This window comes from Cyanobium sp. ATX 6A2, assembly GCF_024346355.1.
In the GTDB taxonomy this organism is placed as follows: domain Bacteria; phylum Cyanobacteriota; class Cyanobacteriia; order PCC-6307; family Cyanobiaceae; genus NIES-981.
Genome location: NZ_JAGQCU010000011.1, coordinates 1 through 53,937, shown reverse-complemented (window position 1 = coordinate 53,937; position 53,937 = coordinate 1). Strand labels below are relative to the sequence as shown.

Sequence of the window (53,937 nt, the reverse complement as noted above, 5' to 3'; positions counted from 1 at the left end):
GGGGCGGGCAGCTGGCTCAGGGGTGCGGCTGCCGCCATGGTGCTCGCCGGCTTCGTGGCTGGGCTGCCCGCCGCCGCCGCAGTGATCGGTGGGGCCCGGGCCCTGCCCTACGACCAGGCCATCGGACGGACCCGATCCGCGGCCACAGCGGTGCTCGCCCGCAAGGGCAGCCAGAGCTGTCTGCGCGGCAAGCTCACCAACGCCCTGCTGGTGATGGTGGCCAGTTGTGACGCGGCCGCTGAACGCAACGCGCTCTGTGAGCTCTCCAATCGGGCCGTGGTTCAGCCCACCTGGTCGGTGGCGTTCATGGAGGCCACCGCCCAGGAGCTCCTCGAGCTGATCAGCGCCCAGGCAGTCCTCTGAATCCAGCCCCGGGCGGCCCGCCTGGAGGCCCTCCGGCCGCACCGCTGCCGCGGGCGGGGGATGGGGGATTGGGTGGGCAGAAGCGCAGCAGATCCTCGCCGGCCCGATCGAGCCGGTCGCGGCGCTCGAAGCTGTTGCGGGGGACCACCACAGCATCCTCCCGGATCGTCCATATGGCGTCCTTGCACAGCCCAGAGAGACGCGGGTGGTCGAGCAGTGGGTCGGCCTGCAGTCGGGCTCGATCGCAGTCGTCGCGCTGGTTGTCGCGGGCGCAGTTGAAGGTGAGCAGCTGCAGCTCGCGCAGCTGCTCCCTGCCGGGGTAGGGCGGTTCGGCAGCCTGCACCGCCGTGGCTGCCGCCAGTGCGCTCAGCGAGGCCAGGCCACCCAGCAGCGCCAATCGCCGCAGCTGCGCTGAGAGTTTGTGCCGCCGGCCGCGGGGCGCCGTTGAGGAAGACGGTCGGTGCATGGCTCCAGCGGCCCTGGCGTGGGCCTCCATCATTGCCGCCGGACTGGGGAGCCGGCTGCGCCACTGGCCCCCATGGGGCTGGTGACGCCGAGGCGCAGGGGGGTCTGCTGCTGGCGCCAGCGCCCGGCCACCAGCGGCCCCAGCCAGGGGGCGCCCAGGGCCAGAGTGCGCCGTAGCCAGCCCTGGTGGCGCAGCAGGTTGCCGCGTCGGGTCTCATCGGCCTGCAGGCGCTGGAGCGTTTCGCTCTCGGGCCGTCGACGCGCCTCAATCCGGGCCAGTGCCCGATCCAGCCTCTCCGCCCCCTCCTCCTCTGCCTCCGCCGCCCCAGCGGCTGGGGACAGGGCGGCCAGCAGTTCCTCGGCCGCAGTGCAGGCATCGCGCAGTGCCAGGTTGATGCCCTGGGCGCGCACCGGACTCATGGGGTGGGCGGCATCCCCGAGCAGCAACAGGCCGGGGCGCCACCAGCGCTTGGCCTGGCCCACCTCCACCCGCAGCGGCACCGGCTCCTGAAGTCCGTCCGCCGAAGCCCGCAGCCAAGCCGCCAGCCGGGCGGGGCTCAGGGCGGCGAAGCGCTCGGCCCAGGGGGTGGCGTCGCTCTCCAGTGCGTTGCGTCGACTGCCGCTTGCGGAAGGCTGCCGGTCCACCACCCAGCCCAGCTGCACGCCCCCGCTGGCACTGTCAAAGGCGCTGAACAACCCTGTGGGGCCCACCACCGTGGTGAAGCAGCCATCCAGGGGGCTGGGGTCGTGGCCATCCAGCCGGAACCAGAGCAGGTCGATGGGGCTGCCGGTGCGCAGCAGCGTGAGTTCCGCCTGCTGCCGCAGCCGCGACCCCCTGCCGTCGGCTGCCACCACCAGCGAGGCCTCAAGCGCTCGGCCATCGGCCAGCTGCACACCCCGCACCCGGCCGCCGCCCCACAGCAGGCCTGTGGCCCGCTGCGCGAGCAGCACCTGGGCTGCCGGCAGGCTCTGGAGTTCGCGGAGCCACTGGCCCAGCAGGGCCGGCTGGCTGATCAGGGTGCAGGGAACCGCTGCCGGCGACACTTCCAGCGGCTCGGCCAGCCGGAACAACTCGCGCTGCTCAAGCACGAAGCGCCAGCCGGCCAGCGGGCGCTGGGGTACGGCAGCCGGCAGGGGCAGCAGCCCCATGGCCTCCAGCGCCGCCAGGCCATGGGGCATGAGCGCTTCGCCCCGGAACTGGCGATCGAGGCTCTCGGGCGGACTCGCCTCCACCAGCGTCACGGCCTGGTCTGCCCTGGCCAGGCGCAGCGCCAGGCTGGTACCCGCCGGTCCTGCGCCCACGATCACGATCGCAGGGCCGCGGCCGGGGGGATGGTTGGAGCTCGGGTGCCCCAGGGGATCGGGCCTAGAGATAGGCGGTGTAGCTGGGATGGGACTGGCCGTCGCGGCGGCTCTGGCCCATCAGCTCGCTCTTTTTGGCCAGCAGGTAATCCACCAGCTCCTGCTGCACGTCCAGCAGTTCGCCGGTGCAGCCCCGGAACGCTGCCCGGTGGCGGATGTCGTCGTGGCGGGTGTGCAGATCGCGCAGCATCAGCTGGATCGCGTCCAGGGTGGCGTGCTGTTCGCGGGTTCCGGAAGGGGCGGGCATCAGCGCAGGAGTGCCTATGTGAATCCTAGGCGGCGGCCCGGCGACCACTGCCGCAGCGTTGCCGCATGCGCTCCTGCTTGCGCTGCAGCCGTTCGGTGACGCCCAGCTCGGCCCCTTTCCAGAGTCGATCCACCTCGGCGCCGAAGTGGGCCGCGACTCTGGCCGAATCAATCACCAGCAGGGTTTCATCGTTGCGGTGTGCCGCCGAGGGGCTCCAGTTCAGGGAGCCGGTGATCACGCGCCGGCCATCGATCACCGCCAGCTTGTGGTGGAGTTTATCGCCGCCGGAAAGCCGGGGTGTGCCCACCCCTGGCAGCGACTCCCGCCGGGGGCGGTTCTCCGCCTGCACGATGCAGCGGTGATCGGGCAGTTCCAGGCCCAGGAGATCGAGCACTTCGCTGAAGAAGCGGTTGGCGAAGCCCGGATCGGCCAGCAGCCGCACGGTCACCCCCCGATCGTGCAGCTCTCCCACCACATTGCCCAGGCGCTGGGCGGAGAACACGAACAGGGCCAGATCCAGCTGCGTTCGGGTGTCCTGCAACAGCTCCTCCAGCAGGTCCAGTGCATGGCGTGGATCGCTGGGGCTGTGCGGAGCGAACAGCACGCCCACCGGGGTGGTGCCCACCCGCACCCAGCGCAGCCCCTCGCTCTCCTTGCCCAGGCCGAAGCGGCTGTTCGCGCCGCCGCCCGGCCCATCCCCCCACATGCGCTCGAATTCCTCGCGGAACAGTGCTGCCAGCTCCCTGCTGTGCAGCCGCAGCAGGTGGTTCACATTGCCTCGCGTGCTGGGGGCATCGGGGTCGCCGTGGACGCAGGACGCGGTGAAGTTGGTGGAGCCGGTGATCACCTCCCGCCCATCGACGACCATGAATTTGTGGTGCATCAGACCGCTGCCGGCACTGCCATCGGCGGTGTCGTCGATCACCGGCACGCCGCCGCGGTGCAGGATGGCCACCGCATCGCCCCAGCCCAGGGCCTGCAGCTGTTCCTGTCGCTGGCGCTGGCGGGGGGTGAGGTCGGCGGGGTGTTGCGCGCTCCAGGGGGCGCTGTAGTTGTTCTCCAGCACCACGCGCACGCGCAGGCCCTGGCGATGGCGCTGCACCAGGGCCTCGGCGATGCGCGGCAGGGTGAGTTCCTGCACTGCCACCAGAATCTCCCGTTCGGCCGCGGCGATCGACTGGAGCACGAAGGCCTCCAGATCGTCGCCGCGGCGCCAGTGGCCCGTGATCGGGCTCCGGTAGCGGCTGCTGGGGTTGTGGTTGAAGGCCACCTCGATGCCCTCAGGCAGAGGCAGCGGTGGCGCGGGAGCTCCCACCAGCCTGGCCTCGGCGCCGCAGCCGGCCAGGAGCAGGGCCACAGCTGGGACCCATGGGTAGCGACGCAGGCCCACGGTGGTGATGAACGAGGGGAACCCTGTTCAGGGTTGCCACATCGGCTGCTCACCTGGTGAGCGGTTCAGATCAACTCTTCAGAGCAAGGGTTCAGACGAAACTCAGAACCACTCGCTGGCGGCCTTCTCTGCCGGGTTGCTGTTGTCCTCCGGGGTGGTGCGGATGAACTCCAGGGTGATGTTGCGCTTCTGTTCACCGTCGGCCGCCACGGCCTCGATCGGATAGAGCTGTTTGCCATCCCGGAACGGCACCTGAACATGGAAGGTGCCGTCGGAGGAGAGGGGCACATCCTCACCACCGATGCTCAGCCGTGCCGAGGGATCTGTGGCGCCGTAGACGATCAGTTCCGCGTCAGCCACCAGCCAGAAGGAGCGTTGTCGCGGCGCCACCCCACCGATGCCCGAGTCGCGCCCGCTGGCCCACAGGCCGGCACCGGACGGGTTGATCAGATCGCCGGAGTCGAGCCCGACGGTGTCGAGCTCGTGGAAGGCCTCCGAGCCGCGGCTGACGCGCCGCCACTGCGCTGTGGCGCTCTGGTACAGGCGCTCGTGCAGCCCCGTATCGGCCGGTTCGGCCGGCGATAGTCCAGGTGCAGGCAGGATGGGGGACGGGGTGCTCTCGAGCGAGAAGGGCACGAACTGATCGAGGATCTGTTCACTGGGGTGCAGGGCCGGCACCCGTGCCACCGAGGAGAAGGCCAGGGACATCCAGCCACCGGCGCTGCCCTGGCGGTAGCCCAGCTCCACCCGGTAGTCGCGATCACTCAGGGGCACCGGCAGATACCACTCCGTGGCGTGACTGTCGACGATCACCTCCTGCATGGTGTGGGGGTGAACCGAGCCCCCGGGCAGCCCGGTGACATCGGCCACTCGCAGACACAGCTGGGTGGCGCCGGTGGCTTGGGCGGAGGCGCGGTCGTGATCGGAGATCTCCCAGAACACGTAGGCCCACTGGGGATCGCGGGGCAGAAACACCACGCTGGTTTCTGCCTCCGGCCTGGGGGCCGGCTCCATCTCCGCCTCCATGGCCTGGAGGCTGGGCTGGCTGCTGTCTTCGTCGCTGCACTCCTCGATAGCGGCAACCAGCTCTTCCTTGGATTTGCGGCTGTAGAGGCCAACGCCAAGATCGCTGGCGACCTGACGCAGCTGTCGAAGGGTCATGCGTGCCAGCGATCCGAGTGACTTGACCACAGTGAACGTTTCCTTTGGGATCAGTCGCAAGACTCTGTCACCCCAGGCCGAGGCTGGGCCCTGGTGGTCAGCAAGCACTGACGCAGGCACCGGTGCCGGGATCGGCCATGGAAAAGGCGACCTCGCGGTCGCCTGAAAAGCTCTGATCGGCTAACGGTGGACCGGTTGAGCGCTGGTGGGCGGGCGGACGGCCTGGGCTCAGCGGCCGATGCTGCGGTAAGGCACCCGGGCCATGTAGTCCATGTCGGCACTGGCGGAGGAACTGCTGGCGCGCATGGCCGGCAGGCTGCGCACCCAGTCGAGGTAGTCGGCCGGGGAGCCGCCGCGGCGCTGGCGGGCGCGCTCCGGGAAGGCGCGGGCGGTGCCGGTGTACACCACCTGGGGGAAACCCAGGATGTTGCGGTGGTAGGCGTCGTAGCGGGGGCTAGTGATGTTGAAGGGAGTGTCACCGAGATCGCGGCTGCCCACCACCCGGTTGCGGTGGTAGGGCACGTTGTCGTAGCCGAAGGCCTGGAGGTATTCGTCGCTGTCGAGGATGTCGTCGACCATGCCCTTGACCCCTCGGGTCATCAGCACGGCCGACCAGGCGATCTCCTCCGCCTTGCCGTGGGTTTTGCGGCCCAGCAGCTTCTCCACCAGGTGGCGGGCCACCTTGTAGTTGCTGTTGAGGTTGTAGAAGCTGCGGGTGAAGGTGTCCGACAGGCAGAGGGAGCGGATGAAATCCCGCACCGTCAGCTGTCCATCGCGCAGCTGGGATTCCAGGGTGCGGTCGCGGTCGACCTTGAAGGCGTGGAAGAAGATCTGGCGGTAGGCCGCTTCGATCACGAAGTTCTGGTCCTCCCTGTCCATGGCCTTGTCCATGGAGGTGGCCTTGGGGTCCTCGTCCGACCCCACCCGCAGGGGGGAAACCCTCGCGTTCTGGGTGATAGGCGCGTACTTCAGGAGAGGCAGGGCCACACGAGTTCAGCATCCGTCGCTGGGATCGTAGAAGTGCGTCCGGGGGGGCACCGAGGCCTTTCCGGCAGGGCTCACAGTCCGTAACGTTCAACACCATCGCCCCAGGGCGCCTGCGCTCGATTCCCGGCGCACCGGCCTGCCCTCACCAGCCCAGTGGGGAGAGCGCTGCGGCGTTGTCGGCGAGTGCCTGGCCGCTCGTCCCAGGCCGTTCCACCACGGCTTCTCCCTTCACCCGAGTTTCCACGCAGAAGGAGGCGGTGTTCGAGAGCCCCTCCACCGTGCTGGTGCGCAGTCGCACGTCGGGGCCGGCGAAGCTGAAGCGCTCCAGGCTGTTCATGGTTTCGTAGCCGGTGGTGAGCAGCAGTCCGTCGCGCTCATCCATGGCGAAGCGCCCGGCCACCGGTGCGGTTTCGGCATAGCCCCGATCCCGCAGCAGCAGGCCCTCCCGTCCGCAGGTATCGGTGGGGATCAGGCCGAACACGCTCTCCCCCTGGTGGGCCTCGCCGGCTTTGTCCCAGGCCATCGAGGCACTCCAGGTGACCCGGCAGCCGCCCACCAGCCCATCGGGATCCTGGCCGTGCAGCTCGGCAATGGCGATCAGCCGGGGATCGTCGGCCGCCAGTTCCACCACTTCGATCCAGGATCCGCCGGCTTCGGCCCGGCGGTGCAGCAGGTGGTGGCTGCTGCGCTGGGAGCGCCAGCGGCCGCAGCTGAGTTGGAAAAAGCTGATGGCGTCGGCGATCGGCTCGGCCACGACAGGCAGGCGTCTGTGGCGATGATCGCAGGGCGCAGTGGCGTTTGCGGTGGCGACTGGGGTGGCGGCGGCCCTGCTGGCCGCCCTGGGCTGGACGCTGGCGAGTGGTCTGTGGCGGCGTCTGCCCACCTCCCTGGGGCCGGCCCAGCTGAATCTGCTCAAGAACCTGATCGCCCTGGCGCTGCAGCTACCGCTGCTGGCCCTCGCCCTGCCAGCGGTGGCACCGATCCCCATGGCCCTGCTGCTGGTGAGTGGGGTGATGGGTATCGCCGCTGGCGACAGCTTCTACTTCGCGGCCCTGCGCCGCCTGGGCACCCGCCGCACCCTCACCGTGGAGGCCGGTGGACCGGCGGTGACCAGTGCCGCCGGCGTGCTGCTGCTGGCTGAGATTCCGGCAGCGCAGCAATGGGCCGGTACGGCGCTGGTGAGCCTGGCGCTGGTGCTGGTGGCGCTGCAGCGTTCACCCCAGCTGCCAGCGGCCGCTGACAGCGCCGCTTCGCCAACACCGGCATCGCAGCGGTTCGGGCTGCTGCTGGCCCTGCTGGCCCTGCTCTGTGGCAGCGCTGGTGCCCTGCTGGCCCGGGCGGCGCTGCGCCTGCAGCCGATCTCGCCGCTGCAGGCCTCCAGTGTGCGGCTCCTGGGAGCCTGCCTTGTGCTGCTGCCGCTGCTGCCGGCCCTGCTGGGCCCGGTCCTGGGGCGCGGTCAACCCCGTCCTGCCGGTCGGCGCTGGCCGCTGGTGCTGGCCGCCACCCTGCTGGGCACCACGGCTGGGATCGGCCTGCAACAGCTGGCGCTGTTGCGTCTGCCGGTCGGCCTGGCGGTGGCGTTACTGGCCACAGCCCCCCTGATGGCGGTGCTGCTGGCGCCTCTGGAGGGGGATCAGCCCGGGCCGCGGGGCTGGCTGGCCGCCGGGCTGGGGCTGCTGGGGGTGTGGCTGCTGGTGCGCTGATCCGCCTGTCTGCGCGCCCAGTGCACCAGCTGATCGAGATTCAGGGCCAGGGGCGCACAGCGCTGCTCGGCGGCGATGGTTTCGAGCTGGCTGGCCAGGTGCTGCAGCTGTTGCAGGAACACCTCGGCGAATTCCGGTGTGTCGGCCACCTGCGGCTGAGCCAGAACCCAGTTCCTGAGTGCGTCCGGATCGGGACCCTCGCCATGGCGGCGGCTGGCCGCCGCCTGCAGGCTGCGCAGGCCATGGGCCAGCAGACGCAGGTGATGGCGCTCCAGGGCCGGCAGCAGGGTGGAGTCGAGCTCCTGCACCTCGGCGCTCGTGAGTGGACCGCAGCGCTGATCAGCCTCCATGGGGCTCAGGGCTGAGTGGCCTCGACATGGGCCGCCTCGGCGAAGGGCCGCAGGCGAAAGCCGCAGGAATGGCCCTTCTCCAGCCGCCAGTGCACCCGGTCCACCTGGCAGTCGGGGAAGGTTTCACGGATCAGCCGCAGTTCCTGGTCGCAGACACAGGGAAACTGTTCGGCGATGCGCATCACCGAGCAGTGAAACTCGCGCATCAGCCAGCCCTGCCCTTCCGGATCCGGGCTGCACTCGGCCACAAAACCCTCCTGGCGTCGCAGCTCGACCAGTTGCTGCAGGCGCTGCTGCAGCGGGCCCGGCCCGATGTGCGCCCGGTAGGCCGCCGCCTTCTGATGGGCCTGCTGGGTGAGCAGCTGCTCGATGGTGTGGGCCGGCAGGGCGTGGGCCATCGACTGCAGCAGCCCGAGGGCGAAATCCTCACTGCCATCGGGGAAGCGGGCCCGGGCCTTGGCGGTGAGCTGCCAGCGGTTGCTGGGCCGGCCGGGCCCTTGCGTGGTGGTGCTCGCCTGTACAAGCCCGTCAACCTCGAGGCCGCGGAGATGGCGGCGCATGGCCTGCACGGACACCCCGAGCAGCTTGGCCAGTTCAGCGGCGGTGAGCTCACCGTGCCGCAGCAGCGAGGAGAGCACGGCCTCCCGGGTTGAGGCGTCACCCGCAGGCATCGCACCGGGCGCAGACTCCGCCGCCGGATTGGACTCCACGGTGGGAATCGTGTGGGCTCGATCCATGGGCACGACCTCCTCTACGACCTCCTCAATAACCACGTTCCTGATCTCGACATCGACGTGCTCGCCGACGTCCTCGGTGGCGTCCTCGGTGGCGAGCTTGGTGGCGACCTTGGCCGCGGAGACCGTTGCAGGATCGCTGGCAGTGACTGTGCGCATGCCCATGGGCGGGATCCAGCGGTTTCACCATGCCACGTATGGGTGGGAGTTGGGGATTCGCTGGGGCCAGCCGCCCAGGGACCGGGGCGGCACAATGACGGCGGACCCAACAGCCGGATCGCCGCCCTAGGGTTGCGAATATCGAAACAGCCTTGTTTCGCAACTGGTTCCGCAGCTGGATCTGGCTTTTCAGCTGGTTCTGGTTCTGCAACCGGTCTGGTTTCGCAACCGGGCGGTTCCTATCCAGTCGGCCGCTCCACCGTGGCCGTTCCAGGATTGTCGATCCGCCTCACGGCTTCTGCCCCGCTTTCTGCTCCGGCCGCCCGCGCTTTCCGCTCCACCGGTGCTCAGAGTTGGCTCCTTTCTCCGCTGTGCAGCTCTTCCGCCGCTATGTCCGACACCAACAATGCCAACACTGCCGCAGATCAAGGCGCCACCGCCTCTGCCAGTGCCACTGCGAGTCCTGAGAACCTTGAGGTGATCCGCAAATTCGCGGAAACCTACGCCCAGCGCACTGGGACCTATTTCTGCAGTGACCCCGGCGTGACGGCGGTGGTGCTGGAGGGCCTGGCCAAGCACAAGGAAGACCTTGGTGGTGCCCTCTGCCCCTGCCGCCACTACGAAGACAAGGAGGCGGAGGTGGCGCAGGCCTTCTGGAACTGCCCCTGTGTGCCCATGCGCGAGCGCAAGGAGTGCCACTGCATGTTGTTCCTCACCGAGGACAACCCCTTCCGCGGCGAGAAGCAGACCATCACCACTGCAGAGATTCACGCTGCCACGGCCAGCAGCTGATCCCCCCCCCCTGTTCAGTCCCGTTCCCCCTTCACCATGAGCAGCTCCGCAACCGTTGGTGATCTGGTTTCCCAGACGTACAAGTACGGCTTTGTCACCGACATCGCCACCGACAAGATCGACAAGGGCCTCAGTGAGGAGGTGGTGCGGCTGATCTCTTCGATGAAGCAGGAGCCTGCGTTTCTGCTTGATTTCCGCCTGCGTGCCTATCGCCAGTGGCTGCAGATGGATGAGCCTGACTGGGCCACCCTGGGATACCCCCCGATCGATTTCCAGGAGATCATTTATTATGCAGCCCCCAGGCAGCAAGATAAAAAGGCAAGCCTTGATGAGGTGGATCCCAAGCTGCTGGAAACCTTCGAAAAGCTTGGTATCCCGCTGAGCGAGCAGAAGCGCCTCTCGAATGTGGCGGTGGATGCGGTGTTTGACAGTGTTTCGATTGCCACCACCTTCCGTGAGCAGCTTGCTGAGCACGGTGTGATCTTCTGCTCCATCAGCGAGGCAGTCAAAGACCATCCGGAGCTGGTGCAGCGCTACCTCGGCACGGTGGTGCCAACCAACGACAATTACTTTGCGGCCCTGAATTCAGCCGTCTTCAGTGATGGGTCCTTTGTTTTCATTCCCAAGGGCGTGGAGTGCCCGATGGAGCTCTCCACCTACTTCCGCATCAACTCCGGTGACACCGGCCAGTTTGAGCGCACCTTGATCATCGCCGAGGAAGCCTCCACGGTGAGCTATCTTGAAGGCTGCACGGCGCCGATGTTCGATACCAATCAGCTGCACGCAGCTGTGGTTGAACTGGTGGCTCTCGATGATGCCTCCATCAAGTACTCCACTGTTCAGAACTGGTATGCCGGTGATGAGAATGGCGTGGGCGGAATCTACAACTTTGTCACCAAGCGCGGACATTGTCGCGGTGATCGCAGCCACATCAGCTGGACCCAGGTGGAAACCGGATCAGCCATCACCTGGAAATATCCCAGCTGTGTTCTCCAGGGTGCCGATTCGGTGGGAGAATTTTACTCCGTGGCCCTCACGAATAATCGTCAGCAGGCCGATACCGGCAGCAAGATGGTGCACGTGGGCCCCCGCACCCGCTCCACAATCGTGAGCAAGGGCATCAGTGCCGGTCACTCGAGCAACAGCTACCGCGGCCTGGTGCAGATCGGCCCCAAGGCTGTGGGTGCTCGCAACTACAGCCAGTGCGATTCGATGCTGATCGGCGATCAGGCGGCCGCGAACACCTACCCCTACATTCGCTGCCAGCAGCCCCAGGCCAGCATCGAGCATGAGGCCAGCACCTGCCGGATTTCCGCAGATCAACTCTTCTATCTGCAGAGCCGGGGAATCGGCTTCGAGGAGGCTGTGTCGATGATGGTGAGTGGCTTCTGCCGCGACGTGTTCAACCAGTTGCCCATGGAGTTCGCTGCCGAGGCCGACAAACTGCTGGCCCTCAAGCTCGAGGGTTCCGTGGGCTGATCGCCTGGCCTCACGCCCACGTCCCCCGCCTCAGCTCTCTTCTCCCGTTCCCCGTTCCCTTTCTGCCGTGATACGCCCGGACGCACCGGTTCTTCTAGAGATTCGTGATCTGCACGCCTCGGTGGAGAACCAGCCCATCCTCAAGGGGGTGAACCTCTGCATTCGAGCCGGTGAAATCCATGCCGTGATGGGTCGCAATGGCAGCGGCAAGAGCACCCTCTCCAAGGTGCTGGCGGGCCATCCCGCCTACACCGTGACTGCTGGCAGTGTGCTCTACAAGGGTGAGGATCTGCTCAGCCTCGACCCCGAACAGCGATCCCGCATCGGCCTGTTTCTGGGTTTTCAGTATCCGGTGGAGATTCCCGGGGTGAGCAACCTCGAATTCCTGCGGGTGGCCACCAATGCCCGCCGGGGCCAGCGCGGGGAGGAGGAACTCGACACCTTCGCCTTCGAGGACCTGGTGCGGGATCGACTGTCGGTGGTGCAGATGGACCCCGCCTTTCTGGATCGCTCCGTGAACGAAGGCTTCAGCGGTGGCGAGAAGAAGCGCAACGAGATCCTGCAGATGGCTCTGCTGGAGCCGGTGGTGGCCATTCTCGATGAAACCGATTCCGGTCTCGATATCGACGCCCTGCGGATTGTGGCCTCGGGCGTGAATCAGCTCTCCAGTGTCGACAACGCCACCCTGTTGATCACCCACTACCAGCGCCTGCTGGATCTGATCACCCCCGACGCCGTGCACGTGATGGCCGCCGGCCGCATCCTGCGCAGCGGCGGTAAGGAGCTGGCGCTCGAGCTCGAGCGCAGCGGCTACGACTGGGTGGATGCGGAGCTGGCGCGGTTGGACGCCGAGGGCGAACGCCAGCCGCTGGAGGTGGCCTGATGGTGGCCGCTCCTGCCGTGCAGGCTGCAGCCGCCGGATCCACCGCCGCGTCCCTCGCCTGGCTGGCCGACCTGGCCGGCGCACCATTGCCCACGCGCCGCCAGGAGGACTGGCGCTTCACCGATCTCTCCTCCCTGGCTGCCATTCCGGCCGGAGTGGCTGCCCCGGCCGCTGACCAGCGTGGGGACCCCTGGGCTGAGCTCAGCCTGCCCGCCGGCGTGACCCGTCTGGCCGGCGCCGCTGCCGAGGCCCAGCTGGGCACTGCCCTGGCGGTCAGTGGCTGCCAGCAGCACTGGCCGGTGCTCCTCAATGCCGGGGCCCGGCCCGCCCTGCTGGCCCTGAAGGTGGAGGGTGACGCCGGCACCCTGGAGCTGCCCCTGCCCGCGCCCGCTGGCGAGGGTGTGGTGGCCTGGCGGCTGTTGCTGGTGTTGGAGCCCGGTGCCCGGCTGGACCTGCTCCAGGTTCCCGCCCCCGCTCCCGCCCAGCGCCAGTTGCTCAGCCTGGTGAGTGAGGTGGTGCTCGGTGAAGGCGCCCGGCTGCAGCTGGGCTGTCTGGCCCAGGGCCACAACCAGGCCGCCCTGTTCCACCATCTGGCCGTACGCCAGGCCAGCGGCAGTGAGCTGCAGGCCACGCTGGTGTCCAGTGGCTGGGTGCTCGCCCGCCATGAGCCCCGCGTTGTGCAGGAGCAGGGCGCCGCCCGCACCCGCCTTCTGGGTTTGCAGCGGGTGGATGGCCGTGAGCTGGCCGACACCCACAGCTTTGTGCGCTTCGATGGCCCTGAGGGCGAGCTCGATCAGCTGCACAAGGCGGTGGCGGATGGCAGCGGCCGCAGCGTGTTCAACGGGGCCGTGCAGGTGCCCCGCCTCGCCCAGCGCACCAACGCCGCCCAACTCAGCCGCACGCTGCTGCTTTCGGATCGGGCCCGCATCGACACCAAACCGGAGCTCGAGATCGTCGCTGACGACGTGAAGTGTGCCCACGGCGCCACCGTGAGCCAGCTGCAGAGCGAAGAACTCTTTTACCTTCGTAGCCGGGGCATCGACTCCACGACGGCCGCCGGTCTGCTGCAGCGCGCCTTCTGCCAGGAGGTGCTGCGGGAGCTGCCGGCCGGGGCGCTTCGCCACGATCCCATGACCGCTCTGCTGGGAGCCGCCTGACCACCATGACCGCTTCTCCCGCCATTCGTTCTCCATCGGGGCCGCGCCTGGGGGATCCGGGTGCCGCACCTGCCGCTGAGAACCTGGCGGCCCTCACCCGGCCCGACTTCCCGCTGCTGGGGCAGACCGCCTGTCTCGGTCAGCCGCTGATCTACCTGGACCATGCGGCCACCAGCCAGAAGCCCAGCCAGGTGCTCGAGGTCCTGCAGCGCTACTACGGCTTCGACAACGCCAACGTGCACCGCGGTGCCCACCAGCTCAGTGCGCGCGCCACCGAAGGCTTCGAGTCGGCGCGCGGGAAGGCGGCGCGCTTCGTGGGTGCTGCCAGCCCTCGCGAGATCGTGTTCACGCGCAACGCCAGTGAGGCCATCAATCTGGTGGCCCACACCTGGGGTGAGGTCAACCTGGGTGAGGGCGATGAGGTGCTGCTTTCGGTGATGGAGCACCACAGCAACCTGGTGCCCTGGCAGATGCTGGCGGCGCGCACCGGCTGTGTGCTGCGCCATGTGGGCCTCACCCCCAGCGGCGAACTGGATCTCGACGACTTCAGGGCCCAGCTCAACGAGCGCACCCGGCTGGTGAGCCTGGTGCAGGTGAGCAACACCCTCGGCTGTCTCAATCCGATCGCGGAGATCGCACCTCTGGCCCATGCGGTGGGCGCCCTGGTGCTGGTGGATGCCTGCCAGAGCCTGCCGCACATGCCGGTCGACGTCCGCGAGCTGGGCTGTGACTTCCTCGCCGGCAGCTCCCACAAGCTCTGCGGCCCCACCGGCATGGGGTTCCTCTGGGCCTGGGAAGCCCTGCTGGAGGCCATGCCCCCGTTTCTCGGTGGCGGCGAGATGATCCAGGACGTGTTTCTCGATCACAGCACCTGGGCGGAGCTGCCCCACAAGTTCGAAGCCGGCACCCCGGCCATCGGTGAGGCGATCGGCATGGGAGCGGCCCTCGATTACCTCGAGGGCATCGGCCTCGACCGCATCCACGCCTGGGAGCAGGGGCTCACCCGTCGCCTGTTCCAGCGATTGCAGGCGATCGAGGGGGTGACGATTCTTGGCCCCACGCCTGATCAGCAGCCCCACCGCGGCGCCCTGGCCGCCTTCACGGTGGACGGCCTGCATGCCAACGACATCGCCGCCCTGCTCGATTCGGCGGGCATCTGCATCCGCAGCGGCCACCACTGCACCCAGCCCCTGCACCGCCTCTACGGCATCCCCGGTTCGGCCCGCGCCAGCCTCAGCTTCACCACCACGCCTGAGGAGATCGACCGCTTCGCCGAGGAGCTCGAGGGCACGATCGGCTTCCTGCGCGAACACAGCTGAGCGGCCCGCCATGCTGAGGCTGCATTCCGGCGGCCCGCCGTGCTGGAGCTGATCACCCTGCTGCTGATTGATCTCTCCAGCCAGCGGTTGCACGCCTACGCCGGAGGCGCGCAGCCCATCTACAGCGCCCCGGTGTCCACCGGTGTGGCCGCCTCCCCCACGCCGGTGGGCGACTTCCACATCGCCAGCAAGTACGCCCACACTCCTCTCTCCGGCAGCGACTACCGCACCCCGCCGGTGGCCGATGTGATGTGCCTCGGCGGTGGCGGTCTGGGGGCCGACCTCTACTGCCTGCATCCCGCTCCCTGGCAGGAGGACGCCGGCGAGTGCTTCGGTGTGCCTCGCAGCCGTGGCTGCATCCGCCTGAGCCGTGCCACCGCCCGCTGGCTGTTCGAGCGCACGGCCGTGGGCACGCCCGTGCGCATTCAGCCCTGAGCGCAGCCAACCCCCGCTTGCATTCAGACCGTGGTGGGTTCATCCCAGAGGGCAGCGCGGCTGTAGGGCCCGCCGGGGAGCTCCCAGAAGCTGCCATCCACGAAGCGATGGTGCCGGTCGAGGCCGGCGATCCGCTCCATCTCGTCGGGGCTGAGCTGCAGCTGGAGGGCGGCCTGGAGATTGGCCGCCTGCCGCTCGGTTCGCACCGACTTGGGAATCACGCCGGTGCCGCAGGTGATGCCCCAGGCCAGCAGCACCTGGGCCGGGCTGACGCCGTGGGCCGCGGCGATGGCGGTGATCACCGGATCACTGAACAGCGGTGCCGGGCCGCCGCTGCTGGGGGATCCCAGGGGTGAGTAGGCGGTGACGGCGATGCCCTGCTCGCGGCAATAGGCCAGCAGAGCGATCTGCTGCAGCCAGGGGTGGCGTTCCACCTGGTTCACCGCCGGCCGGTGGCGGCAGTGGGGCAGCAGGGCGGCGAGCTTGGCCGCGCTGCAGTTGGCCAGGCCGATCTGCCGCACCAGCCCCGCATCCACCAGCTCCTCCAACGCCGCCCAGGTGGTGGCTAACGGCAGCCGCTCGAGGGGGATCTGGTCGGCGGCGATGGCCGGCATCAGCACCCCCTGGCGGTGCACCACCGGCCAGTGGATCAGGTAGAGGTCGAGATGGTCGAGCTGCAGATCGGCCAGGGTGCGCTCCAGGGCCGGGCGCACCTGCTCGGGGGCGTGGCAGTCGTTCCAGAGCTTGGAGGTGATCCAGAGCAGCTGGCGCTGCAGGTCTGTCTCTGCCAGTGCCCCCTGCAGGGCAGCACCGATCTCGGCTTCGTTGCCGTAGATGGCGGCGCAGTCGATGTGGCGGTAGCCCAGCGCCAGGGCGGAGCGCACCGCTGCGCCCACCTCTCCGGGGGCGGCCTTCCAGGTGCCCAGCCCCAGGGCGGGCATCGACGCGAGCGCTGCAGCCATGGAGGACGGGGACGGGAGTGCGCTGCCAGCCTGGCGTTGTCCGGTTCCGGCTGGCGACAGACCACCTGGTGACAGCAAAGGGGAGCCTCTTGTGGTGTGGAGCGATGCCTGAGTCGGCGATGCCTGAGCCCGTGATGCCCGGCCTGCCCCCACCGCTGCCCCAGCTGTTGCTGGCGGTGCTGGGGGGCCGCGCGCCGGGCTGCCGCATCGAGCTGCACGACGTGCGCTTCGTGGCCGCTGCCACGATCGAGGCGGCGATCCCGGAGCTGCGGCGGCAGTGGTTCGGGCGGCGTGAGGGCCTGCACCTGGATGCCTGGATGGCGGTGCGGGCGGTGGATGGCTGGACGGTGAGCCTGGGGCGCGAGCCTGGCGCCCCCAGGGCTGAGCGGCTGTGGTTTGTGAACCTGGGCGCCTACCGCCCCGATTCGCTGGCGGAGCTGCACCACTTCGGCCTGGTGGTGGCCCGCTCGGCCCAGGCTGCCAAGGCGGCGGCCAGGCGCCAGTGGCTGCGGGGCGAGCTGCAGCAGCACAAGGACGACCTGGCCGCCGTGGACGACTGCCTGGCCCTCGAGCAGTTGGAGCTGCTGGGCGACGATCGCTGGCACGTGCACCTGGAGCCCCACCCCCAGGGCCGCAGCCAGCCCCAGGTGCCGGACTGGTTCGGGTACCGGCCGATCTGAGCAGCCAGCGCCTGCCAGACCTGGACGGAGATGATCAGGGCATCCCTTCCGCCCTCACCCCGCAGCCATGAACATCGACGGCAGGCCCTGGCGCACGATCTGGCTGGAGCCCGACGGGCGCTCGGGCCTCCACGCGATCGGCGTGATCGACCAGACGCTGCTGCCCCACCGCTTCAGCACCCGAAGCCTGCGCAGCTGCGACGAGGCGGCCGAAGCGATTCGCACGATGGTGGTGCGGGGGGCGCCACTGATCGGTGTGACCGGGGCCTACGGGCTGATGCTGGCGCTGCAGGCCGATCCCGGTGATGGGGCGCTGGCGGCGGCGTTCGAGCAGCTCAATGCCACCCGGCCCACGGCGATCAACCTGCGCTGGGCCCTGGAGCGGGTGCGGGCGCGGGTGCAGCCGCTGCCCCCGGCCGAGCGGGCCGAGGCGGCCAAGGCGGAGGCGGGCGCCATCGCCGATGAGGACGTGGCCATGGGCGAGGCGATCGGCGAGCACGGCCTGCGCCTCTTGCAGGAGCTGGCGGTGGCAAGGCCAGCCGGCCGCCAGGGCGAGCCCCTGAACGTGCTCACCCACTGCAACGCCGGCTGGGTGGCCACGGTGGACTGGGGCACGGCCCTGGCGCCGATCTACAAGGCGCACCGGGCCGGACTGCCGGTGCACGTGTGGGTGGATGAGACGCGGCCGCGCAACCAGGGCGCCAGCCTCACCGCCTGGGAACTGGGCCGGGAGGGGGTGCCGCACACGGTGATCGCCGACAACGCCGGCGGCCATCTGATGCAGCACGGCCAGGTGGATGCGGTGATCGTGGGCAGCGACCGCACCACCCGTTGTGGTGACGTGTGCAACAAGATCGGCACCTACCTCAAGGCCCTGGCTGCCCATGACAACGGCGTGCCCTTCTATGTGGCCCTGCCTGGCTCCACGATCGACTGGGCGATCAGCGATGGGCTGGCGGAGATCCCGATCGAGGCCCGCGGCGCCGAGGAGGTGACGTACATCCAGGGCCTGGGCGCCGACGGGTCGATCACCAGGGTGCGGCTCACACCGGAGGGCAGCACGGCCTTCAACCCGGCCTTCGATGTGACGCCGGCGCGGATGGTGACCGCCCTGATCACCGAGCGGGGCGTGGCGCCGGCGAGCGAGGCGGGGCTGCGCGGGCTTTACGGGGCGACCGCCTGAACCGCCTGGGCCTCGCGCAGGGCGCGGATGCGGTCTTCGAGGGGCGGATGGCTGGCGAACAGGCCGAGCAGGGCCGGTGGTGCGGCGATCTTGAGGGTGTCGAAGGCGGGGCCATCGCGCCGGTCCGCCAGCTGCACGGCAGCGCCGAGGCGCTCCAGGGCAGCCGTCATGGCTTCGGCACCCACGAGCGCGGCGGCGCCGGCATCGGCCCGGTATTCCCGGTGGCGGGAGAACCAGGCGGTGACCAGCGATCCGGCCAGGCCGAGCAGCAGCTCGAAGGGCTGCACCAGCAGCGGGGAGGGAGCGCGAACGCGGCCCTGCTCGTCGCTGCCGCGGGGCAGGGCCAACCACAGCAGCCGTGCCAGGAACAGCACGAAGGCGTTCACCACCCCCTGCAGCAGGGTCATGGTCACCATGTCGCCATTGCCCACGTGGCTGAGCTCATGGCCGAGCACTGCCTCCAACTCGGTCGGTGGCATGCCCTCGAGGATGCCGGTGGACACGGCCACCAGAGCGCGATCGGGGGAGGGCCCGGTGGCGAAGGCGTTGAACTCGGGCGCGGCGTAGACGCCCACATCGGGCATCGGCAGGCCGGCCTTCCCGGCCAGGGCGGCCACGGTGTTCACCAGCCAGCGGGCTTCCGGAGCGCTGGTCTGATCCACAAGCTGCACGCCCATGCCGCGGATCGCCGATTCGCGCGACAGCTGCAGCGAGATCCAGGAGCCCACGGCCCCCCAGAAGAAGCTGCCGATCAGCAGGGGGATGAAGGGAAGGTCGCTGGGCAGGAGACCGGCGGCGGTGGCCAGGCCGAGCAGCACGGCGATTGTGGCGACCACCGCCAGGTTGGTGAGCAGAAACAGGCTGGTGCGCAGGGCCATGGTGCGACGCGACGCGGATCACCCGCAGTGGTAGCAGCGGTGGAGCGCCTTGGCGATGGCGCCAGCTTGGCGTACGACCTGACGCCGGCACCGCTGGTGAGCGGCCTGATCAGAGCGCGGGGCGTGGAGCCGCCGAGAGAGGTAGGGTTGCGGGTCTTTCTGGGGAGAAGGGGTGAACAGGCGGGCGGTCAGTCTGTGGCTGGTGGTGGGCGTACCCGTCACCGTTTCTTAGTTAACGCATCGAGTTCACGGGCGCCGCCCGCAAGGAGGCGACCCGTGCAACGATTGGTTATATCTCTAGCTGAATGGGATCTCATGAAGATCTTCTTCGGAACACCTGGCGCACACAAAGCCGTGCAGAAGCCGGGTTTCTGCCTTTTGTGATCCCGGGCCTATCCCACGCCTGATGGTTCGAAATCTCATCTTTCCCTTGCAGCTCGGACAACGGACGGGAACCACCCGAAACAAGATGAAATAGGCGCAAGCCAATGGCGCGACCACCACGAGCAACCCCCAGAAGAACGCGCCTCCAAATCGTGAGTTGGCCAATATTATTCCACTTAGACCGATGACAACCATCACCAACTGGACAGGTATCCATGCCAATTTAGGATGCATCTCGATTACACAACCACGTAGCGATATAACGCTGCCCCTGAGTGGCAGGCAAATAGTCTAAAACGCAAGCAGAGAATCGCTGGTGGCCTGTCCACTCAGGGGGCATGTTAGGCATCATTGGGAAGATCCACTCGAACTACGAGAGGCATGTGATCGCTCCATTGCAACCACTGGTCTGATTCACCAACCCAAGCTGAACAGTCACCTAGCCATGCAACAGGCGCGAAGGCGTAATCGATGTGATACGCCTTGGCAGGATTCCGCTGTAAAAAGAAGGTTGGCTCCGGTTCTGAACCCTGCGGAATTCCGCGACTACGGTGGTAGACGCTCTCCAGGCCCATTTCCGAGAGCTCTCTGACTACATCAGTGTGGTTCCACCAGCGATCCCATTTATCCCAGCGGACATTGCTATTCAGATCTCCCGCGATCACCATTGGCTGAGTTGAAAGCACGGCGCGGTGAGCTTGAATGAACTTCCAGAGCTGTCCAATGTATTGGAAGGTAGGTGAGTTTGCTTGCCGAGTCCATGCAGCCACGAGCAAGAAGCTATCGTGAACCTGGCACGGAAGAAACGATTCGAGTTTGCCTAGATCAAGATCAACAGGGGCAAGCTTTACTCCGGGAGCAGCGAACACTCCAAGCCCCTTGTGCCTATTCTGTCCAGTCCACAGATAGTTCTTCGCCCATGACTTATACGAAGCACTCGTGGAGCGTCCAGGATCCTCGCACTCTTGGATGACGGCAATATCAAAATTCAAGGCGTCTAAAGCATCGAGCTTGTTGCGCAATGCACCATTGCAGTTCCAGGTTACGATATGCATACGCTTAACGCTTGCCATCGCCTGGCCGCAATGAGCTGGCGGAGAAAGCAAAGGCTTATATGGAGGCGGCTCAGGTGGATGGTATTGTTCGGCGGCCGTCATGGCCTCTGTGCGGTCAGATGAGGAGGGAATGCGGCGCAATAGATCTGGGTAATTCAGCAAGCCCTAATTCCAGAGAGATCCGGTTGGGCACTGTTGTGCGTTCAGCTGAACAGCATGTCGAGCCCCTTCAGGTGGTTTTCGGCGGCCTGACGCGTCGTGTCCCGGTACTCGCCGACCGCCTTCTTCATCGGCTCGGCAAAGAACCTGGCGGGTTCGGGCAGCTCTTTGAGCTGGAGCTTCTCGATCGCGCCGCCCGCGCTCCTGATCTCCTCGGCCTGGTCGAACGTTGCCTTCACCATGTGGCCGAGCACCAGCTGTTCGAGCAGCACATTGTCGAAGGTGACCTCCGGCAGCCGCTTGCGGATGTCCGGAATAAGCTCGCGCCTCACCAGCTTGAAATCGAGAATGATGTCGATCAGGAACTGCGACACCCAGCAGGGGCCGAGCGTCAGGTAGAGATGCTTGCGCGCCGCCTCGCCCAGTTCGAGCACCGGGGCATCGCGGTAATATTCCTGGAAGCCGACGGCCTCGAAATGGCTGAAGACCACCGCCGCGTGGAAGCACGAAGTGCCGAAGCCCGGCGGGCAGAGCCAGACCGCCAGGTTCTGGAAGTAGCGGCCGATTTTCTTCCAATCATTGGTGTTGGCGATGGCGATGTTGTCGATGTTGACATCCATCCAGTGGTGCCACGTGCTGTCGGTCGCCACGCGGCCGACGCCGGCGCGGTGCCCGTCATAGACCGAGATCATCGGGTTGTTGACGCGGGCCGCCTGCGGCCCCTTCCCGAAATTGTAGGGCGGATGCCCCAGATTGCTTCCGACCGCGATGATCTGCGGCGCGGGCTTGTCGCCGCCGTCGATGGCATCGGGATATTCTGGCTCGTTCTTGAACTTCTTCTTGGCCGCAAGATCGGGTTCGGGAACGCACCAGCCTTCATGGGCGTGATCGGGCATGACGTTGATCGGCCCGAGCTCGGGGTGGCACAGCACGGGGTGCGGGCGGCGCTTGTAGTGGATGAACGAGATCCGCACCGAGGCATCGGGCAGCCAGGTGATCGGCTGCACCGTCAGGTCGCCCTGATGCGGCGTGTTGTCGAGGGATTGCGGGCCGCCGGGCGCGCCGGGCTCGAACGCCGCCGAGGGTGGGCGCAGCGTGTCGATCCGGGTGGTGCCGAACTGGGTCGGAACCCCGTCGGCATTGGTCCAGCGCCGCATCGTGCCGAGCCGGGGAATGCGGTGGCACATCGACGCGCCCAGATAGTGGTGATCGCCCGTACCGAACAGGCCGCCCTTCTTCTCCGTCATCCATTCATCGAGCTTGGTCAGCTCGGCATCGGTGGAGGGGAAATTGCCAGCAGCCATGATCGGGCTGTCGTTCGTCGTGCCGTTGTTGTCGGGCTCGAAGCCGAAGCACCAAATCTGTTCGTACTGGTCGATCACGGCCGCGCCGCCATCGAGCATATTGAAGCGGAAATTGGTGTATTTCGGCTGCGTCGGCGAAGGCGAGGCGACCACCGCGGGCGAGCCGAGCCCGCGCTGGGCGATATCGACCCGGAACCGCAGGCAGCCGATCCGGGTGTTGCGGATAAGCTCGATCACGCGCGAGATGCCGAAGCCGTTCGGCACGGGTGCGACGGCAATGCTGGGATCGACCACGACCAATATCCGCGCCGTCCGCACAAGCCGCCATTTGTTGAGCAAGGCCTTGATTGCCGGGTCGTAGACTGGGTGGACGATGAGATCGGGGCCGAAGCTTCTGATGTCTGGCATGTCTCTCCCCTAGTCAGGCAGCGCGTAGGAAGTACAAGCACCAGTCACACACGACCGGATATTCCGATCTTGGCCCCTGCGTGCAACACTGTCAACCAGGCCGCAACCGTCCGCACGCACCGATCCCCGGCCCCATTGAGCCGCATTCCCGCCGCACGAGCACACCGCTCCCCCGCCGCGGCCGGCCAGCGGCCGCGGGTTCACCCCACACCGTCAATCCACAACATTGCCCTCGCCGGCAGCGCTCCCTTGCGCAGCCAGCGGTGCCCGGCACCCCGCCTGATCGAACCACGCCGCGGTCAGCGTATCCAGGAAGTAGCACTTGTTGTGATCGACGATCCGGAAGTGCTTGGACTGGGTCGCGGTTGGGAAGACGAGCCCGATGCAATGCCGGCGAATCTGGCCCGCTACGATCTGGTGCGGGTTGTCGGCGTGAAAGGTGTACAGGCCAGCCGCAATGACGTCGCCGTAGACCTCGGCGACCGTCATCGCCGACCCACGCAGTCGCATCACCTCTTTCACCGCCTCGAGGATCGACATGGCCTCCTCGAAGCGACTCACCTCCCTAGCCGAACGCCCATCATCACCCGCCCGTAGGGACCATGGCCAATGAACCTAGATTCTGAAACGGGCCGGGTGGATGATGATGTTAGGTATTTTTGTTCATGATTGCCGCATCAATCATGAACTGTGGAGCAACTGGTCGGAATGCCGAACCAAGTATCGCCCCCATGGAACCATTCAAGTCAACGGCGCAATACTCAAGAGCAATGGCATTCTCTATAGGGGATCCGTCCCAGCAATACACGACAAACTTGACACGGGATGTGTCTTTCAAGAAACGTTTGGTAGCAGAAATAAGTGCGACCTGATCGATGGATCCGTTGCCTATATCTAACTTGATGAAGATCGCGCCGTTCATATCCCTGGGAAGCTGGCTCCGGTGACTCTTTAGGAAATTCAAGGCTTGGTCTTGGCTGCGGAAGATGTTTCGCCGAGCTTTAACCTCGACGTTTAGGCTTGCATATGTTCCGAAGCCTTTAATCCTGAGGTCGAAATCCTCTCCCCTGACTTGAGACGGGATTACCAGCTCAACCGAGCAGGACTCCTTGTAAAACAGATATGCGACAACTGCCTCATAGTATGTAGACTCAAAATTATTGCTATCGTTTTTCTTGAGAAAGTCGTGGAAGCCCGGGCTCCCTTTTAGACACCAAAGCACGTGTGCAAGATGAATGACGCGTACGTCAGACTTCTGTGCGAAGAACTCCTGCTTCTTCCCGAAAGAAGTACATTCGCTTGCCCAGAACTCACCACCGAGAGAGTTAATGATAATGCTTTGCGCCAGTGCCAGCTGAATGGGTTCCTGTTCGCAAATGCCAATCTCACGGAGCTCAGCAACTTGCTCTATAAGCATCTCTGCGGTCAGGTCTTCTGGCCCTGGCAATCGATGCTTCACGCTTGGATACCTAACAGTGATTCGGCAGTCCACAGAAGCTCGCGCCAGCCAATTCTTTGTCGCATAAGCTGCGAGAGTTCACCTCCTCGACTTTCGACAGTTTAGCTGTAGCAAGGCTTCTTGGGGATCGCTACCTGCTTCATGGATTGTTACGCGGTCCGCGGAAGATCTCTCCATTCCTCAGAGCAGGTCTGCGGGGCTGCGAACTCCTGAGGGACCGCGATTCAGCACATGGGTATAGATCATGGTGGTTTTCACATCGCTGTGGCCGAGCAGCTCCTGAATCGTGCGGATGTCGGCTCCCTGCTCCAGAAGGTGTGTGGCGAATGAATGGCGGAAGGTGTGGCAGGTCGCCGGTTTGCTGATCCCCGCGGCCTGCACGGCTGCGCGCACGGCGCGCTGCACAAGGCTGGGATCGAGATGGTGCCTTCCCTCGATGTTCTGCCGTGGAGTTGCCCCATTCCCGGGCCGCGTTGCGGTATTTCCTCTCCAGGGTATGGGGCAACTCCACGGCACTCCAGCCGGCAGCGAGATCGGCGTGGTGCACACGTCTCACGCCCTGCAGGTGCCGCTTCAGGGGCTCCACCAGGCTGGAAGGAAGCACAGTGCGCCGGTCCTTGTCTCCCTTGCCGCAGCGCACGGTGATGCAGCGCTGCTCCAGATCCACATCCTTGATCCGCAGGCGGAGCGCCTCCATCAGCCGCAGGCCACTGCCATACAGCAGTTGGGCCACCAGGCTCTCGGCTCCATCGAGATGACCCAGTACGGCGCGAACCTCCGCCACCGTGAGCACTACGGGAAGGCGCGGCCGCCTTCGGGCGCGGATCACCCCTTCCAGGTTCCCCACATCACTGCCGAGCACCCGGCGATAGAGAAACAGCAGTGCCGCCAGGGCCTGGTTCTGCGTTGAGGCACTCACGTGCTCCTGCGTGGCCAGATGGCTGAGGAAGGCATTGATCTCAGCCTCTCCCATCTCCCGGGGATGCCGCATCCGGTGAAAGCGCAGGTATCGCCGCAGCCACTGCTCATAGGTCGCCACCGTCCGCCGGGCATAGCGGCGCACCTCCAGCTCCTCACGGAATCGCTGGATCAGGCCTGCAGGCTTGGCCTCGGATGTCATGGTCATGGCCTTGGTGGGCTGTCTCAGGATTGCCCCGCCATGACTTCCTCAGTTCGCTCCAGCCCACCTGCCCCCATGCCGCCGGCGACAACGGCGTGCCGTACTACGTGGCGCTGCGTCACCCCGGCCAGTGAGGACGGCCTCAGCAGGCTGTACGGCGTGGCTGCCGATCCAGCCAGCGCCGCAGCCGTGCCGGGGTGAGCGCCCGGATCCAGTGTTCCAGCAGGGGCACGATGCGGCGCTCGATCGGACCGTCGAGGCCGAGCCCTTGGTACAGCCCCACGGTGATCAGTCCCATCGGGATCGAGCCGCAGAGGATGTCGGTGAGCCAGTGGGCCCCGCTCATCAGCCGCGGCAGGGTGAACAGCACGGCGCCGGCGGCGGCGCTCCAGCGGGCCCAGGGTTCCAGGACGCGCCAGCCATAGAGGGTGAGCGTGAACAGGATCAGGCCATGGTCAGCGGGGAAGCTGCCACGGGACGCGTCCTTGGTGCGGATCCAGGGCGTCAGCTCGCTGAGCCGCTGGCTGCCCGGCAGCTCCAGGGTGGGGCTGAGACGGCTGAGATCTACCCACTTATAGATCAAGCCCTGGGCCAGCAGGCCCAGCAGCGCCCCGATCAGAGCATGGACCAACAGCGTGGCCCAGCGGGGGGGCTGCTGCTGCGGCCCGAGAACAGAAACAGGCCCGCCATGGTGAGGGCTGCCGGCAGGTCGAACAGCCGGTGGTTGGTGATGGCCCAGAGCCCATCCCAGAGCGGGCTGAGGCCCAGGCTGGCGTTGGTGATGGAGAAGAACCAGCGGTCGAGCCCGTCCCACAGCGGCCGGATCGGCCCTGCTGCCAGCCAGGAGGCCAGCAGCAGTGGCCCCGCCAGCACCATCAGCAGGCCCTGTCGTCTTCGGCTGCGCATTGGGCTGGCGGCAGGCGGGGGCAGGTTAAGTCGTCGTTAAGGCGACGTTCCCATCGAATCAGGCCTCTGCCCTCGGCATCGGGATTCCGTCGCCGGGTCCGTAGGGTCACCGCAGCAGGCGATCCGCGATGGCGCAGGCGAGGGAACAGAGCCGGCGCCAGCTGCTGGCCGCCGCCCAGCGGCTTTCGGCCCTTGGTCTCAACCAAGGCACGGCCGGCAACCTCTCGCTGCGCCTGGGCGACGGGCTGTTGATCACCCCCAGCTCCCTGCCCTGCGAGCGGATGGGCACCGAGGACCTGGTGGAACTCGATGCCAACGGGCGGGTGCGCCAGGCCGCCCCGGGGCGGCGGCCCTCCTCCGAGTGGCGCCTGCACGCCGACCTTCTGCGCAGCCGGCCCGAGGTGGGGGCCGTGGTGCACTGCCACTCGATCCGGGCCACGGCCCTCGCCTGCCACGGGCGCGGTATCCCGCCCTTCCACTACATGGTGGTGCAGGCCGGTGGCGCTGACATCCGCTGCGCCGCCTACGCCACGTTCGGCGGCCAGGAGCTGTCCGATCGTGCCCTCGAGGCCCTGCGCGCGCGCAGGGCCTGCCTCCTGGCCCACCACGGCCAGGTGACCCTGGGCCGGGATCTCGACCAGGCCGTGGCGCTGGCTCTGGAGGTGGAGACCCTGGCCCAGATGTATCTCGAGGCTCTGCGGCTGGGGGAGCCGCCGCTGCTTGAGGCCGCCGAGATGGCCCGGGTGGCCGCTCGCATGGCCGAGCTCAACTACGGCGCCGCCGATCCCGCCGGCAGCTGACGGGCCATGCGGGCGCCGAACGCGAGGGAGGTGGCCGTCAGGCCCAGGGCCAGCAGGGTCCACAGCGGCAACCCCAGGGCCACCAGGGCGATCGGTGCGAAGGCCGTGATCAGCCCGCCGCCCAGGAAGGGTTCGAACACCAGCTGCTTGAACGAAAAGGCCTCCAGAGCGGGGCTGCGGCCATAGGGGTCGGCCATGCGCAGCAGCAGGAGTCCGGTGGCCGTGACTCCGGTGCTCTGGCCGAAATCGGCGATCGCCCGCTCGAACCAGGCATCCCGGAACAGCCGCGGCCCCAGCCACAGGAACACGCTGACGTTCCAGCCCAGGCCCACCAGGGCCAGCACCAGCAGCGGCAGCCAGGCCTCTTCCACCAGGGGCAGGTTGAGGCTGGCCATGGCCGCGGCGATCAGCACATCCATGGCCAGCGACCCGATGCTGCGCTGGGCGCTCACCGATGCCAGGCGGGGATGCCCCTGCCACCGCAGCAGCTGCTGCACCAGCAGCCCCCCCACCATGGCCAGGGGGAACAGGGGCAGGGCACTGAACAGCTGAGCGCTCTCCTGGCCGCCCAGGGCGCCGGCCAGGCTCACCAGAGCCTGGCGCAGCAGCACCCCCAGGCCGATGGCGCCACCGATCAGGGCCAGATTGAGGGTGAAGCCGTCGATCGTGGCCGAATGGGACGCTGCCGCCGCAACCTCAGGGCGGGCCGCTGAGCGGGTCATGGCCTGAGGCGGCTCCTGCAGCAGCCACTGGCGCCGGCGGCCGATCACCACCAGCGCGCTGCCCACCAGCACCCCCGCCAGCACGCCGATGGTGGCCATGGCCAGGCCCAGGGCCTCGCCCGACTCCAGCCCCAGGCGGCTGAAGGCGGAGCCCATGCCGGCCGCGGTGCCGTGGCCGCCCTCGAAGCCCACTTCGATCAGACAGGCCATCAGCGGATTGGTGCCCAGCAGCGGCCGCAGCACCACCAGCACCACCAGTCCACCCACGAGGTACTGACCGAAGCCAAGCACCATGCCGAAGGCGGTCTGGCTGGCGGCCCGCTGCCACAGCACGCGGCGGCTGGGCAGGGTCTGGCCGATGAACAGGCTGGCGAACACCACGTTGATCAGCACCCCCGGGGTCTGGCTCCACACCGTGTAGACGCTCTCCGGAAACAGGCGCAGGGGGCTGAAGGGGCCGATCGCCAGCCCCAGCAGGCCCGCCACCAGCGCTTCCGGCAGGCCCAGGCCGCGCAGCAGGCCCCAGCGCTGCCGCAGGGCGGTGGCAAGGAGCAGCAGCAGGCTGAGCGCCACGAAGGCGATCAGCACATCGAACAGCTTCATGGGATGGGGGGCTCAGGCCTGCCGGCGTGCCAGCAGCAGGGCCAGTGTGATCCAGAGCACGGTGAGTGCGAAGCAGAGCGCGCACCACAGCGGCAGCCCCCAGCTGTGCACGGCCAGCGGTGCCGCCACCGTGACCACCCCGCCGGCCAGCACCGGCTGCAGCAGCAGTTGCTTGATCGAAAAGGCGGGCAGAGCCTCGCTGCGGTTGCTGGGGTCGGCCATGCCCAGCAGCAGCAGGCCGCTGGCCGCCACGCCGGTGGCCTGGCCGAATTCGGTCACGGCCCGCTCGAACCAGTCGACGGGCAGCACGCGGCGGGCCAGCACCAGCACCACCAGCAGATTCCAGCCCAGGCCGGCCACCGCCAGCACCGTGAGCGGCAGCCAGTTCTGGGTCAGTTGGGCCAGGTTCAGGCCTGCCATCGCCGCGGTGATCAGCAGATCGGTGGCCAGCCCCCCCAGCCGGGTCTGCAGCTGGGGCGAGGCCAGATCGCTGAAACCGCTGCGCTCCAGCACCAGGCGCACCAGCAGCGATCCCGCCAGGGCCAGGGGATAGACGGGCAGGGCGTCCACCACTGTGTGCCAGGCCCCCTGGAGGGGGGTGGCAGCCCAGTCCAGGCCTGCCTGCATCAGCACCCCCAGCCCCACCGCCAGGCCGGCCAGCCCCAGGTTGAGCATCAGCACGGCCGCCTGGCCCCGCTCCCGACCGGTGGCCGGAGCGGGCAGGGGGCAGCTGGGCTGGTGGGGGCTGGCGGCGGGCTGCGGGAGTGCCGCCTCGAGGGCGAGCGGCTCGAGGGCCATCAGCCACCCACGGCGCTGGCCGATCACCACCAGCACTCCCCCCAGCACCGTGGAGCTGAGCAGCCCCACGGTGGCCATCGCCAGGCCCAGATCGCCGCCTTCGCCAAAGCCCAGGTCGGCATAGATCGGCCCCATCACCGCCGCACTGCCGTGGCCGCCCTCGAAGCCCACCTCGATCAGGCAGGCCATCAGCGGATTCACTCCCAGCAACGGGCCCAGCACCAGCAGCACCGCCAGGGCCCCCATCAGGTACTGGCCGAAGCCCAGCGTCAGCCCCAGCAGGGTCTGGGCGGCGGCGGGTCGCCAGAAGCTCTGCAGGGCGGGCAGGGGGCGCCCCAGCATCAGGGTGGCGAACACCAGGGTGAGCAGGATCGTGGGCAGGCGGGCCCAGAGCTCCTCCACCGCTGCTGGCAGCAGCGGCCAGGGGCCCTCGGGGCCGATCGCCAACCCCAGCAGCCCGGCCACCACCGCCGCCGGCAGCCCCAGTCGCTGCAGTCCCAGGGCCGGCCCGATCGCCCGCCCCAGCGCCAGCAGCAGCCCCAGGGCGGCGAAGGCCAGGGAGACCAGCGAGAAGGCCGGCAGGACGTTCACGGTGCGGCCAGGCCGAACTGGCGGCGGAAGAAGGCTTCGGTGGCCTCCAGCACCTGGAGCTGCACGGCCCCGTCGCGGAAGCCATGGCCTTCGCCGGCGAAGAGGTGCACCTCCACGGGAATGTCGTTGGCCGTCAGGGCCAGCGCCATGCGCTCGGTCTGCTCCGGCGGCACCACGGTGTCCTCCAGCCCCTGGAAAAGGATCACCGGGCAGCGGATGCGGTTGGCATGGGCCAGCGGGGAGCGGGCCGCGTAGGTGGCGGCGGCCTCGGGCCAGGGCCCGATCAGGCCATCGAGGTAGCGCGCCTCGAAGCGGTGGTCATGCACGGCCAGGGCCGCCGGATCGCAGACCGGATAGCGGCAGGCGGCGGCCCGGAACACGTCGCTGAAGCACAGGGCTGCCAGGGCGGTGAAGCCGCCGGCACTGCCGCCTTCGATGGCGATGCGTGCGGCGCTGGCCTTCCCCGCCCCCACCAGGGAGCGGGCGGCGGCGGCGCAGTCGGCCACATCGACCACGCCCCACTGGCCGTCGAGGCGCTCGCGGTAGGCCTTGCCGAAGCCCGTGGAGCCGCCGTAGTTCACATCCACCACCCCCCAGCCGCGGGAGGTCCAGAACTGGATCGCCAGGCTCAGCCCTGGCCGGGCCATGCCGGTGGGACCGCTGTGGCCCTTCACCAGCAGGGGGGAGTGGGCAGTGGCGCCGCCGATCGGCGGGTAATACCAGGCATGGGTGCGTTCGCCGCCGTGACCGGCGAACCACCAGGCCTGGGGCCGGCTGATCGCCTCCGGCGCCAGCGGGCAGACGGCCACGGGGGTGTGCTGCCAGTGGCCGCCGGCCAGCTCCAGTTCCAGCAGTCCCTGGGGCGTGGTGGGGGAACTGGCCACCGCCACCAGCCGTCCATCCTCGGCGCTGAGGCCGGCCAGATCGTCGAAGGGCAGGGCCAGGGGCTGCCAGGCCTCAGCCCTGCCCACCAGCTCCGTCTCCAGGGCCACCCGGCCCAGCTCCCAGACGCCTTCCCGGCAGGCCGCGGCGATCAGCTGGCCCCCGTCCCAGGCGCTGGTGCGCATGCCATACACCCACTGGGGCATGGCGAACTCGGCCGCCATCGGCAGCAGGCTCTGCCAGCGGCCGGAGCGGGTGTGCAGCCGCTGCAGGTTCCACCAGCCGCTGGTATCGCTGGCCACCACGAGCTCATCGCTGCCCAGCCAGAGGGGTTGAAACACCGAGACGGCCTGGGCATCGGTGGCGCTTGATCCGGCCACCACCCGGGGCTCGTGCAGGCTGCCGTCGGCGGCCACCTCGGCCAGCCACAGCTCGCTGCGCTCCCAGGGCATGTGCGGCTGCTGCCACTCCACCCAGGCCAGCTGGCCGCCGTCGGGGCTGAGGCAGGCGTAGCCGCAGAAATCGGTGGGCCGGTGCAGCACGGCGGGCTCGCCGCCGGCCAGCGGTACCGCCACCAGCAGGTCGCGCCCATCGGCCTCCATCACGCCGATCCAGCGCTGGCGGGAGCTGTCGATCAGACCATCGGCGAAGGCCCGCTCGCCAGGGCTGGTGAGCGCTTGGGGCGCCTCCTGGGGCCGGCCGCTGGCCGGGTCCAGCCGGCAGCGCCAGAGGCAGCGGTCGCCGTCGTGCACGAACACCAGCGTGTTGGCGTCGACGGCATAGCTGCCGCCGCCATAGGCATGCACCCGGCTGCGCAGGTTCCACGGCGGCGGGGTGAGTTCCACCGCTGCGCTCTCACCTTGCCGAGCGGCTCGCATCATCAGGGTGGTGCGGCCCCCCTCCAGGGGGCGCTGCTCCAGCCAGAACAGCCACCCGCCGCGCAGCAACGGCTCGCGCAGGCTGGGGGTGCGCCCCACCACCAGGGCCGCAGGTAGGGGCAGGCCCGCGGGCGGGGGCAGGCCCGCTATGTGCGACTGCCGCATCGACTGCCGCATGGGGGATGCCGCGACCGGTTCTTGGTTGATGCGCCTTAAACTGGCACAACCAGGAAGAGAGAGCGTTGGCACGCAGCTTCGCCCAGATGGCCCGCACGGCGGAGCAACCCGGCCGCACGGTGCAGGTGCCCAAGGAGCCGATGGCCCAGCCGCCCCTGCCGATTCACACCCTGGGGGATCGGGTGCTGCGCACCCCCGCCAAACGCATCGGCAAGGTGGATGAATCGCTGCGCGAGCTGGTCCGCGACATGCTGCGCAGCATGTATGCCGCCAAGGGCATCGGCCTGGCCGCCCCCCAGGTGGGCGTGCATCAACAGCTGTTGGTGATCGATCTCGATCCCGACAACGCCGCCAGCCCACCGCTGGTGCTGATCAACCCCGAGATTCGTTCCTTCGGCTCCGGCCTCGACAGCTACGAGGAGGGCTGCCTGAGCATCCCCGGTGTGTATCTCCACGTAGTGCGCCCCTCCACGGTGGAGGTGAATTATCGCGACGAGATGGGCCGACCCCGTCGCCTCAAGGCCGATGGCCTGCTCGGCCGCTGCATCCAGCACGAGATGGATCACCTCAACGGCGTGCTGTTCGTAGACCGCGTGACCGATGAACTCAGCCTCAACAGCGAGCTGCAGGAGCACGGCTTCCAGCGCGGCGACGTGCAGTCCATCCGCTGAGCTGGCCATGCCGATGAAACCCCTGGCCGGTCTGTTCCTGGCCCTGGCCTGCGTGCTGGGGATCGCGGCCACCGGCTGCGTGTTCGAGCTGGCCTATGGCGATCCCAACCTGGGGCTTGGGCCCACCCGCTGGATCCTGGCCCTGAGCCTGCCCGGCACGGTGGCCACCCTGCTGGTGGCCATCCGCATCAACAAGCCCGCCTGAAACCCTGCTGCCAGGTGCACCCCCTGGTGAGCCCGGTCTGGCTTGCATACCATGACTGCCTGCCCGGTCTCCCCTGCCATGCTCCGCTCCGTGCTGCTTCCCACCCCGTTGGCCGTTGTCCTGGCCGCCGTGGGCGTGTCGGCCCTGGTCCCTGGCCCGGCGCTGCAGGCGGTCCGGGCGTCATCGCTGTTCCAGACCGCCGAGCTCGATCCCGGTAATTTCGCCGTGGTGGCCGCTCCCATCGGCAACGGTGAGCGCGCTCAGCTCAACATCTATGAGCAGCTCAACGACCGGCAGACCTGCTTTGCCGTGAACGGCAGTCAGCCGGCGTTGGTGGAGCCGTTGCTGGCCACCTTCGATTTCACCGGCATCTGTAGCCGTTATCTCGATGCCAATGGCTACTCGGTGCGGATCGGCGACAGCGACCTGGCCCCCGGCTACCGGTTGAGCGTGGTGCGCTTCAGCGACGACAACCTGCTGCTGGCGGTGCCCACCCGCTCCGGAATCGGGCCCGAGATGGTGGTGGCCCGCACCAACGGCCCGGGAACGGACTACCTGAAGCTGGTGCTGGAGCCGGGCTGGCAGCTCAAGCGCCGCGCCTACAACGGTCGCAACCTCGGCCACGTGTACCTCTACCGCGACAGCTGGCCGGGTGCCTCACCCACCGCCGCTGTTGAGGCGTTGATGGATGTGGAGGCTGACGGGCAGATGCCGGCAGCCGCTGCTGAGGAGGGCCCTGTGGAGCTGGACGTGCAGCTCGGCAGTGACGCCCTGATCAACGATCCCGGGCTCAGGGGCTTCTGAAGCCCGCGCTGGCCCAGTTGCTAGTTTGATCCACTCTGCAAGACGCACCCAGCTTCATGACCCAGGTCACCGTCGGCGAAAACGAAGGCATCGAGTCGGCCCTGCGCCGTTTCAAGCGCCAGGTGTCCAGGGCCGGCATCTTTGCCGACCTCAAGCGTCTGCGCCACCACGAGACCCCCACGGAGAAGTACAAGCGCAAGGCCCAGCAGCGCCGCCGCCGCCGCTGAGCTCTGCGGCTCAGTCTTGCTCCAGGGAGTCGAAACTGCGGTAGGTGAGGGCTTCGGCCACCGCCGCTGCGCCCACACCGCGGTGGTGGTCGAGGTCGCTGATCGTGCGGGCCACCCGCAGCAGTCGTTCACCTGCACGCGCCGTGAGCCGGCGCCGGCAGAGGGCCTGCTCCCACAGCTCCAGGCCGGCCGGCTCCAGGCCGAGCACCTGCTGCAGCGCTCCAGCGTTCAGCCGGGCATTGCCGATCCCGCAGGGGTTGCGCCGTGCCATGCGCCGGTGGGCCTCCGCCACCCGTTCGGCCACCGCAGCGGTGGCTTCAGGCCCTGATGGTCCGCTGCCACCGCTGCTGCGACCCCCACTGCGGAAGGGTGCGGCCAGCGCGGCGGCCGCAGGCCGCCGCATCACCACCTGCAGGTCGATGCGATCGAGCAGAGGGCCGGAGAGCCGGCCCCAGTAGCGCCGACGTTCCCCCACGCTGCAGCGGCACTCCCGTTCAGGATCGCCATACCAGCCGCAGGCGCAGGGGTTGGAGGCGCCCACCAGGGTGATGGCGCAGGGGAAGCGACTGCGCTGCCGGCAGCGGTGGATCCAGATCTCGCCCTCCTCCAGAGGCTGGCGCAGCAGGTCGAGCACACCGCTGCGGAACTCGCTGAGCTCATCGAGGAACAGCACGCCGTGATGGGCCAGGGCCAGCTCGCCGGGCCGGGGGATGGAGCCGCCGCCGATCAGGGCGGCGCCCGAGCAGCTGTGGTGAGGGGAGCGAAAGGGGCGCTCGCCCACCAGGCCGGTCCCCGGCTCCAGCAGCCCGGCTACCGAGTGAATGCGCGTGAGTTCCAGGGCCTGCGCCCGGTTCAGCGGCGGCAGCAGACCGCCCAGGCAACGGGCCAGCATGGTCTTGCCGCTGCCCGGTGGTCCCACCAGCAGCAGGTGATGACCTCCGGCCGCGGCGATCTCCAGGGCCCGCCGACCGTGGGGCTGGCCGTGGACATCCGCCAGGTCGGGTCCGCCGCGCGTCACGTTGCCCCCTGCCTCGCCCCCCTGCATCGCTGCGGGAGCCGCTTCCGGCTCCCGCACCTGCCGCACGGCCTCTGCCAGGTGCGCCACCCCCCACACCTGCAGGCCGTCCACCAGGGCGGCCTCGGCGGCGTTGGCCTCCGGCACCACCAGGGCCCGCGCCCCCTCGGCCCTGGCCCGCAGCGCCAGCGCCAGTGCCCCCCGCACGGGCCGCAGCTGGCCATCGAGGGACAGCTCGCCGCTGCTCCACACCCCCTGCATGGCCTGGGGGGGCAGCTGCCCGGTGGCGATCAGCAGCCCCAGGGCCACGGGCAGATCGAAGCCGGGACCCTCCTTGCGCAGGTCGGCCGGGGCCAGGTTCACCACCACCCGGCCGAGGGGCACCCGAAAGCCGCTGTGACGCAGAGCCGAGCGCACCCGCTCGCGGGCCTCCTGCACCGACGTGCCGGCCAGACCCACCATCTGCAGGGCGGGAAGCCCGGGCCCCAGGTCGACTTCCACGCTCACCGTGAGGGCCTCCAGCCCCAGCAGCGCCGCGCTGCTGCATCGTGCCAACATCGATCCAAGGCCACTGCTCCACCAGTGCCACCCGCGTCACCGCAGCCCGCTTCCCGTCCGCTCACCATGGCCGCCTCCGACCAGCTCCAGGACCGGAACGACACGATCTTCGGGCGCATCCTGCGCGGGGAGATCCCCTGCGACCAGGTGTACTCCGATGAGCACTGCCTGGCCTTCCGGGATGTGGCTCCCCAGGCTCCGGTGCACGTGCTGGTGATTCCGCGTCGGCCCATCACCCGCCTGGATGAGGCGGGGCCCGACCAGGCCCCCCTGCTGGGCCACCTGCTGCTGGTGGCTGCGCAGGTGGCGCGGCAGGAGGGGCTGAGCGGCTTCCGCACCGTGATCAACTCCGGGGTGGAGGCAGGCCAGAGCGTGTTCCATCTGCACGTGCATGTGATCGGCGGCCGTCCCCTGGCCTGGCCGCCGGGTTGAGTGGTCGTGTCCTGAACGCGCCGGGCCGACTGCGGTGGTGAGAATGGGCGTTACCCGACACGCCGCATGAATCCCCTCAAGGCCCTCCGCAGCCAGCTGAGCAAGCTGCAGCGCCTGGCCCAGCCCTATTTCCTGCCGGTGGAAGACACCAGGGCCTGGCAGTTCCCCCTGCTGGTGGTGGCCCTCGTGACGGTGGTGGTGGGGCTCACTCTGCTGCTGCTCACCGGCGTGGTGGCCCTCAGCGGGGCCGTGATACCCGAGCTGCGCGGCCGCTTTCTCCCAGGGGTGCCCGAGCAGGTGGCGGCCCTCTGGCGGGGCCCCTGGGGATGGGTGGTGATGACCCTGATGGCGGGGGGGCTGGCCACCTTTGCCGCGATGCGCACCAAGCTGCGCCAGGGCCGTTGGGTGCCCTGGACCCTGCTCGGGGTGATCCTGCTGCTGATCCTGGTGATCAATGGCATCAATGTGGGCATCAGTTTCATCGCCCGCAACGTTGATAACGCCCTTGTGGCGTTTGATCAGGACAACTTCTGGAAAATCGTCGGGATCTATGCCTTCTGCCTGGTGCTGGCATTGCCGATCCGGGCCCTGCAGAGCTACCTGATCCCCAAGCTGGGCCTGCTCTGGCGGGAATGGCTCAGCGGCCGCCTGTTGGGCCGCTACCTCAGCAACCGGGCCTACTACGAGCTCAACCCCAATGATGAATCGGCCGAGGAGATCGATAACCCCGACCAGCGCATCGCCCAGGACACCGACAGCTTCACCCGCACCAGCCTGAGTGTGACCGTGGAGGTGCTGGCAGCTCTGCTCACGTTCTTCAGCTTCATCATTGTGCTGTGGAGCATCAGCGACCGGCTGGCTCTGCTGTTGCTGGTGTATTCGGTGGGTGGTACGGCGGCGATCGTGTTTGCCAGCCGCAAGCTGGTGCAGCTCAACTACGAGCAGCTCAAGCTCGAGGCCAACTTCCGCTACGGCCTCGTGCACATCCGCGACAATGCCGAGTCGATCGCCTTCTACCGGGGCGAGAAGCAGGAGTCGCGCGAAGCGGTGCGCCGGCTTGATGGTGCCATTCAGAACTACAACCGCCTGATCATCTGGGAGGCGCTGATCAGCGTGATCCAGCGCTCCTACGACTACTTCTCCCGCTTCCTGCCCTGGCTGGTGATCGCACCCATCTACTTTGCGCGTGAAGTGGATTTCGGGGTCTTCGGGCAGGCCAGCATCGCCTTCTCCCAGGTGCTGTTCTCGGTGAGCTACATCGTCAACAACATCGATCGTCTGGCCGCGTTCTCTGCCTCCATCAGCCGTCTGGAGGGCTTCCAGAGCAAGGTGGATGAGATCAGTGGTGAGCACGCCCTGGCGGCGGGAGGCAACGGCGCCAGGGCGGGGCTGCGCCCCGATTCGATCCTGGTGAGCCACGTGGATCTGGTGCCACCCCACAGCAGCCGCACCCTGGTGCACGACCTCAGCCTGGAGGTGGACCGCAACCAGCGCCTGCTGGTGGTGGGGCCTTCGGGCTGCGGCAAGACCTCCTTCCTGCGGCTGGTGAGCGGGCTCTGGCCCCCGGCGGCCGGGACGGTGGAGCGGCCCCGGGAAGGGGAGCTGCTGTTCATCCCCCAGAAGCCCTATATGTTGCTGGGCAGCCTGCGCGAACAGCTCAGCTATCCGCTGCCTCCGGAGCGCTTCAGCGACGATCAGCTGCGCCATGTGCTCTCAGAGGTGCGTCTGCCGGAGCTGGTGCATCGCTATCCCGACCTGGACATCAAGCAGGACTGGCCCCGCCTGCTCTCCCTCGGCGAGCAGCAGCGGCTCGCCTTCGCCCGCCTGCTGCTCAATGCCCCCCGCATCGTGGTGCTCGATGAGGCCACCAGCGCCCTCGATGTGGCCACCGAACGCCACCTCTACGACCTGCTGCGCGAACGCGACATTGCCTTTGTGAGCGTGGGTCACCGTCCCACCCTCACCGAGTTCCACGACACGGTGCTGGAGCTGGACGGTACGGGACACTGGCGGCTGCTGCCTGCCGAGGGCTATGTCTTCGGCGCCAATGTCTGACGCCTCCGCCCCCATGTCTTCCGACGCCTCCTCCCCTGCCCCGGAGCCGGCCACCAGCGCCACCACCGCCGATGTGCCCGCCTTCGGCTGGAGCTCCTACGCCGAGCGGGTGAACGGCCGCTTCGCCATGCTGGGATTCACCGCCGTGCTGCTGATCGAGGCCTTCAGCGGTGAGACGTTTCTGCGCTGGGCCGGCCTTGTCCCCTGACGCTCTGTGCCCTGACGCTCAGGGCAGATCGAGCAGGTCGATCTGCCAGAGCCCGGCGCGACTGACCTCCACGGCCAGTTGGCGGCCGTCGGCGCGCAGCTGCACCCGCCGGGGCACGCCGGCGGGATTGATCGGCAGCAGCCGCAGGCTCCCCTGGGAGCGCTGATAGAGCACCAGTTCGGTGCGGCCGTCCAGCTGGCGCACCAGGGCCAGCCGTTCACCGGCCGCATCCACCGACAGGTTCAGCACCTGGGCATCGGGACGGTTCAGGCCCGGCAGCGGCAGCTGCGCGTTGCGCTCCACATCCACCAGTTGCACCCGGTCGCGGCCCTCCCGTGTGCTGATCAGGGCCAGCCAGCGTCCCGCCAGCGCTGGCTCACGGCTGCTCTCCTCACCCGCCAGCTGCCCGTTGAGGGCCACCAGGGGCCGCGGCCGCTCCCCGGCACAGCCCGCGATCCCCGCCACCACAGCCGCCACGGCGAGCAGGGCCAGATGGGGGGGCGGCGCTTTGGCGAGCCGGGTCATGGCTGGCCAGCTCCGCCGCCAAGCACCGCCCGGGCGGGGGGCAGATCCCGCTCCAGCAGGCCACTGAGGTCGAACACCTCCACTCGGCGGCGGCCGTTACGCAGCAGCTGAACCGCCAGGCGCGAGCCATCGCTGGAGAGGCTGAGGCGCTCGGGCTGGCTGCCGGGCGGCAGCTGCAGCCGCACCACACGGCCCCGCAGGCGGTCTTCAATCACGGCTCGGCGCTGGGGCCCCTCCTGCACCAGCACCGCCAGGTAGCGACCATTCCAGCTCAGGCTCGGCGAGCTGTGGGGCTGGCGCCGCCGCAGCCGCAGGGGGCGCAGCCCCCCGCCGGGCTGCTGCTGCAGGATCACCCGGCCCTGCCCTTCGCGCTCCAGCACGGAGGCCAGCAGGCGACCATCGCCGCTCAGGGCCGGATCGAGGCGATTGCCACCCCCAAGCCCCACCCCCGGAGCCCGCCGGCCCAGCCCCAGGCCACAGCCGCTGAGCAGGAGCGCCAGCAACAGGGCGGTGAGCCCAGGGAGGCTGGCCGACCGTGCCGCCATCAAGATGGCGTGCTCGACTCAGCGCGCAAATCAGCGCGCAGGTTGATCATGCCGCTCAGTCGTCGAATCGCGAGGAATTGTCGCGGCTGCGGCTGGTGCGCTCAGGGGCCACGCCGCCGGACGGCGAGGTGCTGCCGGTGGGACTGGCAGACGGTTGTTGTTGGCGGGAGCTGCGGCCCACCGGGCTGTAGTCGGCGTCGCTGATCGCGGCGGCTTCGGGGCCGCGGGAGCGGATCGGTGAGCCCTGGGGAATGCCCGCCCGTCCAGGATCTGGGGCGGAGGCACTGGCTGCTGGCGCCGGTCCGGCGGTGGCGGAAGGGCGGCGGCTGGAGCGGGGCATGGCATCGGCCGCCGCCACCGGCCGGCTGCCTCGGCGCACCTCGCTCTGGCCGTCGCGATCGCGGCGCCGGCTGCCGAATTCAGGGGCGCTATCCGGGCGGCCAGCGCTGTAGCGGCGCGGCGTGGGGCCGCTGTCGCGGCTGTCGTCGTCCCAGGCACCGGGAGCGGGGCGGCTGGCCTCGTCGCGGCGGCTGGCGGCGCGCTCGGGGATGGCTGCCCGGCTGGGCCGGCGGGGCCGGTAGAAGTCGTCCTGATCGTCGTCGGCCCCCCGGGCTGGGATGCGCCGGCGCAGGGCCTGAGGTTCGTCGAGACGCTCAGGACCCTCGTCCTCCAAGCCTCGCCCGCCCATGCGGGGGCGATAGGGAGGAGGCTCCGCCGCCATCGGCTCGTCGTCGTCGAAGTAGGCGGAGCGGCGGGCCTGTTCGGTGGTCACCCCTCGCAGCCGCACGCTTTCGTAGGCGAAGAACACCGTGGTGCCGGCCAGCAGGAACTGGCCGAACTGAAGGATGGGATCGAGGCGCCAGCCCTGGAAGAACAGAATTCCGCCGCAGAGCAGACCCACCGCCGCGAAGAACACGTCGTAGTCACGCGCCAGGGCCGGCTTGAAGTTGCGCATGAAGTAGAGCAGCGCCCCGCCCACCGCCAGCACGATGCCAACGATGCTGGCCCAATTCAGACTGGCATTGACCACAAACGACCTCCGACGGAGCGTGCACCCACTCTAAGGAGAGCCGAGACGAAGAACGAAGACGAGACGGATGCCCCGGCTTGGCTCAGAGCCGCCGGTCCACCTGGTCGGTCTGGCTGATCAGCACCAGCCCCACGGCAATGGGCACCACCACGATCACCGCGCCCCACACGAGGCTGCTCAGGAAGTTGGCGAGGGAAGGGGTCATGGGGAGGTCGCCGGGGACACTCGTGGGTGTGGTGATCCTAGGCAGTGGCTGCGGCTCCCTACGCTGTGCGCGCTGATGCTTAGAGGTTTGTGACAGCTCTGCCCACTTCTCCCCTGGCCTGGACCCATCTGCTGCTGGGCCTGCTGCTGGCGCTGTGGACGTTGCTGTTTCTGTTCCGCATCGTGCTCACCTGGTATCCCCGGCTGGATCTCCAGAAGGGCGTGCTGCGCCTGATCGCCTGGCCCACCGAACCCCTGCTGGGACCGACGCGCCGGCTGATCCAGCCCATCGGCGGCGTGGATGTGACGCCGGTGGTGTGGGTGGGTCTGATCAGCCTGCTGCGGGAGCTGCTGGTGGGGCAGCAGGGTCTGCTGACCCAGCTGATGCAGCGCGCACTCACGGTGGCCTGAGCCGGCTGGGGGGCTGCCGGCCCCTCAGGACATCGGCAGCATGTCTTCCTCCACAAATTTCGTGTGCACATCGCCGGCCTGGAACTCGGGCCGCTCGATCAGCTGCAGGTGGAAGTCGATGGTGGTGGGAATGCCGGTGACGGCACATTCGGAGAGGGCCCGGTGCAGGCGGCGCAGGGCGTGGTCGCGGTCCACCCCCCACACGATCAGCTTGCCGATCAGGGAGTCGTAGAAGGGTGGGATCTCGTAGCCCGTGTAAACGTGGCTGTCGAAGCGCACTCCCGGTCCTCCGGGGGGCAGCCAGCCAGTGATGCGTCCGGGGGCGGGGCGGAAGTTCTGGCGGGGATCCTCAGCGTTGATGCGCACTTCAATGGCATGGCCGCAGAGTTTGATGTCGTCCTGCGTCATCGTCAGCGGCTCCCCACCGGCGATGCGCAGCTGCTCGGCGATCAGGTCGACACCGGTCACCATCTCGGTGACCGGATGTTCCACCTGGATGCGGGTGTTCATCTCCATGAAATAGAAGTGGCCGCTCTGGTCCACCAGGAACTCCACAGTGCCCGCGCCCTCGTAGCGGATGGCGCGGGCCACGGCCACGGCGGCTTCACCCATCTGCCGGCGCAGGTCGGCGTTGATGGCCACGCTCGGCGCCTCCTCCAGCAGCTTCTGGTGGCGGCGCTGGATCGAGCAGTCGCGCTCACCCAGATGAATCACGTTGCCGTGGCGGTCGGCCAGCACCTGCACCTCCACGTGCCGGGGCCGGGCGATGAACTTCTCCATGTAGAGGCCGGGATTGCCGAAGGCCGCCTCCGCCTCCCCCTGGGCTGCCTTGAACAGGCTCTCGAGCTGATCGGCGCCGGGCACCAGCCGCATGCCGCGACCGCCGCCGCCGGCGGTGGCCTTGATCATCACCGGGTAGCCCATCTGGGCGGCCAGCCCGCGAGCCTCCTCCACGGAGGCCAGCAGGCCCTCGCTGCCTGGAATGGTGGGCACCCCCACCTGTTGCATGGTGGCCTTGGCGGTCGACTTGTCGCCCATCGAGCGGATCGCCTCGGGGGAGGGGCCCACGAAGGTGATGCCGTGGTCGCCGCAGATCTCGGCGAAGCGATCGTTCTCCGCCAGGAAGCCGTAGCCGGGATGGATGGCATCGGCGCCCCGGGAGGTGGCCGCCGCCAGGATGTTGGGGATGTTCAGGTAGCTCTTGGCGCTGGGCGCCTCGCCCACGCACACCGTTTCATCGGCGAGCTGCACATGCAGGGCGTTGCGATCCACCGTGCTGTACACGGCCACGGTGGGGATGCCCAGTTCGCGGCAGCTGCGCAGAATGCGCAGGGCGATTTCGCCACGGTTGGCGATCAGCAACTTGCCGATGGGCATGCGCCGCGTCTCTGCTCAACCGGGCCGCAGCGGACTGTATCAGCGCCGACAGAGCGCCCCCTATGGAAGGCGGGGCAGGGTGATGGGTATATTGCGGGCCGGCGCTGGATCTCGGTCCTCAGCCGGCCCATCAGCGGATGTGGTGGAATTGGTAGACACGCACGTTTGAGGGGCGTGTGGCTTCGGCCTTGCGAGTTCAAGTCTCGCCATCCGCACTTTTTCCTTCAGCCCCTTCAGCCTTGAGCCGCCACGCCTGAGCCGTTCGCCCCTGAGCCGTTCGCCATCGTGCTGGTGAGCAACGGCCCCGGGGAGCTCGCCACCTGGGTGCGGCCTCTGGCCCTCGGCCTGCATCGCCAGCTTCCGCTGCGGCCACACTCTGCCGCAGCCGCCGGCGCCCTGCACCTGGTGCTGGTGCCCTGTCCCAACGGCACCGGCCGGGAGCACAGGGTGGCGGCGGACTGGAACCTGTTCGAGCGCATCACCCCGGCGCGACGCTTCTGGCCCCTGCTGCTGCGGCCAGGCCGCTGGGGGGTCTGGCCCGGGCGGGGGGTGGTGGTGTTCCTGGGCGGCGACCAGTTCTGGACGGTGTTGCTCTCAGCGCGCCTGGGCTACCGGCACCTCACCTATGCGGAGTGGCTGGCCCGCTGGCCGCGCTGGAACGATCGCATCGCCGCCATGGGGCCGCGGGCCGCCGGCCGGCTGGCACCCCGGTGGCGCCAGCGCTGCACGGTGGTGGGCGATCTGATGGCGGATCTCGGCGAGCGGGCCCGCCGCGACGACCCCCTGCCCGCCGGCGAGTGGGTGGCCCTGCTGCCGGGCTCCAAACGGGCCAAGCTGCTGGTGGGCGTGCCCTTTCTGCTCGAGACGGCCGACCGGCTGGCGGCGCTGCGGCCCGGCTGCCGGTTTCTGTTGCCCCTGGCGCCCACCACCAACCTGGCCGAGCTGCTGCACTGCGCCGGTGCCGGCAATCCCATCGCCCGCTGCTACGGCTCCGGTGTGCCCCGGCCGCTGCCTTCCGCCCTGCTGGAGAGCGATGGCCTGGCCCTGATCACCCCCGCCGGCACCCGCATTGAACTCACGCGCTCGGCACCGGCCCACGGGCCCCTCAGCCAGTGCGCTCTCGCCCTCACCACGGTGGGCGCCAACACCGCCGAACTGGCGGCCCTGGGGCTGCCGATGCTGGTGCTGGTGCCCACCCAGCACCCGGAGGTGATGCGGGCCTGGGATGGTCTGGCGGGCTGGCTGGCGCGGCTGCCGGTGCTGGGACTGCTGCTGGGACGCGCGCTCACCGCCTGGCGGCTGCGACGGCGGGGTCTGCTGGCCCTGCCCAACATCCACGCCGGACATCTGCTGGTGCCGGAACGAGTGGGGTCGATCACGCCGCCCCAAATCGCCGCCGAAAGCGCCGACTGGCTCTCCCGCCCTGAGCGCCTGGAGGCCCTGCGCCTGGAGTTGCGCGGCCTGCGCGGCGAGGGGGGAGCCGTGGCTGCCCTGGTGGCGCTGGTGCGGGAGCTGCTGCCGCCGGAGGGCGGTGATTCCTAGGGTCGGCTGATCTGCACGCCAGTCCGCCATGTCCGAGCCCACGCCCAGCCCCGCCTCGGCCTGTGGGCTTGACAGCGGCCTCAGCCGTGATGCCCGCGAGGAGGTGTGGCGCCAGAAGCTCACCCCCGAGCAGTTCCGGATCACCCGCCAGGGCGGCACCGAGCGGGCTTTCACAGGCGAATACTGGAACCACAAGGCCACCGGCACTTACCACTGCCTGTGCTGCGGTGCGCCGCTGTTCAGCAGCGCCACCAAGTTCGAGTCCGGCACCGGCTGGCCCAGCTTCTGGGATGGCGTGAAGCCGGCCGCGATCAGCACCCTCGTGGACCGCAGCCACGGCATGACGCGCACGGAGATTCGCTGCGCCAACTGCGAGGCCCACCTGGGGCACGTGTTCGCCGACGGGCCCGCCCCCACCGGGCAGCGTCATTGCGTGAATTCCGCCTCGCTGGAGTTCAGGCCCGCCTGAGTGTCACCGGCCCCCAACGGTTGGGGGTCTCACCAGGGATCGCCGAGGTCGTCGACCTCCACATCCAGGGGCTCCCGGTTGACCGGTGCCGGCGGCCGCCGCCGGGGTGGTGGTGGAGTGGGCCGCTCGCTGACATCGAGATCAGGCCGCCGCTCGGGCGCGGGCTGCGGCCTGAAGGGCTCGGGTTCCCTGGGCTCCGTCGCGTCCCGGTCGAGGCTGGGGTCGACCCGACTGGCCTGGCTCCTGCCGGTCGGGCGCCCGTAGTCCCGCTCTCCGGGATCCTCCTCCTCATCGAGGTAGCGGCGCTGACGCAGCGGTTCCCGTTCGCGTCGCTCCTCCACCTCCACGTAGTCGTAGTCGTCCTCGGGCTCGAAGGCGCGGGCGCTGGCGGGCTGGATGCGGCGCTGCTCCTGCTGAACGGCCGGCAGGCCTGCAGCCAGCTGGTTCTCCACCGGCACCATCGAGCCCCGGTAACGCTGGCGCTCCTCCTGCTCCCAGCTGGCGCCGCCGATGCCCAGCTTCTCCAGCAGGCCGCTGCCGAGCTGCTTGAGCTTCTCCTCGGCCCCCTCGTACACGATGATCCGGTCGCTGCCGCTGCTCACGATCTCCTCCACCGCCAGCTCCCAGGTGCTGAGCACCCCCTCGCCCAGCAGGGGCACCCCCAGGGCGGCCAGCACCAGGGTGGTGAGCTCGCCGGTTTCGATGTCGAAGCTGAAGCCCAGCACCTTGCCCAGCTGTTCCCCCGCTTCGGTGACCACCTGGCAATTGATCACCCTGCTGTAGCGATCGGGGTTGAAGCCCTCCGCCAGCGAATCGGTGGAGTCCACCAGGATCACATCCCCCACCTGGCGGATGTGCTCCAGCGGCATCCAGCGGGGCAGGCCCGGCAGGAAGCGAGTGAGGGGGTTGTCGCGCAGACCCAGGGCCACCACTTGCCGGCGATCGATGTCCACCACCACCTCCCCCACCACACCAAGGCGGCGGCCGCTGTCGCGGGTGATCACCTGGGTGCCCATCAGTTCCGAGCGCAGCCAGAGCCGATCGCTGGGGGGATCGGCAAGGGGGTCACTGGACTGGGCGCGGCGATCGCCCCCGGGCGGAGTGCTGGTCATGGCGGCATTCTCCTCCAGAGCCAACGCTTACGCGGCTGGCGGTAAACCCACCACCTGCGTGTGCGCGCCGCGGGCCTGGGTCACGCCGATGGTACGGGTGGCGGCGGCGATCATCGGTCGCCGGTGGCTCACCACCATGAACTGCGCCTGCTGGGCCTGGCGGGCGATCAGGCCGGCCAGGCGTTCCACGTTCACCCCGTCGAGGAAGCTGTCCACCTCGTCGAAGGCGTAGAAGGGCGAGGGACGGAAGCGCTGCAGGGCAAACAGAAAGCTCAGGGCGGTGAGTGACTTCTCGCCCCCGCTCATGGCATTCAGCCGGCGCACCGCCTTGCCCTTGGGATGGGCCACCAGGGTGAGGCCGCCCTCCAGGGGGGCCTCGGGGTTCTCCAGCTGCAGGTGGCCCTCGCCATCGGAGAGTTCGGCGAAGATCGTGCGGAAGTGGCCATCCACCGCGGTGAAGGCCTCCAGAAAGGCCTCCTGGCGCAGGGTGGCCACGGTTTCGATGCGCAGCAGCAGCTCCTCGCGCTCCTGGCTGAGCACCGCCAGGCGCTGCTCCAGCTCGGCCAGGCGCCCCTCGAGCTGCTCGAGTTCCTCGAGGGCCAGCATGTTCACCGGCTCGAGAGCCTCCATGCGGGCCTGCAGGCTGCGCAGATCGGCCTGCAGGGCCTCCAGCCCCGCAGCGCGCACCTCCTCGGGGATCTCGGGCAGGGGATCGGGAAGCTCGCGCTGCAGCTGCTCCAGACGCAGGGCCTCGCTGCGCTCCTGGTCCGCCAGCGACTGCAGCTCCTCCCCCAGTCGCTGCAGGTCCCACTGCCGCTGCTGCAGCTGCTGGCGCTGGGCGGCCACTCCGGCCTCGGCCGCATCCCGTTCCCGCCGCCGCTCCCCGAAGCGGGTCTGCAGCTCGCTCTGCCGCGCTTCCAGGGCCCGGCGCTGCTCCAGCCCCGCCTGCTGGCGGGCCTTCCACTGCTGGCGCTCCTCCACCAGGGCCTGCACCGCGGCCACCAGCCGCTGCTCCTCGGCCGCCAGGCCCTCGAACTGCTGGCGCAGGCGCTCGGCAGCCAGCGCCCGCTCGCGGCGGCCCGCCAGCAGGCGATCGCGCTGCTGGCGGGCCGCGGCCAGGGTCTGATCGGCGGTCTCCAGGTTGTGCTGCAGGCCCTGCCAGCGGCCGGCATCGCCGGAGTGGGCGGCGCTGGCCTCGGCCCGCTGAAGCTCGAGCAGCTGCCCCTGCAGCGGCTCCAGCTCGGCCTCCAGGGCCTGCAGGCGCAGCTGGTCGGCCTCCAGGGCCTGACGCAGCTGCTGCAATCGCTGCTGGCGCTGCTCCTGCTGCTGCAGCCGGGGGGCCAGGGCGCGGCGGGCACTGGCGCATTCGGCCTCCAGGGCCGCCTGCCGCTGCTGCTGGCCGCTGAGTTCAGGCCGCAGGGTGTCGAGCTGGTGGGCCAGCTCCGCCTCCTTGCGGCGGCAGGCCACCAGGCTCTCGCCCAGCTCCAGCAGCCGGCGGCGCAGGGGCGCGGCCTCATCGCCCTCCTGGCTGCGGCCGAAGCTCAGCTGGCCGCTGCGCTGCTGCAGGCTGCCGCCGGTCATGGCGCCGCTGCGTTCGAGCAGCTCGCCATCGAGGGTCACCGCCCGGCATCGGCCCAGTTCCCGGCGGGCGCTGCCCAGGTCGCTGAACACCAGCGTGTCGCCGAACACGTAGCGGAACACCTCCGCGTAGACGGGCTCGTGCTGCACCAGATCGATGGCCCGCCCCAGCCGCCCGCTGCCGGCGCCGGCCGTGCCCCCCCGCTGCAGGGCGGCTGCGGCTGCGCCTGCGGCGCTGGAGCCGGAGCCGCCGCGGATCTTGTTGAGTGGCAGGAAGGTGAGCCGGCCGGCGCGGCGCTGGCGCAGCAGCTCGATCGCCCGCGCGGCGATGGCGTCGTCGTCGACCACCACCTGGCCCAGGCGGGCGCCGGCGGCCACCTCCAGAGCCAGGCGATAGCGCTCCTCCACCTCGCCCAGCTGGGCCACCGGGCCGTGGATGCCCTCCAGGCCCGCTTCCAGCAGCACCCGCAGGGCGCCGGTGCCGCGGCTTTCCTGCAGGGTTTCGCGGCGGCTGTCGAGCCGGGCGATCTCCGTTTCCAGCTGGGCCTGCTCCTGCTCCAGCCTGCTGCGGGTGCGCTGCTGCAGGGCCAGGGCTTCGGCCAGCTCCTGCACCTGGCCCTGGCCGTTGCTGCTGCGCTGGCCCCGTTGCTGCAGCTCCTGTTCGAGGGCCTCCAGCTGCCCCTGGGCCTGGCCCAGGGCCTCGCTTTCCTGCCGCTGTTCGGCGTCGAGCTCGGCGCAGCGGCTCTCGTTCTGGCGGCAGCGCTCCCGCAGTTGCTGGCATTCGGCCTCCAGTGGGCTGATCCGCGCGCTGAGCCGCTGGCGCTCGCTGCTGCGGCGCTGCTGGTCCTCCAGCCAGCTGCCGGAGCGGCCGGCCACCTCCCCGAGGCGCCGGCGGGAGAGCTCCACGGCGGCCTCGGCACTGCGGCAGGCCGCCTCGGCGGCCTCCAGCTCGGTCCCGTCGTCTCCGGCCTCCAGCTCCTGCTGCTGGCGGCGCAGCTCTCCCTGGCGATCCCCCAGCTGCTGGCGCTGCTGCTGGAGGGTTTCGGCCTGCTGCTGGTGGCGTTCGGCCTGGCGGGCCAGCTCGCGGTCGCCGGCCTCCAGCCCCGCCAGCTCCGCCTGCACGCTCAGCAGCTGGTCTTCTCCAAGGGCCTTCACCTCGGCCTGCAGCTCCTCCAGGGCGCCGGCGGCGACGCCGAGGGTCTGTTCCGCCGCGGCGATCGCCTCCCGCTCGCTCTGCTGGCGACTGCGCAGGCTCTGCCCACGGCGTTCGAGCTGGTGCAGGGCCTCGCGGGCGGCCTCGAAGCCGAGCACCTGTTGCTGTCTGCGGCCCTCCTGCAGGCGCGCGCGCAGCTCCTGGTAGGTGCGGGCCTTGGCGCAGTCGCGCTCCAGCTTCTGGCGGGTGGCCAGCAGCTCCTGCTGCACGATGCCGCAGCGCTCCTGGCGTTCCTGCACCTCCTCGAGCTTGCCCCGGCTCTGCTCGATGCGCGAATCGAACAGGGCCACGCCGGCCAGCTCATCGATGATGGTCCGCCGGTCGCGGGCGCCCATGGACACGATGCGGGTGACGTCGCCCTGCATCACCACGTTGCTGCCCTCGGGGTCCACCCGCAGGCGGCGCAGCTGGGTTTGCAGTTGCTGGAGGTTGCAGGCCACGCCGTCGGCGCTGAAGCTGCTGGCGTAGGTGCCGCCAGGGGCCACCCGCAGCCGCCGGCTCACCGTCCATTCGCTCTGGCCGGTGTGGATCCAGGGCCCCTCCTCCGGCGCCTCCAGCCCGGCTTCGGCGTGGTCGGGCTGCCAGTCGCGCAGATCAAAGCGCACGCTCACCACGGTTTCGGCCGCCCGGCCGGCCCGGTGCATGGCGCTGTTGATCAGGTCTGGCAGCCGTTCGGCGCGCATGCCGCGGCTGCTGGCCAGCCCCAGGCAGAACAGCACCGCGTCGAGGATGTTGCTCTTGCCGGAGCCGTTCGGGCCGGTGACCACCGTGAAGCCGTTGTCCAGCGGGATCGTCATCGATCCGCCGAACGACTTGAACTGATGCAACTCGACCTGATTGATGTGAACCAACAGGCCCGTGCGCCGAGCACGTGAAATGTAGCGGAGGGTTCCAAAAGCTCAAGGTCTGCCTAGGTTGCAAAACAGGCCGGCAGCCCACCGGGTGGGTCGACCAACATCCGGCCAGCCCAGGAGCCATGACAGACGACCACAGCCCCCTCAACCACAGCCCCTCAGAGCCGGGTACTGCCGACAGCAACGCAACTCAGACCAGCGGGGACAGCCCCGCGGCAGGTGGCGGATCCTCCCCGCGGGCCGATGGCTGGGTGGCCCAGGCGCTGTCCGATGGCTTCAGGGAGCGTTTCGACAGCCTCCTGCCCCGCATCCAGCGCCAGTGGCCGGAGGTGGCCCGCCACACCCTGGAGGCCACGCGCGGCAGTTTCGATGATGTGACCCACGTGATCGCCGAGCAGAGTGGCCGCACCGCAACGGTGGTGCGCCGGCAGCTGCTGGAGCTGGCCGATGTGGCAGGGGAGCAGACCCACCGCCTGGCCGAGACCCTCGAGCCCCTGGAGCAGCAGCTTGAGGGGCTGCTCGATGAGCTCAACGCCACCCTGCGCCCCCGCATCGAGAAGCCGGTGCGGGAGCGACCGCTGATGGCCATCGGCATCGCCGCCGGCGTGGGCGTGCTGCTGGGCATGCTGCTCACCTCCGGGAGACGGTCGGCATGAGCGGGTCGGTGGACCACGGTGAGGGGCGACGGGGGACCATGGGCCGGATGGGGGCCCTGGTCACCTCGGTGATGGACCTGCACGTGCGCATCGCCCTGCAGGAGGCGGATCGGGAGAAGCGCCGGCTGCTCAGCGGCGCCCTGCTGCTCAGCGGCGGCCTGGTGCTGCTGCTGCTGGCCCTGATCGCCGCCGAGGTGGCGTTGCTGCTCTGGCTTCCCGGCGCCTTCGGCTGGACCTGGATCCAGAGCGCCCTGGCCCTGGCGGCCCTCAACCTGGCGTTGGCGGGTCTGTTCCTGCGCATCGGCGGCCAGCTCACCAAGGGCCCCTACCTGCCCCAGACCACCGCCGGCATCACCAAGACCACCCGGACCCTGTTGGGCCGCTGAGGGTCAGCGGATCTCGATCTACCGCAGAGCCCATGCTCACCCTGCCCCCCACCCTCCGGCTGACCCCGGCCGAGTTCGCCGAGGTGTGCGCCAGCAATCCCGAGGCGGTGCTGGAGCTTGACGCCGATGGAACCCTCATTGAGATGCAGCCCACCGGCGGCAGCACAAGTGCCCGCAACACAGCGTTGTTGTCCCAGCTGCACGCCTGGGCCCGCTCATCCGGCGATTGGTTTGTTTTCGACAGCTCCGGCGGTTTTCTGCTGCCTGATGGTTCGATCCGCAGCCCCGATGCCAGCGTGCTGCGGCTGGAGCGCTGGCGGGCGCTGAGCGAAGCCGAGGGTGACGGCTTTCCCCCGCTCTGTCCGGATCTGGTGGTGGAGCTGTCCAGCCCGTCCGATGCTCCGGAGGCCTTGCGGCGCAAGATGGCTGCCTACCGCGCCAACGGCGCCCGGCTGGGCTGGCTGCTGCTGCCGCAGAGCTGCGGCGTGGAGGTGTGGACGGCAGGGACCAGAGCGCCTCAGGTGCTCAGTGATCCATCGCGGCTTGAGGCAGGAGAGGCGTTCCCGGGGCTGGTGATCGATCTCCAGCGGATCTGGGAGGTGTGATGCGCCTATCCTCCGCCCCACGCGGTAGGCGCTATGGCCTACCGCGTGGGGCGCAGTTGGAGAAGGCCAACCACTCTGAGCTCCTGCCGGGGTTCCTGAAAGTATGACTCGGCGATGGGCCTTCTAGAGCACCCAGAAAAGAGTGAGGTTTGCTGGGAAGTCGGCCCATCGACTCGGGCCGTCCATAGGCGGACGATCTGACCCATAAAGAATATTGAACGTAGGCTGGTCCGCCTGGCTCGATGCCCATTCTGAATGCACTGAATTCTTTTCGTACCTCAGCTCCCCTGGAGCCGATGTAACCATCCCCTTTGATAAACCCATTCCCGAATCCCAGGTGGGGCCTCCCTATGAATCCGTTGGCAATCCGGCCATGGGCTCCATCACCATTGCCTGAGGCTTCATGCAACCTCAGGGCATGGCCTCAAAAGAGTTGTTCGCCGTGCGATCTTTGCTGATGGGGAAATCCGCGCGATTCGGCCGGGGAATTACAACAGCGGGATCGACTACGCCAAGGGCTTCGGCGGCAACGTCATCTGCATCTATTCCGGCGTGGGAGTAAAGGCTGGATTTGAAGGCGGCTGTGGCCATCGCATTCACGTGCGTCTTGAGCTGTCGTTCCAGGTTCAGGGTCGCCGCCATGGGCGCTTCCAGGCCTATGCCTATTGCCTCAGACTGCTGCGGGGGGTGGGACAACGCGTTTCCCAAGGGGAGGCGCTCTCGATCGAGGCTGGCCTTGGCAGTCCGGGCACTTATGACTATGCCTTCCACATCGATCTCGACACGTACGGGGATGATTGATGGGGACATCTTTCACATCAATCCCAATCTGCTGGCCCGCAGACTCAATCCACACGATGCGATCCTCTCTGTGGGTGTTCTTCGCCAGGGTCCGCGATGGGTTGATGCTGGACGATCCCGGCGACGCCCTGCAGCCGCTGCTGCTCGAACGCATCGAGGCGGATTCCTGCCCTGGCTGGTGCTCCAGAGGCTGGGGACCCCTCACCATGCAGTCGCTCCAGGTTCTTGATGTGGAACATCTGCCTGCGGATGTGCCACTCCTTGAGGGGATTCGCAGGACACAGGCGGACGATCTCCAGAACGCTGAGTTTCTGAATCTTCTCAGGGCCTGGCGCGTGGACCGCACGGTCCTACGTCTGCAGCCTCTAGCGCCCGATCGCGTGCGTGTTGCCAATCCTGCTGCGAATTGGCCATGAAGTGGGATTGGTGGTGTGGTGTAACGAGCTCACAACAGCATCAGCCGCTCGTCCTTGTCGGTGAGCAGGGGGAGTGCCTTGCCCGAAACGAACCAGGCAATCCCGAAGGCGATCAGAGCCAGGGCTTCTCCCCAATACACGATCCGCAAGGTGCTCACGGTTTCTGCTGGAAGCAGCAGGTTGGCGGCTGCGATGGCCACCATGCAGACAATCATTGTGGTGCCACAGACAAGATAGATTTGGCTACGCAGTTGCTTTTTCCCACCTCTGCCCCTGAGCTTTTCGCGAAATGGGCCGAGGCAGAAATAGGCAAGAGCGGAGAACAATATGGCTGCGCAGGCGAAGTGCAGTGCTGTTGTAGGGGTTGTTTCGCAGCCCTTGCAGGCGGTGGGGAAAATTGCAATCCCTGCAGCAGCAAAGGCGGCGATTTTGCTGACGCTGGATTGTTTCTGCGTATGACCGTTGTAGGACAGAAGAAAGGCGCCGACGACGAATAGAAGCCCCACCATCCAGTCGCGCGCCTCTGTGTAATAGGAGGCGCTGATGGAGTCCAGTCGCTCCCCTGAAACTGCGCTCACGATCAGAGGAAGCAGAAGGGCGATCAGTCCCATTGAAAGGCGGTGTGTGCGGTAATCGAATACCTCATTGACCTGGTATCTCGTCATTCCTGGTGAAGAAATCTGATGTTGATTCTAGTGGCACAACCCGGGGATTACACCTCAGCGGATCTCGTAGCGCAGCCAGCGGCAGTCGATGCCGCCGTTGCTGATGGGGATGCGGCGGCTGGCCTTCAGGCGCAGGGCGCCGGTGAGCCGCGGGTTGCCGCTCAGCAGCCACAGCGTCCAGCCGGAGCAGCGCTCCCTCACCATCGCCCCCAGATCGGCATAGAGCGTCTCCAGGGCATCCGCCTCGCCGAGGCGCTCGCCGTAAGGGGGGTTGCACACCAGGATGCCGGGGCCGGGTGGCGGCTGGAAGTCGCGGCAGTCGCCTTCCTGCAGCTCGATCCAGGGGGCCACCCCGGCGGCGGCGGCGTTGTGGCGGGCCTGGGCCAGCACCTCGGGCTGCTGCTCCAGTCCCACCAGCGGCGCCAGGGGCCGGCCATCGGCCAGCCGATCGCGGGCCAGGCCCCGTGCCGCCTCCAGCTCCCGTTGCCAGAGGTTCGGATCAAAGTCGGGCCAGCGCTCGAGGGCGAAGTGGCGGCCCAGGCCCGGCGCCCGGCCCAGGGCCAGGCGGGCGGCCTCGATCAGCAGGGTGCCGGAGCCGCAGAGGGGATCGGCCAGGGGCAGCGAGCCATCCCAGCCGCTGAGGGCGATCAGGCCGGCGGCCAGGTTTTCCTTGAGGGGTGCCAGACCCATGGCCGCCCGGTAGCCGCGGCGGTGCAGGCTGGCGCCGCTGCCATCGAGGCTGAGCACCGCCTCGTCGCCGCCCAGGTGCAGGTGGAAGGAGCGATCGGGGTCGTCCAGGTTCACCGAGGAGCGGCTGCCGAAGAGCTGGCGCTGCAGGTCCACCAGGGCGTTCTTCACTTCCAGGGCGCTGTAGTGGCTGTGGCTCAGGCCCGGGGCCGAGCCGCTGGCATCCACCCGCAGGCTGGCCTCTGGCGCCAGCCACTGCTCCCAGAGCGGGAGGCTCTGGATGGCGCTCTGCACCCCGGCATACAGCTCCTGGCGGCTGCGGCAGGGGAAGCGGGCCAGCTGGCGCAGCAGCCGGAAGGGCAGGCGGGCCTGCAGGTGCAGCCGGCAGTAGCCCACCAGATCGGTGCGAAAGGCCACGGCGCGCCGGCGCTGCTCCACCTCTTGGCAGCCGAGGGCCTCCAGCTCGGCTGCCGCCGGCTGCTCCAGGCCGGGGGGCACCACCGCCACGCCGTAGATCGGTTCGCTCATCGGATCGCTGCTGCGGATCGGTTCGGTGATCACCAGCAGGTGCTGAAGGCTCGGACCCCAGTTTGCTGCCACAATGAACAGGTCCGGTTTCGGCCGGACTAGGTGGCTTACACCAATGTTTCGGACAGCGGTTCGATTCCGCTCAGCTCCATTCCCCCCTCACGGGGCTGCAATGGTTTCGACGGGGCATGAGGAGAGTGACTGAAGCCTGCTCGGTGAGAGCAAACCCGTAACAGCGAACAACATCGTTCGTTTCTCCCGTCAGCCTGCCCCCGTGGCCGCCTGACATCTCTAAGGGAGATGGGGTGAGGTCAGCCTTATCACCCAAATGACCCATGGGGCCTGGAAGGGCCCCTCTTTCATGTCTAGCCTCCCAGGGTCGCTGCCGCTGAGCTGATGGCGCTGGATTCGGCCATGGCTGCTCTGAAGCTGGCCTCGCGCCGCAGCATGCTCAGTTCTGGCGTGGCGTGCCTGGTGCTCACGGTTTTCGGCCTTGCGCCGGCCGCTCCTGCCCGGGCGGTGGGGTATGAGCAGGACAGCCGTTTTCCGGCCAATCCGCCCCTGGCCCACGGCACCACTGAGGCGGCGGCCAGGGCCAGCCAGTACGGCTTCGATCTGCGCATGGATGTGGAGATCGACATCGGGTCCGGGCCCAGGCCGGCACGGGTGTTCGTCAACTCCCGCGATGGCTCGATGCTGCTCGATCAACCCACGCTGACGCTGTGGGCTTTCGGGGCCGGCGATCTCATCAACCGCGTGAGTGTGCATCACCTGCTCATTGACGACGGCCAGGCGCTCGCCTGTGGCGAGCCGAGGGACGCCCGCACCGCCGCTCAAGCCGAGCAGCTGTTCGCCAGTCAACGCCTCTGCTTTGGGGTGGGCCAGCTCTCGCCGGTGATCAACGCCACCAGCAGCGGGAGGGCCCAGCGGATGTTCTTCGCTGACGTTTTGCCTTCTCCTCCAGCACCACCGCCGGGGACGCTGCCTGGTGCGGCGCAGCTGGAGGCGGTGGCCGGCGAAACACCGTCCGGGCGCCTCACCCTCTGGCTGGAACCAGGGTCCTCCACCATCGCCACCCGCGCCCCGTTTCTCGGTCCGGGTAGCGCCCCTCCGAGTGGTGTAACTCAGGAGGTCCTGTGACCCTCTCCGGAGGGTGAACAGGAGCAGTCAGGGGATGACTGCCTGGAAGCTGATTGCGCAGCTCCGTTTATCCACTATGAACC

Annotated in this window: 57 protein-coding genes, 1 tRNA gene and 1 pseudogene; 27 read left to right on the top strand and 32 right to left on the bottom strand. The window is 68.6% G+C overall.

The annotated features are described in order from the left end of the window. The first annotated feature begins 36 nt into the window (after nucleotides 1-36). Entirely contained in the window at nucleotides 37-363 is a 327-nt protein-coding gene (locus tag KBY96_RS10905) for a hypothetical protein (protein ID WP_254979400.1), read from the top strand. Here KBY96_RS10905 and KBY96_RS10900 read toward each other — a convergent pair. From KBY96_RS10900 to KBY96_RS10870, 7 genes are all read right to left on the bottom strand, one after another. After that, nucleotides 341-829, bottom strand: coding sequence for a hypothetical protein (locus KBY96_RS10900; RefSeq protein ID WP_254979399.1), 489 nt, complete (start codon nucleotides 827-829; stop codon nucleotides 341-343). The two genes, KBY96_RS10905 and KBY96_RS10900, sit on opposite strands and share 23 nt — an antisense overlap. A 29-nt stretch (nucleotides 830-858) precedes the next feature. Next, nucleotides 859-2,130, bottom strand: a complete 1,272-nt coding sequence (locus tag KBY96_RS10895; RefSeq protein ID WP_254979398.1) for an FAD-dependent monooxygenase — start codon at nucleotides 2,128-2,130, stop codon at nucleotides 859-861. Nucleotides 2,131-2,194: 64 nt separating this feature from the next. Continuing rightward, nucleotides 2,195-2,437 (bottom strand): hypothetical protein, encoded by a 243-nt coding sequence (locus KBY96_RS10890; RefSeq protein WP_254979397.1) that lies wholly within the window; start codon nucleotides 2,435-2,437, stop codon nucleotides 2,195-2,197. 25 nt (nucleotides 2,438-2,462) lie between these two features. Beyond that, the gene (locus KBY96_RS10885) at nucleotides 2,463-3,794 is read right to left on the bottom strand and encodes a phospholipase D-like domain-containing protein (protein WP_254979396.1); all 1,332 of its coding nucleotides are present in this window, start codon (nucleotides 3,792-3,794) and stop codon (nucleotides 2,463-2,465) included. Nucleotides 3,795-3,929: 135 nt separating this feature from the next. Next, nucleotides 3,930-4,988, bottom strand: a complete 1,059-nt coding sequence (locus tag KBY96_RS10880) for a DUF4912 domain-containing protein (protein WP_254979395.1) — start codon at nucleotides 4,986-4,988, stop codon at nucleotides 3,930-3,932. A 228-nt stretch (nucleotides 4,989-5,216) separates the two neighbouring features. Continuing rightward, nucleotides 5,217-5,975, bottom strand: coding sequence for a phycobilisome rod-core linker polypeptide (locus KBY96_RS10875; RefSeq protein ID WP_254979394.1), 759 nt, complete (start codon nucleotides 5,973-5,975; stop codon nucleotides 5,217-5,219). A gap of 142 nt (nucleotides 5,976-6,117) precedes the next feature. Further along, nucleotides 6,118-6,729, bottom strand: a complete 612-nt coding sequence (locus tag KBY96_RS10870; protein WP_254979393.1) for a phycobiliprotein lyase — start codon at nucleotides 6,727-6,729, stop codon at nucleotides 6,118-6,120. Between the two features lie 37 nt (nucleotides 6,730-6,766). Here KBY96_RS10870 and KBY96_RS10865 point away from each other — a divergent pair, with 37 nt between their 5' ends. After that, complete coding sequence (locus KBY96_RS10865) at nucleotides 6,767-7,678, top strand: EamA family transporter (protein WP_254979392.1); 912 nt, start codon at nucleotides 6,767-6,769, stop codon at nucleotides 7,676-7,678. Here the strand turns inward: KBY96_RS10865 and KBY96_RS10860 are convergent. Both KBY96_RS10860 and sufR read right to left on the bottom strand, forming a co-directional pair. Next, nucleotides 7,609-8,028 carry a hypothetical protein gene (locus KBY96_RS10860; protein ID WP_254979391.1) on the bottom strand — a complete coding sequence of 140 codons (420 nt, stop codon included), beginning with the start codon at nucleotides 8,026-8,028 and terminating at the stop codon, nucleotides 7,609-7,611. The genes KBY96_RS10865 and KBY96_RS10860 overlap by 70 nt on opposite strands. 5 nt (nucleotides 8,029-8,033) lie before the next feature. Next, nucleotides 8,034-8,921, bottom strand: coding sequence for an iron-sulfur cluster biosynthesis transcriptional regulator SufR (gene sufR / locus KBY96_RS10855; protein WP_315859492.1), 888 nt, complete (start codon nucleotides 8,919-8,921; stop codon nucleotides 8,034-8,036). Nucleotides 8,922-9,311: 390 nt separating this feature from the next. Here sufR and KBY96_RS10850 point away from each other — a divergent pair, with 390 nt between their 5' ends. From KBY96_RS10850 to KBY96_RS10825, 6 genes are all read left to right on the top strand, one after another. Continuing rightward, nucleotides 9,312-9,713, top strand: a complete 402-nt coding sequence (locus tag KBY96_RS10850; protein WP_254979390.1) for a ferredoxin-thioredoxin reductase catalytic domain-containing protein — start codon at nucleotides 9,312-9,314, stop codon at nucleotides 9,711-9,713. A gap of 36 nt (nucleotides 9,714-9,749) precedes the next feature. After that, nucleotides 9,750-11,192, top strand: coding sequence for a Fe-S cluster assembly protein SufB (gene sufB, locus KBY96_RS10845; RefSeq protein WP_254979389.1), 1,443 nt, complete (start codon nucleotides 9,750-9,752; stop codon nucleotides 11,190-11,192). A 67-nt stretch (nucleotides 11,193-11,259) separates the two neighbouring features. After that, nucleotides 11,260-12,075, top strand: coding sequence for a Fe-S cluster assembly ATPase SufC (gene sufC, locus KBY96_RS10840; protein WP_254979388.1), 816 nt, complete (start codon nucleotides 11,260-11,262; stop codon nucleotides 12,073-12,075). After that, nucleotides 12,075-13,232, top strand: a complete 1,158-nt coding sequence (gene sufD / locus KBY96_RS10835; RefSeq protein ID WP_254979387.1) for a Fe-S cluster assembly protein SufD — start codon at nucleotides 12,075-12,077, stop codon at nucleotides 13,230-13,232. Before sufC ends, sufD begins: the two co-directional genes overlap by 1 nt. Before the next feature lie 5 nt (nucleotides 13,233-13,237). Further along, entirely contained in the window at nucleotides 13,238-14,551 is a 1,314-nt protein-coding gene (locus tag KBY96_RS10830) for a SufS family cysteine desulfurase (RefSeq protein ID WP_254979386.1), read from the top strand. Between the two features lie 39 nt (nucleotides 14,552-14,590). After that, complete coding sequence (locus tag KBY96_RS10825) at nucleotides 14,591-14,986, top strand: L,D-transpeptidase (protein WP_254979385.1); 396 nt, start codon at nucleotides 14,591-14,593, stop codon at nucleotides 14,984-14,986. A 23-nt stretch (nucleotides 14,987-15,009) separates the two neighbouring features. Here the strand turns inward: KBY96_RS10825 and KBY96_RS10820 are convergent, their stop codons facing one another. Then, on the bottom strand, nucleotides 15,010-15,948 hold the full coding sequence (locus KBY96_RS10820) for an aldo/keto reductase (protein WP_254979384.1): 939 nt from the start codon (nucleotides 15,946-15,948) through the stop codon (nucleotides 15,010-15,012). A gap of 119 nt (nucleotides 15,949-16,067) precedes the next feature. Here KBY96_RS10820 and KBY96_RS10815 point away from each other — a divergent pair, with 119 nt between their 5' ends. After that, the gene (locus tag KBY96_RS10815) at nucleotides 16,068-16,628 is read left to right on the top strand and encodes a DUF1543 domain-containing protein (protein ID WP_254979383.1); all 561 of its coding nucleotides are present in this window, start codon (nucleotides 16,068-16,070) and stop codon (nucleotides 16,626-16,628) included. 67 nt (nucleotides 16,629-16,695) lie between these two features. Continuing rightward, nucleotides 16,696-17,811 carry an S-methyl-5-thioribose-1-phosphate isomerase gene (mtnA, locus tag KBY96_RS10810; RefSeq protein ID WP_254979382.1) on the top strand — a complete coding sequence of 372 codons (1,116 nt, stop codon included), beginning with the start codon at nucleotides 16,696-16,698 and terminating at the stop codon, nucleotides 17,809-17,811. Here the strand turns inward: mtnA and htpX are convergent. The 8 genes and pseudogenes from htpX to KBY96_RS10765 form a co-directional block, all read right to left on the bottom strand. Further along, nucleotides 17,793-18,689, bottom strand: a complete 897-nt coding sequence (gene htpX, locus KBY96_RS10805; protein ID WP_254979381.1) for a protease HtpX — start codon at nucleotides 18,687-18,689, stop codon at nucleotides 17,793-17,795. The genes mtnA and htpX overlap by 19 nt on opposite strands. Before the next feature lie 725 nt (nucleotides 18,690-19,414). After that, nucleotides 19,415-20,230 (bottom strand): endonuclease/exonuclease/phosphatase family protein, encoded by an 816-nt coding sequence (locus tag KBY96_RS10800; protein WP_254979380.1) that lies wholly within the window; start codon nucleotides 20,228-20,230, stop codon nucleotides 19,415-19,417. 101 nt (nucleotides 20,231-20,331) lie between these two features. Continuing rightward, nucleotides 20,332-21,999: a hypothetical protein gene (locus KBY96_RS10795; RefSeq protein ID WP_254979379.1), complete on the bottom strand. Its 1,668-nt coding sequence runs from the start codon at nucleotides 21,997-21,999 to the stop codon at nucleotides 20,332-20,334. 213 nt (nucleotides 22,000-22,212) lie between these two features. Continuing rightward, nucleotides 22,213-22,539, bottom strand: a complete 327-nt coding sequence (locus tag KBY96_RS10790; RefSeq protein WP_254979378.1) for a hypothetical protein — start codon at nucleotides 22,537-22,539, stop codon at nucleotides 22,213-22,215. Between the two features lie 109 nt (nucleotides 22,540-22,648). Next, on the bottom strand, nucleotides 22,649-23,458 hold the full coding sequence (locus tag KBY96_RS10785) for a hypothetical protein (RefSeq protein WP_254979377.1): 810 nt from the start codon (nucleotides 23,456-23,458) through the stop codon (nucleotides 22,649-22,651). A gap of 180 nt (nucleotides 23,459-23,638) precedes the next feature. Continuing rightward, a pseudogene (locus KBY96_RS16545) lies at nucleotides 23,639-24,578 on the bottom strand (integron integrase). A gap of 142 nt (nucleotides 24,579-24,720) precedes the next feature. After that, the gene (locus KBY96_RS10770) at nucleotides 24,721-25,209 is read right to left on the bottom strand and encodes a phosphatase PAP2 family protein (RefSeq protein ID WP_254979374.1); all 489 of its coding nucleotides are present in this window, start codon (nucleotides 25,207-25,209) and stop codon (nucleotides 24,721-24,723) included. Then, the gene (locus KBY96_RS10765; protein ID WP_254979373.1) at nucleotides 25,194-25,484 is read right to left on the bottom strand and encodes a hypothetical protein; all 291 of its coding nucleotides are present in this window, start codon (nucleotides 25,482-25,484) and stop codon (nucleotides 25,194-25,196) included. The genes KBY96_RS10770 and KBY96_RS10765 overlap by 16 nt, the downstream gene beginning before the upstream one ends. A gap of 128 nt (nucleotides 25,485-25,612) precedes the next feature. On the opposite strand from KBY96_RS10765, the gene KBY96_RS10760 reads away from it, so the two are divergent. Beyond that, nucleotides 25,613-26,284 (top strand): class II aldolase/adducin family protein, encoded by a 672-nt coding sequence (locus KBY96_RS10760; RefSeq protein WP_254979372.1) that lies wholly within the window; start codon nucleotides 25,613-25,615, stop codon nucleotides 26,282-26,284. On the opposite strand, the gene KBY96_RS10755 is transcribed toward KBY96_RS10760, so the two are convergent. From KBY96_RS10755 to KBY96_RS10745, 3 genes are read right to left on the bottom strand one after another with little or no spacing between them, the layout of a single operon-like run. Next, on the bottom strand, nucleotides 26,254-27,609 hold the full coding sequence (locus tag KBY96_RS10755; RefSeq protein ID WP_254979371.1) for a sodium/glutamate symporter: 1,356 nt from the start codon (nucleotides 27,607-27,609) through the stop codon (nucleotides 26,254-26,256). The two genes, KBY96_RS10760 and KBY96_RS10755, sit on opposite strands and share 31 nt — an antisense overlap. A gap of 12 nt (nucleotides 27,610-27,621) precedes the next feature. Further along, entirely contained in the window at nucleotides 27,622-28,998 is a 1,377-nt protein-coding gene (locus tag KBY96_RS10750) for a sodium/glutamate symporter (protein ID WP_254979370.1), read from the bottom strand. Beyond that, nucleotides 28,995-30,935, bottom strand: coding sequence for a prolyl oligopeptidase family serine peptidase (locus KBY96_RS10745; protein ID WP_254979369.1), 1,941 nt, complete (start codon nucleotides 30,933-30,935; stop codon nucleotides 28,995-28,997). Before KBY96_RS10745 ends, KBY96_RS10750 begins: the two co-directional genes overlap by 4 nt. Before the next feature lie 65 nt (nucleotides 30,936-31,000). Here KBY96_RS10745 and def point away from each other — a divergent pair, with 65 nt between their 5' ends. The 4 genes from def to rpsU all read left to right on the top strand — a co-directional run bounded on the left by def (nucleotide 31,001) and on the right by rpsU (nucleotide 32,842). Next, entirely contained in the window at nucleotides 31,001-31,606 is a 606-nt protein-coding gene (gene def / locus KBY96_RS10740; RefSeq protein WP_254979368.1) for a peptide deformylase, read from the top strand. 7 nt (nucleotides 31,607-31,613) lie between these two features. Beyond that, on the top strand, nucleotides 31,614-31,811 hold the full coding sequence (locus KBY96_RS10735) for a hypothetical protein (RefSeq protein WP_254979367.1): 198 nt from the start codon (nucleotides 31,614-31,616) through the stop codon (nucleotides 31,809-31,811). A 78-nt stretch (nucleotides 31,812-31,889) separates the two neighbouring features. Further along, nucleotides 31,890-32,615, top strand: coding sequence for a DUF3747 domain-containing protein (locus KBY96_RS10730; RefSeq protein ID WP_254979366.1), 726 nt, complete (start codon nucleotides 31,890-31,892; stop codon nucleotides 32,613-32,615). A 56-nt stretch (nucleotides 32,616-32,671) separates the two neighbouring features. Further along, complete coding sequence (gene rpsU / locus KBY96_RS10725) at nucleotides 32,672-32,842, top strand: 30S ribosomal protein S21 (RefSeq protein WP_254967436.1); 171 nt, start codon at nucleotides 32,672-32,674, stop codon at nucleotides 32,840-32,842. A gap of 10 nt (nucleotides 32,843-32,852) precedes the next feature. Here rpsU and KBY96_RS10720 read toward each other — a convergent pair whose 3' ends face one another. Further along, nucleotides 32,853-34,415 (bottom strand): YifB family Mg chelatase-like AAA ATPase, encoded by a 1,563-nt coding sequence (locus KBY96_RS10720; RefSeq protein ID WP_254979365.1) that lies wholly within the window; start codon nucleotides 34,413-34,415, stop codon nucleotides 32,853-32,855. Between the two features lie 66 nt (nucleotides 34,416-34,481). Between KBY96_RS10720 and KBY96_RS10715 the strand changes: the two genes are divergently transcribed. The 3 genes from KBY96_RS10715 to KBY96_RS10705 all read left to right on the top strand — a co-directional run bounded on the left by KBY96_RS10715 (nucleotide 34,482) and on the right by KBY96_RS10705 (nucleotide 37,110). Further along, nucleotides 34,482-34,847 carry a histidine triad nucleotide-binding protein gene (locus KBY96_RS10715; protein ID WP_254979364.1) on the top strand — a complete coding sequence of 122 codons (366 nt, stop codon included), beginning with the start codon at nucleotides 34,482-34,484 and terminating at the stop codon, nucleotides 34,845-34,847. A 66-nt stretch (nucleotides 34,848-34,913) separates the two neighbouring features. Continuing rightward, nucleotides 34,914-36,902, top strand: coding sequence for an ABC transporter ATP-binding protein/permease (locus KBY96_RS10710; RefSeq protein WP_254979363.1), 1,989 nt, complete (start codon nucleotides 34,914-34,916; stop codon nucleotides 36,900-36,902). A 13-nt stretch (nucleotides 36,903-36,915) separates the two neighbouring features. Then, on the top strand, nucleotides 36,916-37,110 hold the full coding sequence (locus KBY96_RS10705; protein WP_254979362.1) for a chlorophyll a/b-binding protein: 195 nt from the start codon (nucleotides 36,916-36,918) through the stop codon (nucleotides 37,108-37,110). Between the two features lie 18 nt (nucleotides 37,111-37,128). Here the strand turns inward: KBY96_RS10705 and KBY96_RS10700 are convergent, their stop codons facing one another. The 4 genes from KBY96_RS10700 to psbX all read right to left on the bottom strand — a co-directional run bounded on the left by KBY96_RS10700 (nucleotide 37,129) and on the right by psbX (nucleotide 39,415). Next, nucleotides 37,129-37,635, bottom strand: a complete 507-nt coding sequence (locus KBY96_RS10700) for a hypothetical protein (RefSeq protein ID WP_254979361.1) — start codon at nucleotides 37,633-37,635, stop codon at nucleotides 37,129-37,131. Continuing rightward, entirely contained in the window at nucleotides 37,632-38,180 is a 549-nt protein-coding gene (locus KBY96_RS10695) for a Tol biopolymer transporter periplasmic protein (RefSeq protein WP_254979360.1), read from the bottom strand. The genes KBY96_RS10700 and KBY96_RS10695 overlap by 4 nt, the downstream gene beginning before the upstream one ends. 55 nt (nucleotides 38,181-38,235) lie before the next feature. Next, a complete protein-coding gene (locus KBY96_RS10690; RefSeq protein ID WP_254979359.1) occupies nucleotides 38,236-39,210 on the bottom strand; it encodes a Ycf66 family protein in 975 nt (324 codons plus the stop codon). Between the two features lie 82 nt (nucleotides 39,211-39,292). Then, complete coding sequence (gene psbX / locus KBY96_RS10685) at nucleotides 39,293-39,415, bottom strand: photosystem II reaction center X protein (protein WP_254979358.1); 123 nt, start codon at nucleotides 39,413-39,415, stop codon at nucleotides 39,293-39,295. An 89-nt stretch (nucleotides 39,416-39,504) separates the two neighbouring features. On the opposite strand from psbX, the gene KBY96_RS10680 reads away from it, so the two are divergent. Further along, a complete protein-coding gene (locus KBY96_RS10680; protein ID WP_254979357.1) occupies nucleotides 39,505-39,825 on the top strand; it encodes a YggT family protein in 321 nt (106 codons plus the stop codon). A gap of 24 nt (nucleotides 39,826-39,849) precedes the next feature. Here the strand turns inward: KBY96_RS10680 and accC are convergent, their stop codons facing one another. Beyond that, nucleotides 39,850-41,202 (bottom strand): acetyl-CoA carboxylase biotin carboxylase subunit, encoded by a 1,353-nt coding sequence (gene accC / locus KBY96_RS10675; RefSeq protein WP_254979356.1) that lies wholly within the window; start codon nucleotides 41,200-41,202, stop codon nucleotides 39,850-39,852. A gap of 133 nt (nucleotides 41,203-41,335) precedes the next feature. Between accC and KBY96_RS10670 the strand changes: the two genes are divergently transcribed. From KBY96_RS10670 to msrB, 3 genes are all read left to right on the top strand, one after another. Next, a tRNA-Leu gene (locus KBY96_RS10670) sits at nucleotides 41,336-41,417 on the top strand. A 76-nt stretch (nucleotides 41,418-41,493) separates the two neighbouring features. Beyond that, nucleotides 41,494-42,744, top strand: a complete 1,251-nt coding sequence (locus tag KBY96_RS10665; RefSeq protein ID WP_254979355.1) for a glycosyl transferase — start codon at nucleotides 41,494-41,496, stop codon at nucleotides 42,742-42,744. Nucleotides 42,745-42,772: 28 nt separating this feature from the next. Further along, on the top strand, nucleotides 42,773-43,213 hold the full coding sequence (gene msrB, locus KBY96_RS10660; protein WP_254979354.1) for a peptide-methionine (R)-S-oxide reductase MsrB: 441 nt from the start codon (nucleotides 42,773-42,775) through the stop codon (nucleotides 43,211-43,213). A gap of 29 nt (nucleotides 43,214-43,242) precedes the next feature. Here the strand turns inward: msrB and KBY96_RS10655 are convergent, their stop codons facing one another. Then, nucleotides 43,243-44,325 carry a PRC-barrel domain-containing protein gene (locus tag KBY96_RS10655; RefSeq protein WP_254979353.1) on the bottom strand — a complete coding sequence of 361 codons (1,083 nt, stop codon included), beginning with the start codon at nucleotides 44,323-44,325 and terminating at the stop codon, nucleotides 43,243-43,245. A gap of 27 nt (nucleotides 44,326-44,352) precedes the next feature. Continuing rightward, nucleotides 44,353-47,967, bottom strand: a complete 3,615-nt coding sequence (gene smc, locus KBY96_RS10650; RefSeq protein WP_254979352.1) for a chromosome segregation protein SMC — start codon at nucleotides 47,965-47,967, stop codon at nucleotides 44,353-44,355. A 125-nt stretch (nucleotides 47,968-48,092) separates the two neighbouring features. Here smc and KBY96_RS10645 point away from each other — a divergent pair, with 125 nt between their 5' ends. From KBY96_RS10645 to KBY96_RS10635, 3 genes are read left to right on the top strand one after another with little or no spacing between them, the layout of a single operon-like run. Further along, nucleotides 48,093-48,626, top strand: coding sequence for a YqjD family protein (locus tag KBY96_RS10645; RefSeq protein WP_254979351.1), 534 nt, complete (start codon nucleotides 48,093-48,095; stop codon nucleotides 48,624-48,626). After that, nucleotides 48,623-49,012: a phage holin family protein gene (locus tag KBY96_RS10640; RefSeq protein ID WP_254979350.1), complete on the top strand. Its 390-nt coding sequence runs from the start codon at nucleotides 48,623-48,625 to the stop codon at nucleotides 49,010-49,012. The genes KBY96_RS10645 and KBY96_RS10640 overlap by 4 nt, the downstream gene beginning before the upstream one ends. 32 nt (nucleotides 49,013-49,044) lie before the next feature. Continuing rightward, complete coding sequence (locus KBY96_RS10635; protein ID WP_254979349.1) at nucleotides 49,045-49,617, top strand: Uma2 family endonuclease; 573 nt, start codon at nucleotides 49,045-49,047, stop codon at nucleotides 49,615-49,617. 411 nt (nucleotides 49,618-50,028) lie between these two features. On the opposite strand, the gene KBY96_RS10630 is transcribed toward KBY96_RS10635, so the two are convergent. Continuing rightward, a complete protein-coding gene (locus KBY96_RS10630; protein ID WP_254979348.1) occupies nucleotides 50,029-50,259 on the bottom strand; it encodes a hypothetical protein in 231 nt (76 codons plus the stop codon). A gap of 215 nt (nucleotides 50,260-50,474) precedes the next feature. Here KBY96_RS10630 and KBY96_RS10625 point away from each other — a divergent pair, with 215 nt between their 5' ends. Further along, nucleotides 50,475-50,834: a hypothetical protein gene (locus KBY96_RS10625; RefSeq protein ID WP_254979347.1), complete on the top strand. Its 360-nt coding sequence runs from the start codon at nucleotides 50,475-50,477 to the stop codon at nucleotides 50,832-50,834. Nucleotides 50,835-50,863: 29 nt separating this feature from the next. Here the strand turns inward: KBY96_RS10625 and KBY96_RS10620 are convergent, their stop codons facing one another. Then, on the bottom strand, nucleotides 50,864-51,499 hold the full coding sequence (locus tag KBY96_RS10620) for a hypothetical protein (RefSeq protein WP_254979346.1): 636 nt from the start codon (nucleotides 51,497-51,499) through the stop codon (nucleotides 50,864-50,866). A 54-nt stretch (nucleotides 51,500-51,553) separates the two neighbouring features. Then, the gene (locus KBY96_RS10615; protein WP_254979441.1) at nucleotides 51,554-52,714 is read right to left on the bottom strand and encodes a class I SAM-dependent RNA methyltransferase; all 1,161 of its coding nucleotides are present in this window, start codon (nucleotides 52,712-52,714) and stop codon (nucleotides 51,554-51,556) included. A gap of 396 nt (nucleotides 52,715-53,110) precedes the next feature. On the opposite strand from KBY96_RS10615, the gene KBY96_RS10605 reads away from it, so the two are divergent. Continuing rightward, nucleotides 53,111-53,854, top strand: a complete 744-nt coding sequence (locus KBY96_RS10605) for a hypothetical protein (protein WP_254979345.1) — start codon at nucleotides 53,111-53,113, stop codon at nucleotides 53,852-53,854. Nucleotides 53,855-53,937 lie beyond the last annotated feature (83 nt).

Excerpts from the sequence above, each read along its gene's own strand:
- KBY96_RS10800 (WP_254979380.1), bottom strand. The coding sequence starts at position 20,230 with ATGACGGCCGCCGAACAATACCATCCACCTGAGCCGCCTCCATATAAG.
- sufB (WP_254979389.1), top strand. The coding sequence starts at position 9,750 with ATGAGCAGCTCCGCAACCGTTGGTGATCTGGTTTCCCAGACGTACAAG.
- KBY96_RS10605 (WP_254979345.1), top strand. The coding sequence starts at position 53,111 with ATGGCGCTGGATTCGGCCATGGCTGCTCTGAAGCTGGCCTCGCGCCGC.
- KBY96_RS10790 (WP_254979378.1), bottom strand. The coding sequence starts at position 22,539 with ATGTCGATCCTCGAGGCGGTGAAAGAGGTGATGCGACTGCGTGGGTCG.
- KBY96_RS10735 (WP_254979367.1), top strand. The coding sequence starts at position 31,614 with ATGCCGATGAAACCCCTGGCCGGTCTGTTCCTGGCCCTGGCCTGCGTG.
- KBY96_RS10745 (WP_254979369.1), bottom strand. The coding sequence starts at position 30,935 with ATGCGGCAGTCGATGCGGCAGTCGCACATAGCGGGCCTGCCCCCGCCC.
- KBY96_RS10720 (WP_254979365.1), bottom strand. The coding sequence starts at position 34,415 with ATGTTGGCACGATGCAGCAGCGCGGCGCTGCTGGGGCTGGAGGCCCTC.
- KBY96_RS10880 (WP_254979395.1), bottom strand. The coding sequence starts at position 4,988 with ATGACCCTTCGACAGCTGCGTCAGGTCGCCAGCGATCTTGGCGTTGGC.
- sufD (WP_254979387.1), top strand. The coding sequence starts at position 12,075 with ATGGTGGCCGCTCCTGCCGTGCAGGCTGCAGCCGCCGGATCCACCGCC.
- KBY96_RS10645 (WP_254979351.1), top strand. The coding sequence starts at position 48,093 with ATGACAGACGACCACAGCCCCCTCAACCACAGCCCCTCAGAGCCGGGT.
- KBY96_RS10860 (WP_254979391.1), bottom strand. The coding sequence starts at position 8,028 with ATGGAGGCTGATCAGCGCTGCGGTCCACTCACGAGCGCCGAGGTGCAG.
- KBY96_RS10820 (WP_254979384.1), bottom strand. The coding sequence starts at position 15,948 with ATGGCTGCAGCGCTCGCGTCGATGCCCGCCCTGGGGCTGGGCACCTGG.
- KBY96_RS10765 (WP_254979373.1), bottom strand. The coding sequence starts at position 25,484 with ATGCGCAGCCGAAGACGACAGGGCCTGCTGATGGTGCTGGCGGGGCCA.
- mtnA (WP_254979382.1), top strand. The coding sequence starts at position 16,696 with ATGAACATCGACGGCAGGCCCTGGCGCACGATCTGGCTGGAGCCCGAC.
- KBY96_RS10730 (WP_254979366.1), top strand. The coding sequence starts at position 31,890 with ATGCTCCGCTCCGTGCTGCTTCCCACCCCGTTGGCCGTTGTCCTGGCC.
- KBY96_RS10815 (WP_254979383.1), top strand. The coding sequence starts at position 16,068 with ATGCCTGAGCCCGTGATGCCCGGCCTGCCCCCACCGCTGCCCCAGCTG.
- KBY96_RS10710 (WP_254979363.1), top strand. The coding sequence starts at position 34,914 with ATGAATCCCCTCAAGGCCCTCCGCAGCCAGCTGAGCAAGCTGCAGCGC.
- KBY96_RS10830 (WP_254979386.1), top strand. The coding sequence starts at position 13,238 with ATGACCGCTTCTCCCGCCATTCGTTCTCCATCGGGGCCGCGCCTGGGG.
- KBY96_RS10625 (WP_254979347.1), top strand. The coding sequence starts at position 50,475 with ATGCGATCCTCTCTGTGGGTGTTCTTCGCCAGGGTCCGCGATGGGTTG.
- KBY96_RS10640 (WP_254979350.1), top strand. The coding sequence starts at position 48,623 with ATGAGCGGGTCGGTGGACCACGGTGAGGGGCGACGGGGGACCATGGGC.
- KBY96_RS10620 (WP_254979346.1), bottom strand. The coding sequence starts at position 51,499 with ATGACGAGATACCAGGTCAATGAGGTATTCGATTACCGCACACACCGC.
- KBY96_RS10755 (WP_254979371.1), bottom strand. The coding sequence starts at position 27,609 with ATGAAGCTGTTCGATGTGCTGATCGCCTTCGTGGCGCTCAGCCTGCTG.
- KBY96_RS10695 (WP_254979360.1), bottom strand. The coding sequence starts at position 38,180 with ATGGCGGCACGGTCGGCCAGCCTCCCTGGGCTCACCGCCCTGTTGCTG.
- KBY96_RS10890 (WP_254979397.1), bottom strand. The coding sequence starts at position 2,437 with ATGCCCGCCCCTTCCGGAACCCGCGAACAGCACGCCACCCTGGACGCG.
- psbX (WP_254979358.1), bottom strand. The coding sequence starts at position 39,415 with ATGACCCCTTCCCTCGCCAACTTCCTGAGCAGCCTCGTGTGGGGCGCG.
- KBY96_RS10900 (WP_254979399.1), bottom strand. The coding sequence starts at position 829 with ATGCACCGACCGTCTTCCTCAACGGCGCCCCGCGGCCGGCGGCACAAA.
- KBY96_RS10715 (WP_254979364.1), top strand. The coding sequence starts at position 34,482 with ATGGCCGCCTCCGACCAGCTCCAGGACCGGAACGACACGATCTTCGGG.
- htpX (WP_254979381.1), bottom strand. The coding sequence starts at position 18,689 with ATGGCCCTGCGCACCAGCCTGTTTCTGCTCACCAACCTGGCGGTGGTC.
- KBY96_RS10705 (WP_254979362.1), top strand. The coding sequence starts at position 36,916 with ATGTCTTCCGACGCCTCCTCCCCTGCCCCGGAGCCGGCCACCAGCGCC.
- KBY96_RS10700 (WP_254979361.1), bottom strand. The coding sequence starts at position 37,635 with ATGACCCGGCTCGCCAAAGCGCCGCCCCCCCATCTGGCCCTGCTCGCC.
- KBY96_RS10850 (WP_254979390.1), top strand. The coding sequence starts at position 9,312 with ATGTCCGACACCAACAATGCCAACACTGCCGCAGATCAAGGCGCCACC.
- KBY96_RS10760 (WP_254979372.1), top strand. The coding sequence starts at position 25,613 with ATGGCGCAGGCGAGGGAACAGAGCCGGCGCCAGCTGCTGGCCGCCGCC.
- accC (WP_254979356.1), bottom strand. The coding sequence starts at position 41,202 with ATGCCCATCGGCAAGTTGCTGATCGCCAACCGTGGCGAAATCGCCCTG.
- rpsU (WP_254967436.1), top strand. The coding sequence starts at position 32,672 with ATGACCCAGGTCACCGTCGGCGAAAACGAAGGCATCGAGTCGGCCCTG.
- sufR (WP_315859492.1), bottom strand. The coding sequence starts at position 8,921 with ATGCGCACAGTCACTGCCAGCGATCCTGCAACGGTCTCCGCGGCCAAG.
- KBY96_RS10615 (WP_254979441.1), bottom strand. The coding sequence starts at position 52,714 with ATGAGCGAACCGATCTACGGCGTGGCGGTGGTGCCCCCCGGCCTGGAG.
- msrB (WP_254979354.1), top strand. The coding sequence starts at position 42,773 with ATGTCCGAGCCCACGCCCAGCCCCGCCTCGGCCTGTGGGCTTGACAGC.
- KBY96_RS10655 (WP_254979353.1), bottom strand. The coding sequence starts at position 44,325 with ATGACCAGCACTCCGCCCGGGGGCGATCGCCGCGCCCAGTCCAGTGAC.
- KBY96_RS10630 (WP_254979348.1), bottom strand. The coding sequence starts at position 50,259 with ATGGCGGCGACCCTGAACCTGGAACGACAGCTCAAGACGCACGTGAAT.
- KBY96_RS10905 (WP_254979400.1), top strand. The coding sequence starts at position 37 with ATGGTGCTCGCCGGCTTCGTGGCTGGGCTGCCCGCCGCCGCCGCAGTG.
- KBY96_RS10635 (WP_254979349.1), top strand. The coding sequence starts at position 49,045 with ATGCTCACCCTGCCCCCCACCCTCCGGCTGACCCCGGCCGAGTTCGCC.
- KBY96_RS10795 (WP_254979379.1), bottom strand. The coding sequence starts at position 21,999 with ATGCCAGACATCAGAAGCTTCGGCCCCGATCTCATCGTCCACCCAGTC.